58 protein-coding genes and 1 riboswitch (2 of these 59 only partly in view) are annotated in these 56,718 nt (G+C 67.3%); of the genes, 26 read left to right on the top strand and 32 right to left on the bottom strand.

What is annotated here, in order from left to right; translation table 11 throughout:
- The 17 genes from FK256_RS00260 to FK256_RS00350 all read right to left on the bottom strand — a co-directional run.
- On the bottom strand, window positions 1–871 hold the 5' portion of the coding sequence (locus FK256_RS00260; protein WP_141423265.1) for a metal ABC transporter permease. The gene continues 185 nt to the left of window position 1, outside the view; only the first 871 of its 1,056 coding nucleotides appear in the window; it begins with the start codon at window positions 869–871; the stop codon falls past the left edge of the window.
- Window positions 868–1,668 carry a metal ABC transporter ATP-binding protein gene (locus FK256_RS00265; RefSeq protein ID WP_141423266.1) on the bottom strand — a complete coding sequence of 267 codons (801 nt, stop codon included), beginning with the start codon at window positions 1,666–1,668 and terminating at the stop codon, window positions 868–870. The genes FK256_RS00260 and FK256_RS00265 overlap by 4 nt, the downstream gene beginning before the upstream one ends.
- Before the next feature lie 8 nt (window positions 1,669–1,676).
- On the bottom strand, window positions 1,677–2,861 hold the full coding sequence (locus tag FK256_RS00270; protein ID WP_141423324.1) for a metal ABC transporter substrate-binding protein: 1,185 nt from the start codon (window positions 2,859–2,861) through the stop codon (window positions 1,677–1,679).
- 152 nt (window positions 2,862–3,013) lie between these two features.
- Window positions 3,014–3,667, bottom strand: coding sequence for a deoxyribose-phosphate aldolase (deoC, locus tag FK256_RS00275; protein WP_141423267.1), 654 nt, complete (start codon window positions 3,665–3,667; stop codon window positions 3,014–3,016).
- Window positions 3,668–3,716: 49 nt separating this feature from the next.
- Complete coding sequence (locus tag FK256_RS00280; RefSeq protein WP_141423268.1) at window positions 3,717–3,947, bottom strand: hypothetical protein; 231 nt, start codon at window positions 3,945–3,947, stop codon at window positions 3,717–3,719.
- A 289-nt stretch (window positions 3,948–4,236) separates the two neighbouring features.
- Window positions 4,237–4,440 carry a hypothetical protein gene (locus tag FK256_RS00290; protein WP_244936079.1) on the bottom strand — a complete coding sequence of 68 codons (204 nt, stop codon included), beginning with the start codon at window positions 4,438–4,440 and terminating at the stop codon, window positions 4,237–4,239.
- A 1,286-nt stretch (window positions 4,441–5,726) separates the two neighbouring features.
- Window positions 5,727–6,545 (bottom strand): hypothetical protein, encoded by an 819-nt coding sequence (locus FK256_RS14395; protein ID WP_211343496.1) that lies wholly within the window; start codon window positions 6,543–6,545, stop codon window positions 5,727–5,729.
- A 347-nt stretch (window positions 6,546–6,892) separates the two neighbouring features.
- On the bottom strand, window positions 6,893–7,750 hold the full coding sequence (locus FK256_RS00305; protein WP_141423269.1) for a hypothetical protein: 858 nt from the start codon (window positions 7,748–7,750) through the stop codon (window positions 6,893–6,895).
- The gene (locus FK256_RS00310; protein WP_141423270.1) at window positions 7,747–9,093 is read right to left on the bottom strand and encodes a thymidine phosphorylase; all 1,347 of its coding nucleotides are present in this window, start codon (window positions 9,091–9,093) and stop codon (window positions 7,747–7,749) included. Before FK256_RS00310 ends, FK256_RS00305 begins: the two co-directional genes overlap by 4 nt.
- Before the next feature lie 40 nt (window positions 9,094–9,133).
- Window positions 9,134–9,568, bottom strand: a complete 435-nt coding sequence (locus tag FK256_RS00315) for a cytidine deaminase (RefSeq protein WP_141423271.1) — start codon at window positions 9,566–9,568, stop codon at window positions 9,134–9,136.
- Window positions 9,565–10,857, bottom strand: a complete 1,293-nt coding sequence (locus FK256_RS00320) for an ABC transporter permease (RefSeq protein WP_141423272.1) — start codon at window positions 10,855–10,857, stop codon at window positions 9,565–9,567. Before FK256_RS00320 ends, FK256_RS00315 begins: the two co-directional genes overlap by 4 nt.
- Window positions 10,858–10,860: 3 nt before the next feature.
- Window positions 10,861–12,168, bottom strand: a complete 1,308-nt coding sequence (locus tag FK256_RS00325; protein WP_141423273.1) for an ABC transporter permease — start codon at window positions 12,166–12,168, stop codon at window positions 10,861–10,863.
- A complete protein-coding gene (locus FK256_RS00330) occupies window positions 12,165–13,694 on the bottom strand; it encodes an ABC transporter ATP-binding protein (protein ID WP_141423274.1) in 1,530 nt (509 codons plus the stop codon). The genes FK256_RS00325 and FK256_RS00330 overlap by 4 nt, the downstream gene beginning before the upstream one ends.
- Before the next feature lie 66 nt (window positions 13,695–13,760).
- On the bottom strand, window positions 13,761–14,861 hold the full coding sequence (locus FK256_RS00335) for a BMP family lipoprotein (protein WP_021607064.1): 1,101 nt from the start codon (window positions 14,859–14,861) through the stop codon (window positions 13,761–13,763).
- A 206-nt stretch (window positions 14,862–15,067) separates the two neighbouring features.
- The gene (locus tag FK256_RS00340) at window positions 15,068–16,282 is read right to left on the bottom strand and encodes a mannose-1-phosphate guanylyltransferase (RefSeq protein WP_141423275.1); all 1,215 of its coding nucleotides are present in this window, start codon (window positions 16,280–16,282) and stop codon (window positions 15,068–15,070) included.
- A gap of 67 nt (window positions 16,283–16,349) precedes the next feature.
- Window positions 16,350–17,372 (bottom strand): YihY/virulence factor BrkB family protein, encoded by a 1,023-nt coding sequence (locus FK256_RS00345; RefSeq protein WP_141423276.1) that lies wholly within the window; start codon window positions 17,370–17,372, stop codon window positions 16,350–16,352.
- Window positions 17,369–18,037, bottom strand: a complete 669-nt coding sequence (locus FK256_RS00350; RefSeq protein WP_009233459.1) for a 2'-5' RNA ligase family protein — start codon at window positions 18,035–18,037, stop codon at window positions 17,369–17,371. The genes FK256_RS00345 and FK256_RS00350 overlap by 4 nt, the downstream gene beginning before the upstream one ends.
- 320 nt (window positions 18,038–18,357) lie before the next feature.
- Here FK256_RS00350 and FK256_RS00355 point away from each other — a divergent pair, with 320 nt between their 5' ends.
- From FK256_RS00355 to FK256_RS00375, 5 genes are all read left to right on the top strand, one after another.
- Window positions 18,358–19,155, top strand: coding sequence for a DeoR/GlpR family DNA-binding transcription regulator (locus tag FK256_RS00355; RefSeq protein ID WP_034474370.1), 798 nt, complete (start codon window positions 18,358–18,360; stop codon window positions 19,153–19,155).
- A 73-nt stretch (window positions 19,156–19,228) separates the two neighbouring features.
- Complete coding sequence (gene galK, locus FK256_RS00360) at window positions 19,229–20,518, top strand: galactokinase (RefSeq protein WP_141423277.1); 1,290 nt, start codon at window positions 19,229–19,231, stop codon at window positions 20,516–20,518.
- Window positions 20,519–20,710: 192 nt separating this feature from the next.
- Window positions 20,711–21,778, top strand: coding sequence for an efflux RND transporter periplasmic adaptor subunit (locus FK256_RS00365; protein WP_141423278.1), 1,068 nt, complete (start codon window positions 20,711–20,713; stop codon window positions 21,776–21,778).
- The gene (locus FK256_RS00370; RefSeq protein WP_141423279.1) at window positions 21,775–22,563 is read left to right on the top strand and encodes an ABC transporter ATP-binding protein; all 789 of its coding nucleotides are present in this window, start codon (window positions 21,775–21,777) and stop codon (window positions 22,561–22,563) included. The genes FK256_RS00365 and FK256_RS00370 overlap by 4 nt, the downstream gene beginning before the upstream one ends.
- On the top strand, window positions 22,560–24,005 hold the full coding sequence (locus tag FK256_RS00375) for an ABC transporter permease (protein ID WP_141423280.1): 1,446 nt from the start codon (window positions 22,560–22,562) through the stop codon (window positions 24,003–24,005). Before FK256_RS00370 ends, FK256_RS00375 begins: the two co-directional genes overlap by 4 nt.
- A gap of 60 nt (window positions 24,006–24,065) precedes the next feature.
- Here the strand turns inward: FK256_RS00375 and FK256_RS00380 are convergent, their stop codons facing one another.
- Window positions 24,066–24,899: an exodeoxyribonuclease III gene (locus FK256_RS00380; RefSeq protein WP_141423281.1), complete on the bottom strand. Its 834-nt coding sequence runs from the start codon at window positions 24,897–24,899 to the stop codon at window positions 24,066–24,068.
- Between the two features lie 88 nt (window positions 24,900–24,987).
- Between FK256_RS00380 and FK256_RS00385 the strand changes: the two genes are divergently transcribed.
- Window positions 24,988–25,284, top strand: coding sequence for an acylphosphatase (locus FK256_RS00385; RefSeq protein ID WP_141423282.1), 297 nt, complete (start codon window positions 24,988–24,990; stop codon window positions 25,282–25,284).
- A gap of 11 nt (window positions 25,285–25,295) precedes the next feature.
- On the top strand, window positions 25,296–25,520 hold the full coding sequence (locus FK256_RS00390; RefSeq protein ID WP_211343497.1) for a hypothetical protein: 225 nt from the start codon (window positions 25,296–25,298) through the stop codon (window positions 25,518–25,520).
- A gap of 112 nt (window positions 25,521–25,632) precedes the next feature.
- On the opposite strand, the gene FK256_RS00395 is transcribed toward FK256_RS00390, so the two are convergent.
- Window positions 25,633–26,826 (bottom strand): choice-of-anchor L domain-containing protein, encoded by a 1,194-nt coding sequence (locus tag FK256_RS00395; RefSeq protein WP_141423284.1) that lies wholly within the window; start codon window positions 26,824–26,826, stop codon window positions 25,633–25,635.
- Between the two features lie 337 nt (window positions 26,827–27,163).
- On the opposite strand from FK256_RS00395, the gene FK256_RS00400 reads away from it, so the two are divergent.
- Entirely contained in the window at window positions 27,164–29,074 is a 1,911-nt protein-coding gene (locus tag FK256_RS00400) for a glycoside hydrolase family 68 protein (RefSeq protein WP_141423285.1), read from the top strand.
- A gap of 113 nt (window positions 29,075–29,187) precedes the next feature.
- Here FK256_RS00400 and FK256_RS00405 read toward each other — a convergent pair whose 3' ends face one another.
- The 4 genes from FK256_RS00405 to FK256_RS00420 form a co-directional block, all read right to left on the bottom strand.
- Window positions 29,188–30,936, bottom strand: a complete 1,749-nt coding sequence (locus FK256_RS00405; RefSeq protein ID WP_141423286.1) for a glycoside hydrolase family 32 protein — start codon at window positions 30,934–30,936, stop codon at window positions 29,188–29,190.
- Window positions 30,937–30,978: 42 nt separating this feature from the next.
- A complete protein-coding gene (locus FK256_RS00410) occupies window positions 30,979–31,875 on the bottom strand; it encodes a bifunctional methylenetetrahydrofolate dehydrogenase/methenyltetrahydrofolate cyclohydrolase (protein WP_141423287.1) in 897 nt (298 codons plus the stop codon).
- Window positions 31,872–33,182 (bottom strand): serine hydroxymethyltransferase, encoded by a 1,311-nt coding sequence (glyA, locus tag FK256_RS00415; RefSeq protein WP_141423288.1) that lies wholly within the window; start codon window positions 33,180–33,182, stop codon window positions 31,872–31,874. Before glyA ends, FK256_RS00410 begins: the two co-directional genes overlap by 4 nt.
- Before the next feature lie 65 nt (window positions 33,183–33,247).
- A riboswitch (ZMP/ZTP riboswitch) is annotated at window positions 33,248–33,333 on the bottom strand.
- A gap of 84 nt (window positions 33,334–33,417) precedes the next feature.
- Complete coding sequence (locus tag FK256_RS00420; protein ID WP_141423326.1) at window positions 33,418–34,632, bottom strand: CobW family GTP-binding protein; 1,215 nt, start codon at window positions 34,630–34,632, stop codon at window positions 33,418–33,420.
- Window positions 34,633–34,687: 55 nt separating this feature from the next.
- On the opposite strand from FK256_RS00420, the gene rpmB reads away from it, so the two are divergent.
- The 18 genes from rpmB (at window position 34,688) to FK256_RS00510 (ending at window position 46,718) form a co-directional block, all read left to right on the top strand.
- Window positions 34,688–34,927 (top strand): 50S ribosomal protein L28, encoded by a 240-nt coding sequence (gene rpmB, locus FK256_RS00425; RefSeq protein ID WP_039894507.1) that lies wholly within the window; start codon window positions 34,688–34,690, stop codon window positions 34,925–34,927.
- Window positions 34,924–35,097 (top strand): 50S ribosomal protein L33, encoded by a 174-nt coding sequence (gene rpmG / locus FK256_RS00430; RefSeq protein WP_003789591.1) that lies wholly within the window; start codon window positions 34,924–34,926, stop codon window positions 35,095–35,097. Before rpmB ends, rpmG begins: the two co-directional genes overlap by 4 nt.
- Window positions 35,097–35,402, top strand: coding sequence for a 30S ribosomal protein S14 (gene rpsN / locus FK256_RS00435; RefSeq protein ID WP_141423289.1), 306 nt, complete (start codon window positions 35,097–35,099; stop codon window positions 35,400–35,402). The genes rpmG and rpsN overlap by 1 nt, the downstream gene beginning before the upstream one ends.
- 119 nt (window positions 35,403–35,521) lie before the next feature.
- The gene (locus FK256_RS00440) at window positions 35,522–35,773 is read left to right on the top strand and encodes a type B 50S ribosomal protein L31 (protein WP_009233440.1); all 252 of its coding nucleotides are present in this window, start codon (window positions 35,522–35,524) and stop codon (window positions 35,771–35,773) included.
- A 63-nt stretch (window positions 35,774–35,836) separates the two neighbouring features.
- Window positions 35,837–35,959, top strand: a complete 123-nt coding sequence (gene ykgO / locus FK256_RS00445; RefSeq protein WP_003782012.1) for a type B 50S ribosomal protein L36 — start codon at window positions 35,837–35,839, stop codon at window positions 35,957–35,959.
- Between the two features lie 289 nt (window positions 35,960–36,248).
- Window positions 36,249–36,563: an urease subunit gamma gene (locus FK256_RS00450; RefSeq protein WP_009233439.1), complete on the top strand. Its 315-nt coding sequence runs from the start codon at window positions 36,249–36,251 to the stop codon at window positions 36,561–36,563.
- Window positions 36,560–36,871, top strand: coding sequence for an urease subunit beta (locus FK256_RS00455; RefSeq protein ID WP_141423290.1), 312 nt, complete (start codon window positions 36,560–36,562; stop codon window positions 36,869–36,871). The genes FK256_RS00450 and FK256_RS00455 overlap by 4 nt, the downstream gene beginning before the upstream one ends.
- Before the next feature lie 17 nt (window positions 36,872–36,888).
- A complete protein-coding gene (gene ureC / locus FK256_RS00460; RefSeq protein WP_141423291.1) occupies window positions 36,889–38,601 on the top strand; it encodes an urease subunit alpha in 1,713 nt (570 codons plus the stop codon).
- A 20-nt stretch (window positions 38,602–38,621) separates the two neighbouring features.
- On the top strand, window positions 38,622–39,113 hold the full coding sequence (gene ureE / locus FK256_RS00465; RefSeq protein ID WP_141423292.1) for an urease accessory protein UreE: 492 nt from the start codon (window positions 38,622–38,624) through the stop codon (window positions 39,111–39,113).
- Complete coding sequence (locus FK256_RS00470; RefSeq protein WP_141423293.1) at window positions 39,094–39,837, top strand: urease accessory protein UreF; 744 nt, start codon at window positions 39,094–39,096, stop codon at window positions 39,835–39,837. The genes ureE and FK256_RS00470 overlap by 20 nt, the downstream gene beginning before the upstream one ends.
- A gap of 21 nt (window positions 39,838–39,858) precedes the next feature.
- Window positions 39,859–40,539, top strand: coding sequence for an urease accessory protein UreG (gene ureG, locus FK256_RS00475; RefSeq protein ID WP_211343498.1), 681 nt, complete (start codon window positions 39,859–39,861; stop codon window positions 40,537–40,539).
- On the top strand, window positions 40,536–41,351 hold the full coding sequence (locus tag FK256_RS00480) for an urease accessory protein UreD (RefSeq protein WP_141423294.1): 816 nt from the start codon (window positions 40,536–40,538) through the stop codon (window positions 41,349–41,351). Before ureG ends, FK256_RS00480 begins: the two co-directional genes overlap by 4 nt.
- 60 nt (window positions 41,352–41,411) lie before the next feature.
- Window positions 41,412–42,347 carry an urea transporter gene (locus FK256_RS00485; protein ID WP_141423295.1) on the top strand — a complete coding sequence of 312 codons (936 nt, stop codon included), beginning with the start codon at window positions 41,412–41,414 and terminating at the stop codon, window positions 42,345–42,347.
- A gap of 4 nt (window positions 42,348–42,351) precedes the next feature.
- Window positions 42,352–43,224: a formyltetrahydrofolate deformylase gene (gene purU / locus FK256_RS00490; RefSeq protein WP_009233431.1), complete on the top strand. Its 873-nt coding sequence runs from the start codon at window positions 42,352–42,354 to the stop codon at window positions 43,222–43,224.
- Between the two features lie 453 nt (window positions 43,225–43,677).
- Window positions 43,678–44,427, top strand: coding sequence for a DUF6318 family protein (locus FK256_RS00495; protein WP_141423296.1), 750 nt, complete (start codon window positions 43,678–43,680; stop codon window positions 44,425–44,427).
- Window positions 44,424–45,248 (top strand): zinc transporter, encoded by an 825-nt coding sequence (locus FK256_RS14840; protein WP_425321563.1) that lies wholly within the window; start codon window positions 44,424–44,426, stop codon window positions 45,246–45,248. The genes FK256_RS00495 and FK256_RS14840 overlap by 4 nt, the downstream gene beginning before the upstream one ends.
- Before the next feature lie 346 nt (window positions 45,249–45,594).
- A complete protein-coding gene (locus FK256_RS00505; RefSeq protein ID WP_141423297.1) occupies window positions 45,595–46,113 on the top strand; it encodes a hypothetical protein in 519 nt (172 codons plus the stop codon).
- Window positions 46,114–46,193: 80 nt separating this feature from the next.
- The gene (locus FK256_RS00510) at window positions 46,194–46,718 is read left to right on the top strand and encodes a mycothiol transferase (RefSeq protein ID WP_141423298.1); all 525 of its coding nucleotides are present in this window, start codon (window positions 46,194–46,196) and stop codon (window positions 46,716–46,718) included.
- 180 nt (window positions 46,719–46,898) lie between these two features.
- On the opposite strand, the gene FK256_RS00515 is transcribed toward FK256_RS00510, so the two are convergent.
- From FK256_RS00515 to drmC, 9 genes are all read right to left on the bottom strand, one after another.
- Window positions 46,899–48,134, bottom strand: a complete 1,236-nt coding sequence (locus FK256_RS00515; RefSeq protein WP_211343500.1) for an N-acetylglucosamine-6-phosphate deacetylase — start codon at window positions 48,132–48,134, stop codon at window positions 46,899–46,901.
- 147 nt (window positions 48,135–48,281) lie between these two features.
- Window positions 48,282–48,722 (bottom strand): hypothetical protein, encoded by a 441-nt coding sequence (locus FK256_RS00520; protein ID WP_039894357.1) that lies wholly within the window; start codon window positions 48,720–48,722, stop codon window positions 48,282–48,284.
- Complete coding sequence (locus FK256_RS00525) at window positions 48,719–49,615, bottom strand: ABC transporter permease (RefSeq protein WP_141423300.1); 897 nt, start codon at window positions 49,613–49,615, stop codon at window positions 48,719–48,721. The genes FK256_RS00520 and FK256_RS00525 overlap by 4 nt, the downstream gene beginning before the upstream one ends.
- A complete protein-coding gene (locus tag FK256_RS00530; RefSeq protein ID WP_141423301.1) occupies window positions 49,612–50,568 on the bottom strand; it encodes an ABC transporter ATP-binding protein in 957 nt (318 codons plus the stop codon). Before FK256_RS00530 ends, FK256_RS00525 begins: the two co-directional genes overlap by 4 nt.
- 327 nt (window positions 50,569–50,895) lie before the next feature.
- Window positions 50,896–52,353 (bottom strand): hypothetical protein, encoded by a 1,458-nt coding sequence (locus FK256_RS00535; protein WP_141423302.1) that lies wholly within the window; start codon window positions 52,351–52,353, stop codon window positions 50,896–50,898.
- Window positions 52,354–52,380: 27 nt separating this feature from the next.
- On the bottom strand, window positions 52,381–53,844 hold the full coding sequence (locus FK256_RS00540) for a hypothetical protein (protein WP_141423303.1): 1,464 nt from the start codon (window positions 53,842–53,844) through the stop codon (window positions 52,381–52,383).
- A 149-nt stretch (window positions 53,845–53,993) separates the two neighbouring features.
- Entirely contained in the window at window positions 53,994–55,253 is a 1,260-nt protein-coding gene (locus tag FK256_RS00545) for a DNA glycosylase AlkZ-like family protein (RefSeq protein ID WP_141423304.1), read from the bottom strand.
- Window positions 55,254–55,265: 12 nt separating this feature from the next.
- Complete coding sequence (nucS, locus tag FK256_RS00550) at window positions 55,266–55,961, bottom strand: endonuclease NucS (protein ID WP_021610041.1); 696 nt, start codon at window positions 55,959–55,961, stop codon at window positions 55,266–55,268.
- A gap of 84 nt (window positions 55,962–56,045) precedes the next feature.
- A protein-coding gene (gene drmC / locus FK256_RS00555) for a DISARM system phospholipase D-like protein DrmC (protein WP_141423305.1) crosses the window boundary here: on the bottom strand, window positions 56,046–56,718 show its 3' portion. The gene runs 134 nt beyond the window's last position; only the last 673 of its 807 coding nucleotides appear in the window; the start codon falls outside the window, past its right edge — the gene reads right to left on this strand; its stop codon occupies window positions 56,046–56,048.

Consider the following 56,718-nt stretch of genomic DNA (forward strand, 5'->3'; position numbering starts at 1 on the left):
GGAGGAGGATGGCGGTCATCACCAGGGCAACGGAGGCTTGCGGGGAGATGGGTTTGTCGAGGGTTGCGGGCAGGGCCATGAGCAGCATGCCGAGGTAGCCGCCGCCCACGCCGACTCCGATCGCAACGAGGACCATGGTGCGCACCCGGGAGACGAGGATGCGCGCCGTCGCTCCGGGGATGACGAGGTAGCCGATGACGAGGAGGGTTCCCACCGCCGTCGAGGCCGAGACGACAGCGGCCGCGATGGCGGTGTTGAGGGCCAGATCGAGCGCGAGGAGCCGCAGTCCGGAGGCACGGGCGCCGGTACGGTCGAAAGCGTAGGCGATCTGCTCCTTCCAGGTTGTCATGATGAGCACGAGCGCAACGGCGCACACGATGAGCGCCTGGGCCAGGCGTTCATCGGTGACCTCCAACAGCCGGCCGAACATGAGGGCCTCAAGCTGACCCGACATGTCGCCCTTGGCCAGGGACAGGATGAGCCCGATGGAGAAGAAGCTGGTCAGGACGACGGCGGTGCCCGCTTCGGAGGCCTCGCCCCGACGCGAGCGATGGGAGACGAGGGTCAGGACCAGGGCCGCGGCGACGGCGACGACGGAGGCGGCCGGGATGATCGCGTTGATCCCCCAGTAGACGGCGCCGGCGACGATCCCGGGGAAGATGGCGTGGACCATGGCCTCGGCGCTGAACTCGGCGCTGCGCAGGTTGATGATGACGCCGATGACGCCGGCGACGACGCCCAAGAGCACCACCATGACCAGGGGCCGGAAGAGGAAGGGGGCGTCGGCCAGGGGCGCGAGGCCCGGCACGTTGACGGCCGCCAGGCGCAGCTGCTCGATGGCCTGGCTGAAGAGCGTTATGAAGCCGTTCACTGCGATTCACCCGCCTCGGCCGCGGAGCGCAGGCCCAGTAGCCGGGTGGTGCCGTGGCCGCCGTAGGCCTCGTCGATGTAGCGGGCGACGAGGACCTCGTCGCGAGGCCCGAAGGCGATCTGGCGTCCGGCCAGGAGCGCGACCTGCTCGCAGGTCTCCTGGGCCAGGACCAGATCGTGGGTGGAGATGATCAGCGAGATGCCCTGCTCCTTGAGGTCGGTGATGATGGACAGCAGGGCCTCGCGGTTGGGCTGGTCCAGGCCGTTGAAGGGCTCGTCGAGGAGGATGAGGCGAGGCCGGGCGGCCACGCAGCGTGCCACGAGGACGCGCTGCTGCTGACCGCCGGACAGGGTGCCGAAACGGTGTTCGGCGCGGTCGGCCAGGCCGACGCTCTCCAGGGCCTCCAGAGCCCGACGACGGGTCTGGGCTCCGGGGCGCCGCAGGATGCCGAGTTGGGAGTACATGCCCATCTGGACCACCTCCCGCACGGTAACGGGAAAGGTGGGATCGAGGTCGCTGACCTGGGGCACGTATCCGACAGACCCGCGCGGCGCGCGCCCCGGCGCCGCCCCGTTGACCCGCACCCTCCCGGCACTGATGGTCACCATGCCGAGCAGGGCCCGCATAAGCGTCGTCTTGCCCGAACCGTTGGGGCCGACGAGAGCGAGGGCCTGCCCGGCCGGGACCCGGCCGTTGACACCGGTGAGCACCGTCGAAGCGCCGTAGGAGAAGGAGGCGTCCTCCAGGGTGACGACCGGCTCGGCCGCGGCGAGTGCGGAATCGTGGGGGTCTGTCATGTGGTTCCTCACTTGACGTCGGATGCCTTGGGCGTCCACTGGACGAGGTCGGCGGGGATCTCGGCTACCGTGCCGCCCCAGGCCTTGGTGAGGTTGGAGACGTTGTGGAGGATGGAGCCGATGTAGGTTTCGCCGTCGGAGCCGGGGGTGCCCAGGGAGTCGCCGTAGAGCGCTTCGTCACCGATGACAGCCTTGACCCCGGCGACCTCGGCGACCTTCTGGACGGACTTGGGGTTGTTGGAGTTCTCGGCGAAGATGGCCACGGCTCCGGAGGCCTTGACCTTGTCCGCGGTCTCCTGGATCTTGTCGGCGGTGGCGTCCTGCTGGGCGTTGAAGTCGGACAAAGCCGCGCCCTCGAACTTCACGCCGAACTCGGTGCTGAAGTAGCCGAAGGCGTCGTGGCTGGTGAACAGGACCCGTTGTTCCTGAGGCACCGAGTTCAGAGAGTCTGCGGCCCACCCGTCGAGGGTCTTGAGCTTGGCGACGTAGGCGTCCACGTGGCTGAGGAAGACACCGGCCTGGTCGGGGGCGGCCTTCTCCAGGGCGGCACCGATGTTGGTGACCTGGACGATGGCGTTCTTCGGCGAGGTCCACACGTGCGGGTCGAAGCGGAACTCGGGCTGGCTCTCACCCTCCTCAGGCGGGAAGGGCCACTTGGCGACCTCGACCTTGGCGCTGCCCCGGTCGACCTTGTAGGGCTTGGCCTCCTCCTTCTTCTTCTGAGCGGCCAGGTCATCGATGTCGGTGGCCCCGGCGACGCCGGAGGTCACCACCATGGTGCCCTTGAAGCCGGTGGAGTCGACGGCGGAGTCCAGGAAGTGCTCCAGATCGACGCCGGAGATGAAGAAGAGATCCGCCTCGGACAGGGCCTTGGACTGCGCCGTGGTCATGTCGTGCTCGTGCGCCGAGGCGTTGGGGGCCAGCAGGCAGGTGAGCTTGAGGCGGGACTTGGCCTTGGCGGCGTCGGCGCCGAAGTGCTGGGTCTTGCCGTCAGCTCCGGTGCGGTCGAAGGAGAGCTCGCTGGAGGCGTCGCCGGTGGCGAGCTGGGTGATGTAGTCGCAGATCTGGGTAGTGGAGGCGACCGCTTTGACCGTGCCCGACGCGTCGGCGGAGGTGGAACTGCGACCGCAGGCCGCCAGGGTCGGAAAGGACAGGGCGAGACAGGCGAGGGCCGCAGCGCTGCGGCGGCTCATACTGGGGATGGTTCTCATAGTGCCGAGTATAGTTTCGGGTACCCGAAACTTTGCAAGTTGAGACGAGCCTTCCTAACGCGGCCTTGTGTGCACGATGACGGACCCGGCGATGATGCCAGGTCGTCGGTGGTACTCAGCCGGACATGGGCGCCTCAGTCGTCCAGTCCCTCGAGGACGGCGGCGGAGGCGGACAGCCCCAGGCGGTTAGCTCCGGCTTCGACCATGGCGAGGGCGTCGGCGGCGGTGCGGATGCCGCCGGAGGCCTTAACGCCGAGGCGGTCTCCGACGGTGGCGCGCATGAGGGCGACGACATGGGTGGAGGCTCCTCCGGCGGGATGGAAGCCGGTGGAGGTCTTGACGAAGTCGGCTCCGGCGGCCTCGGCGGCGCGGCAGGTGGAGACGATCTCCTCATCGGTGAGGGCCGCGGACTCGATGATGACCTTGAGGACGGCGCCCCGGCAGGCCTCGCGCACACCGCGGATGTCGGCTTCGACGGCGTCGACGTCGCCCTCCTTGACGAGGCGGAGGTTGACGACCATGTCGATCTCCTCGGCACCCTTGGCGATGGCATCGGCGGCCTCAGCGGCCTTGACGGCAGTGGCGTGGGCACCGGAGGGGAAGCCGCAGACGGTGGCCAGGTGCAGTCCGTCGGGCAGGTTCAGCGGGAGGAGGCTCGGGGAGACGCACACGCTGTAGGCGCCCAGGGCGGCGGCCTCGGCGATGAGCGCGTCGACCTGGGCAGCAGTGGCCTCAGGTTTGAGGAGGGTGTGGTCGATGAGGCGGGCGATCCGGGCGCGTGTGGTCATGGGGGTCCTTCCTGGCGGAGCGGGTCACGTCATCATGGCCCGATCAGTCTCATCCGGGCAAAGTCGACTCGGCCCGGCGGAGGACGCGAAGCCCCCACCCCTGCAGGGCGAGCGGGATGAGTAGAACTGCCGGGATCCATAATCCGCGCAGACCGTACAGGCCGATGGCGAAGGGGACCGACAGGATCGTCACCGCCCCGAGTACTCCGACGGCGAAGATCATGATCGCCAGGGCTCGCTGAGTACCCCGGAGATCCGCATCATGGCCAGCAGTCGACATCAGGCGTCCCCCTCACCGGAACGTAGATCGGCGTATCTGGTTCTCAACCTCCCGGCCGCGAGCGTCACCGCGCCCACCGAACCCAGAATGGGAAGGGAGAAGGCGCACAACAGCACCACAGCGCTACGAACTCCTCTTGCGCTGACAAAGATGTACAACGCTGAGACCATGCCTGCAACGTGCAGCAGGATGAACGCCGCTTCCGGTGCCGACAAAGAGAACACGCGCCCGCCTTTCAGGATGACAGAACCTTTTCCCACCCCTTGAGTCAGGATAATACTCTTGGTGGTCAGTTTTCGGGCACGATGATGGCGAGGATGCGGGGCCAGCCGCCGAGCTCACGGGGGCCGGGGCGGTGCGGATCTCGCGGAGCGGTCAGGTCGAGGGGACGCACCGATCCGCTGGAGGGCTCGTAGATGTGCACGCTTCCCTCGCCGGGGTCCTCCTGCCCGACGGTCCGCCAAGGCAGGGCCAGGACGTAGTGGCGGGGCACGGCCGGGGTTCGCGCCAGGGACGCGCGCAGCCTCGCCCTCGCAGTGGAATCCCACTGCTCCCCAGCACCCGAATCTTAGGGAAAGCCAGTCGATCAACCAAGAGACTGACAATAACCTGGAAATCGACCCGGCCCCTCCTCGCCCCTACTTGGAGTAACCCGGCCGCCAAAGGCCAACCTCGTGCTCGGCCTCGAAATAAGGGATGGTAACGTCCGTGACCGCAACGCCAGGTCCTAGTTGTACTTCCTTGGGGGGTGACGTGATCGAACAATGCCAGACAGACCGTCTCAGGGCAGGCTCTCTCGACACAGCGTCACAGGAACCGGAACAAGGCTCACAAGTCGATCGGATCCAGCACCAGAACGCTCAGGACGCGGATAACCTGTTCCTTGGAGGTCGATTCAATTGACAGACGGCGACGATATACTCGAAGCACTTCATCACCCCCTGACCAACTCCCCCAGGCCCGGGCGGGCGTAGGCCTCGCACAGCGACCTGGAGCGCCCAGCCCCGTTCGGAAACGCTCTTCTGGCGCCCAACCTCCAGCGGGACGGCCATCTCAGTGGCGCCGTAAGTCGAACCCAGATGCTCCATCATCCAGCAAGCACCGTTCTCGTGGACCACAATCCACGCCTCCGTAGCCCCTGGAGACAGTCTTGACCTGACCCGGAAATAGGATCACACCAGCGCGTCATACTCCCGCTCAGTGTCATGCCAACGGAATACCAACCAATAATTATATCGGTCCAACCGCGACTCACCAGGGCTCCATGAGCCACAGGAAACAAACACCTAACAATAAACATGAATATTACGACGACACATGAACTTTAGGGATCATAGATTTCCAGTAAAACACATTTGTGAAACATCGCATATTACCTCCCAGATTCTCCTCACCCCAAAAATAATCAGAACTTGCTTTCAGCAGCAAGCCCCTTCCGATATGCGACATCAAGTTATTCGACCCCTCAGGAAAGCGGGAAAGTGTTGGCGTGAAAACAAGTGGCACTTGTTTTCACGCCAACACCAGTTCAGGAGCGGTATTCAACTAGAGGAACCGGCGATCATTCCGGCCGGGATTGAATCAGATCATGCAAAAGACGGGCCGCCAAGCATTGCAATGACATTGGGATAACGAGAACCAAAGGAATCCACAGCCCCCGCAAACCATATAGGTTAATCCCAAAAGGAACCGAGAGTACAGCAATTCCCCCAGATACTCCAACGCACAATATCTGAACCGCTTGAGACCGTTTTGCACGATACCGCAAGTCGCCCACCATCACATATACCCGAAACAGGTGACGACTGCGATTACTTCTGTCGAGCCAAGTGTGGCAATTCCGCCAATACAGGCAGCACAGATCCCTGCACCAACACCAGTCGCAGCGCCCGCACACGACCCTCCACACCCACCGGCAATTACCATCGCAGGAACTGAACCGATCCCGAGTGCAACAGCAATACATCCAGCAACTTGACCGACCCCGGTCGGAGCTTCATCGGCTCCTCCTTGAGGAGATCCAGCAGATGCGGCGGAACCATTTTTCACATCGGTTTTAACCTGATCGATCTGCTGTTGAATTCTAGTATTGTCAACATACTTGACCCCAGTATCAGCATCCTTCGTAAGAGCACCATCAGAGTAAGATGTCATCTGAAAGTTACCTGAAGCATTTCGAGTCAGTATGCTTTCAGAATAAGTAACAACACCCCCGGTGCCTATCATTACAATTGTTGTATTACTCATCAGGCTTGCACCAACTCCTTTTATGGGAAAGGTGACTGAATGGAGTTCTGAATCCTTCGTTTTCACCCGCAGAACTGTAGGGTGAGACAAATCAATGTCATCGATCGACACATGGGTGTGGACATCTTCGGAACGAACCGCGTTTTCCGCCGACTTCGTCATTTGTCGTGCAACATTTTGGTCAGCTTCAGCAGAGAGCTTCGACTTATCCCCCGAAACTTGTGCCGAACAACCAGGAGGATCTGCAGTTTGCCCTTGTACAGAAAGTGGGGTTGCCGCTACAGCACCAGCACTAAATAACGAGAGAGCGGCGGTTGTAGTCAGCGTAACGAGAACTCTTCTGAGAGTCATGATCTAGCCTTTGCTGTCGACATTTCACTGCCCCACCTTTTTCTACGATCACCGCGGCGGAGGGGTGTTCGACACGACTGGGCATCACGAAACACCAACATAAGCACGCCCCTCAACAGAACTTACCGCTCCTAAGCCGCCTAAGACACAATGCTTGCCAGCACAACATCACGCCACCTATGTCATGTTGAACAGAACAATGGTAAACACACAAGTATAATAGAGTTCACCAAAAACTCTGAGAATACTCAAAAAAAATTAGCAGGCCGCAATTGAACTTAAAATGTGAAATACATTTTAGCATGTCCCCGAAGTAAAACAACTTGACTTTTATCAACAGATAATATTCAGAGATTTGCTGATTCGAATGTAAGGACTTTTCGTTGGCTCTCGGGCGCGATGACGGCCAGGATGCGGGGCCAGCCGCCGAGCTCGCGGGGGCCGGGGCGGTGCGGATCACGCGGGGCAGTCAGGTCGAGGGCTCGCACGGATCCGTTGGAGGGCTCGTAGATGTGCACGCTTCCCTCACCGGGGTCGTCCTGCTCGATGACCTGCCAGGGCAGGGCCAGGACGTAGTGGCGGGGCACGGCCGGGGTCCGGGCCAGGGCGGAGCGCAGCCGTGATCCCGCAGATCCGACAGATCCCGCACCGGGCTCAGCCACCGTGTCACTGTCGAGGACGAGCGGGCCGCCGGTGACCAGGATGACCGGGAGTCCACCTGCCAGCACCTCGCGGATCGAGGCGACCTCACTGCCCCAGGCAGGGCCATGGTCGCTCACCCACCTCACCGTGTAACGACGACGCCCTCCGCCCGGAGTGCAGGTACGCACGATCTCGGTCATCTGCCGGGCCACGGACCAGGGCGTGGAGCCGAGCGCCTTCGGCCAGGGCAGGACCCCCAGGCCGCGGGCATTCATGGCCCGTTGGATCCGTACCTGCTGGCGGGACAGAACGGAGACCAGCTGTTTGCCCTCCCGGCCGGACTGCGAGTCGGTCATCTCGTGGGTGAGGTCGTCCGTCACGGCTACGCGCTCGCCGGGCGCCAGAAGCAGGCGGGTCGCTAGGAGGCAGGTGGGTCCGCAGGTGGTGGCGTCGGTCTGGGTCAGGGTGATGGCCTGGCCCGCCTGGGTGAGGCGGCCCACCCGCAGCCGGGAGTTGACGGCCCGGGCGACGATGGCCGGCTCTACCTGCCAGGGCGTGGTCATCCGATGCGCTCCAGGACGACGCCGCGCTCCCGGCGGGCGACGGCGTCGGCCGCCTGCGGGGAACCGGCCTGGGAGATGACGATGCCGCCGGCGAGCGCCTCCCGGGCGCGGGTGAAGCGCTCGGGCATGGCGGTGTGCAGGGTGAGCAGCTCCTGTCCGGCGCGCACCTCGTCGCCCGGCTTGGCGTGCATGGTGACGCCGGCGACGGCCTGGACCGGATCCTCCTTGCGGGCACGCCCGGCCCCGAGGCGCCAGGCGGCCACCCCGACGGCGAGGGCGTCCAGGGTGGTCAGGACGCCGTCGGCCGGGGCGGTGACGGTCTCGGTCTCGGGTGCCTGGGGCAGGGGCGCGTTCGGGTCCCCTCCCTGGCGGCTGACCATGTCGCGCCAGACGTTCATGGCGCGCCCATCGGCCAGCGCGGCGCGGGCCTGGTCCTCCTCCACGGGTCTACCGGCGGCGGCGCACATCTCCAGGGCCAGGGCCACGGTGAGATCGACGACGTCGGCCGGTCCCCCGCCGGCGAGCACCTCGAGGGACTCGGCGACCTCGAGGGCGTTGCCGGCGGTGAGTCCGAGCGGGGTGGACATGTCGGTCAGCAGCGCGCGGGTGGTCACGCCGGCGTCGGTGCCCAGGGCCACCATGGTGGAGGCGAGCTCGCGGGCCTGGTCGAGCTCCTTCATGAAGGCGCCCGAGCCGACCTTGACGTCCAGGACGAGGGCACCGGTTCCCTCGGCGATCTTCTTGGACATGATCGAGGAGGCGATGAGCGGGACGCAGGAGACGGTGGCGGTGGTGTCGCGCAGGGCGTAGAGGCGCTTGTCGGCGGGGGCCAGGCCCGCCCCGGCGGCGCAGATGACGGCGCCGGGGCCGCTGGACCCGAGCATCGCCAGGATCTCCTCGCCCGTGAGATCGGCCCGCCAGCCGGGGATGGACTCCAGCTTGTCCAGGGTCCCGCCGGTGTGCCCGAGTCCGCGTCCGGACAGCTGGGGGACGCTCACGCCGAAGACGGCCACGAGCGGCGCCAGCGGCAGGGTGATCTTGTCCCCCACTCCCCCAGTGGAGTGCTTGTCAGCCGTGGGGCGGGGCAGGCCGGAGAAGTCCATGCGCTCCCCGGAGGCGATCATGGCGTCGGTCCAGCGGGCGATCTCGGCCCGGCTCATGCCGCGCAGGTAGATGGCCATGGCCAGGGCGCTCATCTGCTCCTCGGCGACGGCGCCGCGGGTGTAGGCCTCCACGACCCAGTCGATCTGGGCGTCGGTCAGGGTGGCGCCGTCGCGCTTGGCGGCGATGACGTCGACGGCGTCGAAGGGCTCGACGGCCGGCGGTGCGGCGGGGACGGTCACGGGGTTTCTCCTCCATCTGTGGCTGCTGGTCAGCCGGCCCTCAGCTCTGCTGGCCGACGACGCGCTCGACGTCATCAGCGGTGAAGCGGTCGGGCAGGACCTCGTCGATGCTCATCATCCCCGAGGGCATGGCCAGCACCATACCGTCGGCGGCGTGCTCGCTCAGGAGCTGGCGGCAGCGCCCGCACGGTGCTAGGGCCCGGCCGTGGGCGTCCACGCAGGCGAAGGCGACCAGGCGCCCTCCCCCGGTGCGGGTGAGCTCGGAGACGAGGCCGCACTCAGCGCACAGGGTGACGCCGTAGCCGGCGTTCTCCACGTTGCATCCCGAGACGAGTCGACCGTCGTCGACCAAGGCGGCGGCGCCGACCTTGAAGCGGGAGTAGGGGGCGTAGGCGTGGGTCATGGCCTCCACGGCGAGCTCGTGCAGGTCCCGCCAGTGGGCGTCGGTCAGATCGGTGGGCGCGATGCTGCTCACGGGTAGGGCACCCCCTCGGCGGCGGGGGCGCGCACCTTGCCCACGAATCCGGCCACCGCCAGGATCGTGACGATGTAGGGGATCATGGAGATGATGTCGGGTGAGACAGAGCTGCCGATGATCGGCAGGGTCTGGGCCACCGAGGTGGCGAAACCGAAGAGCAGGGCCGCCCCCAGGGAGCCCAGGGGTCGCCAGGCACCCAGGATCATGGCGGCCAGGGCGATGTAGCCGTTGCCGGCGGTCATGTCGTTATCGAAGGACAGGCCCGAGCCGACGGTGAAGAACGCCCCGCCCAGTCCGGCCAGCGCCCCGGCCAGGGCGAGGTTGGCCACGCGGGTGCGCATGACATTGATGCCGACGGTGTCGGCGGCCTTGGGGTGTTCGCCGCAGGCCCGCAGCCTCAGTCCCCAGCGGGAGCGGAAGAGCATGGCGGACAGGACCGCCACGGCGACGTACATGAGGTAGACGAGGATCGTCTGGCGGAAGAGGACCGGCCCGATGATCGGGATCCGGGACAGGATCGGCACCGCCAGGGTGGGCAGGCGCAGGGCACGGTTGAGGCTGGGGCTGGATGACAGGAAGGTGGAGAACAGGAAGCCGGTCAGCCCCGAGACCAGGACGTTGAGGACGACGCCGACGACGATCTGGTTGACCCGGTAGCGCAGTCCGAACAGGGCCAGCAGGAGCGCCACGAGGGCTCCGGCCACGGGCGCGGCGAAGAGCCCCGCCCACGGGCTGGAGCAGGCCGAGGCGACGACGGCGCCCAGGAAGGCCCCGCCCAGGAGCTGGCCCTCGATGGCGATGTTGATGGTGCCCGAGCGCTCCCCGATGATCCCGGCCAGCGCCCCGTAGACGAGCGGGACGCTCAGCCCCAGCGCAGAGGACAGGATGGTCACCAGGGGGATGACGCCGTTGCGTCCGGCACCGGCCCAGGCCAGGAATGCAACAACGAATCCGACGCCCATGAGGACGCTCACCCAGGCAGCGCCCTCGCGGCGATGCATGGCCCGTACGAGGGCGACGGCGGTGACTGCGGCGACGATCCCCGCGGCGATGAGGATAATCAGCCGTGCGTTGAGCGTGGAGTCCTCGAACTGGAAGAAGTCGGAGGGGACGGTGAACCGGAAGGTGGTCGAACCGCGTGCGCTCAGCGCCATGAGTCCCTGCAGGAGGAACACGACGACGCCGGTGATCGGGATCTTGAGGTTCATGGGCTCCACGGCCGTGGAGGCGGAGGCGGCTGAAGCGGTTGAGGTGATTGACGCGGTTGAGGTGGATGACGCCGTCATGGCTCAGGCCTCCTTCGCTGTGGGAGTGGCCGTAGCCGCGGCCGACAATGAGGCGGGGGACGGATCAGCGCCGCCCGTGAGCGCCCGGCGCTCCGGCAGCCGGAAGATGGCCCGGACCAGAGGCGGAGCGGCGATGAACAGCACGATCGTGGACTGCAGGACCAGGACGATCTTGATGTGGGTGCCGGGCGCGGCCTGCATGGCGGTTCCGCCAGCGCGCAGGGCACCGAAGAGCAGGCCTGCCAGGACGGTTCCCACGGGCCGGGAGCGGCCCAGCAGCGCCACGGTGATGGCGTCGAAGCCGATGGTTCCCACAACGGACTCGTCCATGCTCTTCTGGGTTCCCAGGACCGGAGCACTGGCGGCGATCCCGCACAGGGCGCCGGAGATCATCATGACCAGGCTCGTCACCCGGGGCACGCTCATGCCGGCAGTGCGGGCGGCGTCGGGGTTCAAGCCGGTGGCCCGTAGCTGGAAACCGAGGCGGGAGCGCTCCATGAGCCACCACACGGCCGCCGCGGCCAGCAGGGCCAGGAGGAAGCCGGCGTGGAGGCGGAAGGAGCTGCCGGCGAGCGAGGGGTACTGAGCGGAGTCGGCCACGGTCAGCGACTTGCGGTTACCGGTCTCCCCCTCCCCGTTGAAGGCCTTGAGACTGAGTACCTGGGACAGCAAGTGGGCGGCGATCGAGTTGAGCATGATCGTCACGATGACCTCATTGGCGCCGGTACGGGCCTTGAGGACTCCGGCGATACCGCCCCAGAGCAGTCCTCCCAGGGCCGCCCCGACGACGGCCAGGAGCAGGTGGACCACCGGCGGCAGGTTCCAGGCGATGCCCACGTAGCAGGCCGTGATCGCCCCGAGGATCATCTGCCCCTGGCCGCCGATGTTGAACAGTCCGGCACGAAAGGCCACCGCCACGCCGAGCCCGGCGATGATGAGCGGGGTGGCGTTGGTGAGGGTATCGGTGATGGGGCGGATCATGCGCACGCCCGTGTTGGCCCGCCAGTCCAGGACCGAGCCGCGCAGCAGCGAGCTGTAGGCCTCGCTCAGGGTAGATCCGGCGGCGTGGAGGAAGTCGCCGGGGCGGTTGAGGAGGTAGCCGGCCGTGTAACGCACCTGGGAGTCGGCCGCGAGGATGAGAATCGAGGACAGGACGAGGGCGGCCAGGATCGCGAGCAGCCCGACGACAGCCGGCGAGGAGGCGACCTGCCGCAGCAGGGCGGACTGGCTGCTCGGGCTGGGCGCGGACCGCTCCTCGGACGGATCTGTCGGCGTCGGTGCAGTGCCGGAGCCAGTGGAGGGTGTGCTCATCGTTGCTGCTCCTGAGGGTCGAGGGCCTGCTCGGCGGGGGTGCCGGCCATCATGAGGCCCAGGGCGTCGCGGGCGGTGTCGGCGGGGACGATGCCGACGATCCGCCCGCGGTACATGACGGCGATCCGGTCGGCCAGGGCGTATATCTCGTCGAGCTCTGAGGAGATGATGAGGACGGCGGTGCCGGTGTCGCGCTCGGCGACAATGCGCTGGTGGACGAACTCGATGGAGCCGACGTCCAGGCCGCGGGTGGGTTGGGAGGCGACGAGGACCTTGAGGGGCCGGGACAGCTCGCGGGCGAGGATGGCCTTCTGCTGGTTGCCGCCCGAGAGGGTCGAGATGGCATCGTCGACGTCGGTGACGCGCACGTCGAACTCCTCGCGCATCCGGTGGGCGGCCTGGCGCACGCGGAGCGGCGACAGCGACGGCCCCCGACCCAGGGCGGGGTCGTCGTAGCGGTCCAGAACCATGTTCTCGGCAACGGAGAGCTCGGCGACCATGCCGTCGGTGGAGCGGTCCTCGGGAACGAAACCGAGTCCGGCCCGCAGCCGGCGGCGCACCCCGTGGCGGGTGACGTCGTGGCCGTCAAAGGCGATGGTGCCGGTGGTCGGCGAGCGCAGTCCGAGGATGACCTCGCTCAGCTCGGTCTGCCCGTTGCCCTGGACGCCCGCGATGGCGAGGATTTCGCCGGAGTGCACGTTCAGGTCGATGTCGTCGAGCAGGACGGCGCCGTCCTCGACGAGGCCGACGCCGCTCAAAGCGAGCGTTTCCCGTCCGGCTTCGGCCGGGGACTTGTCGATGGTGAGGGAGACGTCGCGGCCGACCATGAGGCCGGCGAGCTCGGCGGCCGGAGCGGTGGGCTCGGCGGTGCCCACGACACGGCCGCGGCGGATGACGGTGATGGTGTCGGCGACCTCTCGGATCTCTCGCAGCTTGTGGGTGATGAAGACGATCGAGGTTCCGGAGGCCTTGAGCTCGCGCATGATGGCGATGAGCTCATCGGTCTCCTGCGGGGTGAGCACGGCGGTGGGCTCGTCGAGGATGAGGACCTTGGCGTCGCGGGCGAGGGCCTTGATGATCTCCACGCGCTGCTGGACGCCCACGGGCAGGTCCTCGATGAGGGCGTTCGGGTCGACGTCGAAGCCGAAGCGACGGGAGATCTCGGTGACCTTGGCCGCGGCGGCACCGGCGTCGATGATTCCCAGCGGCCCGACCGGCTCGTATCCCAGGGCGACGGATTCGGCCACCGTGAAGACGGGAACGAGCATGAAGTGCTGGTGGACCATGCCAATGCCGGCGGCCACGGCGTCGCCCGGTCCGGAGAAGGTCACGGGCTCGTCGTCGATGAGGATCGCTCCGGCGTCGGGCCGGTAGAGGCCGTAGAGGACGTTCATGAGCGTGGACTTGCCGGCGCCGTTCTCTCCCAGGAGGGCGTGGATCTGGCCGGGCTCGATGATCAGGTCGATATGGTCGTTGGCCACGAGCGGCCCAAAGGCCTTCGTGATCCCGCGCAGCTCAAGCTTCACAACAGGCTCGCTTCCAGAGGACGAGGAGGGCGGTGGAGGCTCGGGGCGCTGGCCCCGGGCGGGCGTTCAGGAGGGGTCATAGGGGGTCGTGACATCGAGGCTTCCGGCGATGATCTGGGCGCGCAGCTCCTCGATGCGCGCCTTGACCGGCGCAGGCACCTGGGAGTCGAAGTCGTGGAAGGGGGCGACGGCCACCCCCTTGTTCTTTAGGGTTCCGATGTAGGGCTCGGCGGAGTATCTGCCTTCGGAGGCGTTCTTGACGGTGTCGTAGACCGAGTTGCCGATCTCCTTTACCACGGAGGTCATGATGATGTTGCCGTCGCCGGTGGAGGTGTAGCCGTCGGAGTCGACCCAGATGACGGCGTTGGCCCCGCCCGCGTCGTTCTTCTGCTTGATGGCGGACAGCGTGCCCTGGCCGACGGGCCCAGCTACGGGCATGACGATGTCGGCGCCCTGGGAGACGAATTGCTCGGTGATGGCCCTACCCTTGGCGGCGTCGGAGAAGTTGCCGACGAAGGATCCGCCCTTGCCGGTGGCGGTGTCCCAGCCCTTGACCTGGACGGCGGCACCGGTGTCCTCGTTGTACTTGGCCACACCCTTGGCGAAGCCGTCCATGAAGATCTGGACGGTGGGCAGGGGCTTGCCGCCGTAGGTGCCCACCACCCCGGTCCGGGAGGTACCGGCGGCGGCGTAGCCGGCCAGGTAGGCGGCCTCGGCCGTCTTGAACAAGAGGGGCTTGGCGTTGGGCAGGGTGGCGGGCTGTCCGTCAGCGCCGATGAAGGAGGCGTCGATGAGGGCGAACTGGATGTCGGGGTTGGTCTTGGCCGACTCGGTCAGGTCGGCGGCGATGTTGAAGCCGACGCCGATGACGAGCTTGCAGTTCTGCTGGATGAGCGCGTAGATGTTGGTGGCGTAGTCGGCCGAGCTCTCCGACTGCACCGCGATGGTCTTGACTCCGAGCTCCTTGCCGGCCCGGTCCAGGCCCTTCTTGCCGGACTCGTTGAAGGAGTGGTCGTCGAAGCCGCCCTCGTCGGAGAGCATGCAGGCAGTGAAGTCCTTGGCGCCCTCGAGGTTGCGCGTGGGCCGCTGCGCCGGTGGCGTCCCGCAGGCGGCCAGGGCCAGAGCCAGGGCCGCACCGAGCGTCATCGCGGAGCAGGCCTTCTTCATGGAAACCTCCCTGGTTCTCGCGTGCGACGGTGGACACAACCGCATGTCCAGGATAGGTGAAAACCCCGCATTCTCACACCGTGCGATCCACCGGGATCGGCTCGCAATCACCTAGGTTTCAGCGCAAGGGCCCGGCGCCGGAGGAGTCTCTTCTCCCGGCGCCGGGCCCCTCAGTGGCCTCAGGGCGCCAAGACCTGCTGGAACCGCTAGAGCAGGTCTTGGCGTCCAGCGGCTCGCAGGGCGTCCACGACTCCCTTGACGTCCTGGGCGCGCTCGGGCGTGGTGACCAGGAGAGCGTCGGGGGTATCCACGACCACGGCGCCCGGCACACCCAGCAGCACCACTGTGCGTGTGGACGTGGAGGCAATGAGAGCGCCATCGGAGCCGATCGCCTGGACCTCGGCCCCGGGGGCCTCAGCTGCTGAGTCGTCGACGCCGTCGAGCACGCAGGCACCGGCCGCAGGCCCCTGGTCTCGTGGGGCGACGAGTTCGGTCAGGGCGTCGAAGCCGCCGACGTCGTTCCACCCCATGGAGACCGGCACAGTGGCCACTCCTCCGGCGGCGGCCACCGGCTCGGCGATGGCGTGGTCGATGGCGATCTTCTCCAGGTCCGGCCAGCGCTCGGCCAGGATCTCCTCGCGCCCGGGGGTATCCCAGGCCGCGGCGATGGCCTCGATGCCGGCCGCCAACTGCGGCCTGAGGTCGGCCAGGTGGTCCAGGAGCACGCCCGCACGGACCACGAACATGCCGGCGTTCCAGCGGTAGTCGCCGGTGGCCAGGTAGGCGGCGGCGGTGTCGGCGTCGGGCTTCTCGGTGAAGCCCAGGACCTGGCGTCCGTCGGGAGCGCCGGGCACATCAGTGGGGTCGCCGGTGTGGATGTAGCCGAAGGCGGTCGAGGGCCCGGTGGCCTCGATCCCGATGGTGACCACCCAGCCCTGCTCGGCCAGCATGGCGGCCTGGCGCACGGCATCGGCGAAGGCGGCCCGGTCGGCCACCGTATGGTCGGCGGCGAAGGAGCCGACGACGGCGTCGAGCCCATGGCGGTGGGCGATGACGGCGGCAGCCAGACCGATGGCCGCCATGGAGTCGCGCGGAGAGGGTTCGGCCAGGAGATTCTCGCGCGGGATGCTCGGGAGCTGGTCGGCCACGGCGGCGATATGTGCGACGCCGGTGACGACCGTCGTCGTCGCGGCCAGCGGTGCCAGGCGCTCGACGGTGTCCTCAAGGAGGCTGTGGCCGGCCCCGGTGAGGTCGAGGAGGAACTTGGGGCGGTGACGGCGGCTGAGCGGCCACAGCCGGGTACCCGCGCCTCCGGCGGGGATGATGGCGTGGATGGCCGGGGCCGGGCCGGCGGTGGGACCGGAGGCCTCGGACCGCGCGGCGTGATCGGGCTTGCCAGGGTTACCAGAAGTGTCAGTCACCGCAACAGGCTAGCGCTCCTGCCGGCGCCTGCTCGTCAGATCGGGCCCGAGCCCGCCCTCCTCGGGTTCAGGAGACCGGCACCGGGGGGACGTAATCGGGATGCGCCGTCGGGTCGGCCTCGAGGCTGCCGGTAATGGACTGGCGGGGCCAGGCCAGGGTCTCAGGCACGGAGAGGGTGACGTAGTTGGGGCGCTCGCGGGCGTGGACCTCGTCGGGATGGCCGACGTCCCGGGGCAGGGGCGGGTTGGCCATCCAGGCGGCCATGAGCAGCACGATGCGGCTGGTCAGGTGCAGCCACAGGACTAGCACGGCGATAGCGGCGAAGGAGGCCAGGAGAGGGTTGCGCGACACCGAACCGACCGCGCCAGTCCCCACCTGGCGCAGCACGCCGAGCGCGAAGGCGCCCAGCATGCAGCCCAGTGCCAGATCGCGTCGGGGAGGGCGGACACCGCAGATGGTGATGAGGAGCGCCAGGATGCCGGTGTCGATGAGGAAGGAGATGAGGAGCGTCGCCAGCCACGCCCCGGTGCCGGTCAGCGACTCCGGCAGGCCCAGGGCTCGACCGACGTTGCCCGACAGCGTCGTTGTGACCACCGAGGCGACGGCGGTCACGAGCACCCCGGCCACCATGACGAGGAACCCGGTGATGTTCGCCAGTTGCCCGACCACCGGCCTCATCACGGGGTTGACCAGTCCGAACATGGCGCGCAGCGCGATCTTGAGAGTACCCATGAGGCTGATGACCGAGTAGATGAGCGCCCCTGCCGCCACCACCGATCCCAGATTGAAGGCCGAGCTGACAGACAGCTGGCTCACGGACACCAGCCCTTGGCCGTTGCCGGTGTCGATGACGCCGGGCAGCAGGGAGTTGATCGAGTCGACGACGGCCGCTCGGAAGGTGGGGCGGTTACCGAGCATCGCCATGAGCAGATTCATACCGATGACGAGCACCGCGAAGATCGAGAACATACCGGTGTAGGCGATCCCGCCAGCCATGAGCGCACCGCGCGCCGTGCCGTAGCGGGTCAGGGCACGACCGATCCGGGTGCGCCGCGCGGCCGCCAACAGGGCCCTGGCACGCCCGATCACACCGAAACCACGGGAGTCGTCTCGGGCGCCGAGGCAGCGGGCACGCCAGTGACCTCGCCGACTTCAGCCGTCTCAGCGACAGACACGAGAGAGCCCCCGAAGGCAAAGGCGGCGGCCACTTCCCAGGCCCCCTCGACGTCGGTCCGGCCGGGTTGGAGGGACCGCTCAAGGTGGCGGTAGAGGTGAAGCTTGGTGACGGTGAAGTCCATGACCAGCTCCGCCCCCTCCCTGGCAGCCAAGTCGAGGTCCTCATCGGCGACCTCGTGGGCCAGGGTCACGTGCGGGTGGAAGGGAAAGCTCAGCGAACGCGCCAGGGGGCCGCGGCGGTCACGGACCCGCATCTGGAGGCGGTCGCATTCCTGGGCGCCGCTGCGCAGGCCGAGGTAGACCACGGGGCTGACGGGGCGGAAGGTGCCGACCTGGTCAAGGCGCACATCGAAGGGCTGCGTCCCGGCGGCCACGTTGCGCAGGTGCCGCATGACCTCATCGAGCGAGTCAACGTCCACGGCCGTCGGTGGCAGCAGGGTGATGTGGGGCGGGACGACGTCGGCCATCGGGTCTCCCGCGGCCTCCCGCACCGCCCGCACCTGGGCGGCGTAGTGGGAGGGCAGAGCAATGGCCACACCGATGACGCACTGGTGCGCGTCTGGTGCGGGGATCTGCATGGCTCCTGAGCTCCTGCGGGACGGTTGACTGATAGGCGATCCTCATCGGGACGAGCGGACGCCCGAGGGTTACCTGGACACACTACCGCGCCGCACCGCCCACGTCCCAGCCGGGGGCGCCGCGCGAGCGGGGATAAGTCTGCCATGACCGACCGAATGGACGAAACGTGAACTACCACCACCCCTTCTGCGCGACTCTGCGCGACTCTGTGCGGGAACGTGCGGACATGGGTGTTTTCGACGACGAGGTCTGGCAGACTGGCCCCATGCAGCCCGGCCCCACAGCTTCCTCCGCCGTCGGTTCCTCCCGACCGGCCCCGATGCTCGCCCGCCAGCGCCAGGAGCACATTCTGGAGCGGGTGGCGGCCACTGGGGGCGTTCGCGTGGCCGATATCGTCGAGGAGCTGGGAATCTCGGAGATGACCGTGCGCCGCGACATCACCGAGCTCGTCACCCAGGGGCTGGTCGAGCGCGTCCACGGCGGTGCGGTGGCGGCCGGCCCCACCACCCTCGAGCCGCGCTTCACCGCCAAGTCCACCCTCCATCCGGACGCCAAGCGCCGCATCGGTCAGGCCGCGGCCGCCATGGTGCGCCCCGGGGACTCCTTGGCGCTGTCGGCCGGAACCACCACCCTGGCGCTCGCCCACGCCCTGACCGAGCTGGAGCACTTCCCCACCCTGACGGTCATCACGAACTCGCTGCCCGCCGCGCAGGTGCTCTTCGACGCCGCCGACGCCGCCCGTGCTGAGAACCGTGACGCCCCCACGGTGGTGATCACCGGGGGTGAGCGCACGCCGTCGAACGCTCTGGTGGGGCTGGTGGCCGTCGACGCGCTGCGCACGATGCGCGTCGAGTGGGTCTTCCTGGGCGCCCATGGCTTCACCCCCGAAGCCGGGCTCATGACCCCCAACCTGTTGGAGGCCTCCGCCAACCAGGCGCTTGTCGCCGCCGGGCGCACGGTGGTGGCCACACTGGACTCCTCCAAGTGGGGGGTCCTGGGGCTGCGGTCCTTCTGCGCCACCCGGGACATCGGTGTCCTGGTGACCGATGCTGAGCCCGACGCCGACACCGTGGCGGCCCTCCGGGAGGTCGGCACTCGGCTGACGATCGCCGCCTAACCCGCCCCCGCCCCTCGACAGTCCTCCATCCGCCAACCCGACATATCAGAACAACCAGCAACAGGAGACCACGATGACCAACGATGTTCCCGTCTTCGCCCCCGCCATGAGCCCTCAGGAGGGCGCCCGGGCGGCAACCGCCCTGTTCCGCGAGGTCTTCGAGGCCGAGCCCGACGGCGTGTGGTACGCCCCCGGACGCGTCAACATCATCGGCGAGCACACCGATTACAACGGCGGCCTGGCCCTGCCCATCGCCCTGCCCCACCGGGCGCACCTGGCGCTGCGGCGCCGCGACGACCGGATCGTGCGCCTGGTCTCCCCCCAGACCCGGGAGAAGGTCGATGTCATGGACCTCGACACGATCGGCCCCAAGGGGACCCCCGGCGAGGTGGCGCATTGGGCGGCCTACATCGCCGGCGTCGCCTGGGCACTGGAGCGCGACGGGTTCGAAAACCTGCCCGGTTTCGACGCCGCTCTGGTCTCCTGCGTACCCCTGGGTGGCGGGTTGTCCTCCTCCGCGGCCCTGGAGTGCTCGGCGGCCGTCGCCATCGACGAGGTCGCCGGCCTGGGACTGGCGGGCACGCCCGAGGAGCCTAATGACGCTGGACGGGCCCGACTGGTGACCAACTGCGTGCGCACGGAGAACGAGATGGCCGGGGCCCCCACCGGGGGCATGGACCAGTCGGCCTCTCTGCGCTGTCGCGAGGGCCACGCCCTGGAGCTGGACTGCCGCGACGGGTCGGTGGCTCACGTCCCCTTCGACCTGGCCGCCGAGGGCCTGGCGCTGCTGGTGATCGATACCAAGGCCAAGCACTCCCTGGACGATGGCCAGTACGGCGCCAGGCGGGCCGCCTGTGAGCGAGCCGCCCAGATCCTGGGCGTCGAGCTCCTGGCGGATATCTCAGCCGAGGAGCTGCCTGACGCCCTGGAGCGCCTGGCCGCCAGCGCCACCGGTCAGGGAACCGCGGACGCTGAGGAGCTGGTCAAGCGCACCCGGCACGTCGTCACCGAGATCGACCGCACCCGCAAGCTGGTGGAGCTCCTCCAGGACGGGCGTCCCCTGCGCGGTGAGAAGCTCGCTGCGGCGGGCGAGCTCATGGACGCCTCCCACGAGTCGCTGCGAGTGGACTACGAGTGCACCTGCCCCGAGCTGGATATGGCCGTGGAGGCGGCCCGCGCCGCCGGAGCCCATGGGGCGCGCATGACCGGCGGCGGCTTCGGAGGCTCGGCGATCGCCCTGGTGGATGGTGACGCCGTTCATGACGTGGCCGCTGCCGTGGCAGGGGCCTACGAGCGCGAGGGTTTCAATCCGCCGGCGTTCCTGGACGCGGTTCCCGCCGCCCCTGCCGGCCGGCTCGTCTGATCCGAGCGGTACCGCCGGCTCGCTTGCGCACCTGACGGTACTCGGCTGACGGTACTCAGCCCTCTCCAACCTCGGTTGGAGAGGGTTTTCAGCGATCATCCTGAGGGATGAGGTTGGGTGAAGCGCCCTTGACGTAGCCTCTGAACGTATTAACCCGGAACCCGGGCCCCGGGTTCCGATTCCATTGCCGTTATGGAGGACGCCGTGAAGCGCTTCGTCTGGCCCGCGATCAAAACCCTCATCGCGGTGATCGCCGCCGTCGCCCTGGTGAAGATCGCCTTTTTCCCCTCGCAGAACAACAGCGCAACCGCTGATATCTCCCCCGGCTACGCCGCCAACGTCAAGACCGTCGCCGTCACCACCGGCAACATCTCCAACACGGTCGAGGTCAAGGGCCGCATCGTCCAGGACGCCACGGTCGAAGTCCAGGCCGACCTGGCCGGCGTGGTGGACTCCGTCGCCGTGGAGAAGGACGCTCAGGTCAATGCCGGGGAGCCGCTGCTCTACATCAAGCACTCCGAGCCCCAGAGCCCGGTGACCAAAACCGATGAGGAGGGCAACGTCACCCAGACGCCGGTCGCCGACAAGGTCACCTGGTCCACGATCTACGCGCCCGTCAGCGGCACCGTCACCCCCAAGGTCATCAGGCAGCAGGAGACCGGCGTCGGCGTGGTTGTCGCTACGATCGCGCCCTCGACCTACTCGGCCACCGGTACCGTCAGCGCCGCCCAGCAGTACCGACTCACCAACGCCCCCACCGCCGCGACCCTGACGCTGGAGGGCGGCCCGGCCCCCTTCCAGTGCAACAACTTGAAGGTCGGAACCAAATCCGCCACCTCCACGACCACCGGCGAGAACGGCTCGAAGACGACCACCTCCGGGGACGGCACCAGCGTGGAGATGCGCTGCTCGGTGCCCGGTGACCAGAAGGTCTTCGCTGGTATGGCGGCCACTATGAGCGTCGATGCCGGTAGTGCCTCCGATGCCCTCCTGGTGCCGGTCACCGCCGTGGAGGGCAAGGTCGGCTCGGGCTTTGTCTGGCTGGTCCCCGAGTCGGGCGACGCCTCTAAAGCGGTTAAGACCGCGGTGACCCTGGGAATCACGGACGGCACGAATATCCAGGTGACCGCCGGGCTCAAGGCGGACCAGAAGATTCTTCAGTTCGTGCCCAACAAGGACACGCAGCGCACCGGTACACCGGACACGTGCGAACAGGACAAGTCCGCCTGCTACGACTCCAACGGCAAGGAAATCCTGTGAGTGGGCTGCTGGAGCTGCAGGGCATCACCCGCACCTTCGCCGTTCCCGACTCCGCGCCGCTGGAGATCCTCACCGGCGTCAACCTGAGCGTCTCGCCCGGCGAGCACGTGGCCATCGTGGGGCGATCGGGAACCGGGAAGTCCACGCTGCTCAACATCCTGGGGCTCATCGACAAGCCGACGTCGGGCTCCTACACGCTGTCCGGCACCGACGCCTCTCGGCTCAGCGAGAGCCGCCGAGCCCATCTGCGGGGGAGGACCTTCGGTTTCGTCTTCCAGTCCTTCAACCTCATCCCGGGACTGAGCACCACCGAGAACGTGGCTGCCCCGCTCCTGTACGACGCGGGCAAGGCTTTCTGGACCCGCAGCGCGCGGGCCGCAGAGCTGCTGGAGGCCGTGGGCCTGGGGGACAAGGTGGGATCACCCATCGTGCGCCTCTCGGGCGGTGAGCAGCAGCGGGTGGCCATCGCCCGGGCCCTGTCCCGCCGTCCCAGCGTCATCCTGGCCGATGAGCCCACCGGCGCCCTCGATGTCGACACCGGCAACTCGGTGATGACGCTCTTGGAGCGCCAGTGCGCCGAGAACGGCGCTGCCCTCATCATCATCACCCACGACCTGGCCGTGGCCGGCCGCGCCCACACCCAGTACCGGCTCGATCACGGCGTCCTCACCCCGATCTCCGTCACGCGCCGGCAGGTCGGCAGCCTGGAGGAGTTCGGCGAGGTCGCCGTCCCTCCGGTATCCCCCTACCCGACCGCCCCCACTAGCCTTGAAGGAGCCTCATGAACGGCATTCTCACCGGATTCTTCGGCGCCATCGTCGAGGCCTGGGCCCAGCTGCGTATCGGCAAGCTGAGGGTCCTACTGTCCCTCGTCGGCGTTGCGGCGGCGGTGGCCGCCATGACCTTCGTCATCGCCCTGGGGCAGGTAACCGTCAGCGCCATCAACCAGGTGGGTGAGAAGTACTCCGGCCGGCAGGGCACGGTGACGATCAACGTCACCCCCACCGGCAAGGGCCTGAGTCAAGCCGTCCAGGCCGACGACGCCCCCGAGGCGAGCGCGAATGCGAGCGCCGGCAGCGGTGCGGGCGGAGCCGGCGGTAGCAGTGGGGGCTCCTCGGGTTCGGGCTCCTCGGGTTCAGGCTCCTCCGGGAGCTCGGCGGGCGGCTCGGGCGGATCGGGCGCAGGCACCACGTCCAGCGCCGCCACCTCCGCAAGGATCTCAGGGGCCATGAACAGCTTCGTCGAGCGCTACGACGTCACCTCCTGGGCGACGACCTACACCTCCAATGTTCGCTTCTCCTTCCCCGACGGCGCCCGGAACGTCTCCACCCAGACAGTGAGCCTGAGCTACGGGCTCCTGCACCACAAGACCGTGGCCCAGGGGCGCTGGTTCAGCGCCCAGGACGAGGACGACCTCTCCCCGAGCCTGGTCGTCACCCACGGGTTCCTCGAGCAGATGGGCATCAAGGAGTTCACCGGACCGATCACCATCACTTCCTTCTCCCCCGTGCAGACCTCTTTCACGATCGTCGGCGTGCTGGAGCCGGAGAACCTCGAACTCATCGGCTGCTCCGGCAATGCCGAACAGGACGCGAATCTGCCCTGCAAACAGCCCGTCAGCGCCTTCGCCCTCAACACCTCTTACGAGAACTGGCTACCCAAGGACGCCGATCGCCCCTCCCCCACGTTGGAGATCTGGGCCGGCAAGGGCGGCGCCAAGGAGATGGCAAGCCTGGCCAAGAAGGACCTGGACGCCCGCTTCGGCCAGGGGTCGACCCAGACCTCGGACAACCTCCAGGGCGGCAACGTGAACTCCAGCGCGGACACCTTCACCAAAGTGGTCACGGCCGCCGGCGTATTCGTCATGCTCCTGGGCGCCCTGAGCCTGGTGAACATCTCCCTGGTCACCGTACGCCAGCGCATCCACGAGATCGGGGTGCGACGATCCTTCGGAGCGACGAGCCGGCGCATCTTCTTCTCCATCATGCTGGAGTCTGTGGTAGCCACAGTGGTTGCAGGCATCGTCGGCATCGGGATCGCGATCGTGGGAATGCGCGTCATTCCGCTGGGCGCCGTCCTGGGCATCCCAGTGACCACGACCCCGCCCTTCCCCATGCTGGCGGCCGTCATCGGCCTCATCGCAGCCACCGTCGTCGGCGCGCTGGCCGGCATCGTCCCGGCGATCGTGGCCACCCGCATCCGGCCGATCGACGCGATCCGCTACTGACGATCCGTCGGGGGTCGGGAGCCTGGCTCCCGACCCCCGACCATTTGCGCTGAGCTATACTCAGAAATATTCGATGACGAGAGGGGCGTGGTCGGACCAGCGCGAGGCGTAGTCGGGCGCCCGGTCCACGGCCACGCTGCGGGCTCGCTCAGCCAGCGCCGGGGTGAGGACCTGGTAGTCGATCCTCCAACCGGTGTTGTTGTCGAAAGCCTTGCCGCGCTGGGACCACCACGTGTAGGGCCCCTGCTCCTCGTCCCCCACGAGGTGACGCGAGGCGTCCACCCAGCCGGAGGAGAACCAGCCCTCCAGGTGGGCTATCTCCTCGTCCATGACGCCGGCGATCTTGTTGTGGTTGGGCTTCCAGTTCTTGATGTCGCGCTCGGAGCGCACCACGTTGAGGTCCCCGGCCATGAGGACCTGGGGACCGCCGTCGCGGGCGGAGGCCAGCAGGTCGGCCATGCGGGCGTCGACGAGCTTAAGGTGGGCGTACTTCTGGTCCATCTTCTCGGTGCCGAGCTGGCCGGAGTGGAGGTAGGCGGAAATGACGGTGAGCCGATCGACGCCCTCGAGCCCGGTGAGCGTCAGGTCGGCCTCGAGCCAGCGGCCGGAGTCGACGTCGGGCTCCTCGGTTCCGGGGGCGGCCACGCCGTAACGCAGCTCCCCGAGGGCGGCCGGTCCGCCGTCGCGCACGGCGACGCCCACACCGGCGCGCCCCTTGATGCGGCACGGCCAGATAGCGGCCTCGTAGCCGGGCAGGAGGTCGGCCGCGATCTGCTCATCGGCGCGGACCTCCTGAAGCAGGAGGATGTCGGGTGCGGAGGCGGTGAGCCAGTCCCCCATGCCTTTGCGGGCGGCGGCACGGATGCCGTTGACATTGACGGTGGCGATGCGCATGGCGGCAAGACTACGCGGTCGGGCCCGAACCGGTCCCGCAGCCGACCTGCCGGTTCCCGCTCGGCGCTGAGCCTGAGACCATAGAGCCATGAGCGACGCCTCCGCGAGCGTGAGAACCGTCCACGTCCTGGTCCACGGTACTGTCCAGGGGGTGGGCTTCCGCTACCACTGCGCCTACACCGCCCAGGAACTGGGTGTGGTGGGCCAGGTCCGCAACCTGCCCGACGGCGACGTCGAGGTCATGGCCCAGGGCGAGGCCGACGCCGTGGCCCGTCTGATCTCGTGGCTGAAACGCGGCCCGCGGTGGGCCTCGGTGCGCACCGTCAGCGTCACCGACCTGCGCGCCGGATGCCTGGAGAGCCGCAGGTTCGAGATCACAGGATGACAGGAGCAGCCGTGAACGCCGATAACGATTCCAAGTCGCGCAGCGGGCGACGAGTCGCCTTCTGGATGATGTCCGTCATCCTCTCCGCCATCCTCCCCGTCCTGGCTCAGATACCCCTCCTATCCCGCTTCGCCACCGTCCTGTGGCTGGCCTCGATGCCGTTGTGCGTCCTGGGCTGTGCCATGACGGCCAAGGAAATCGCGGCGCACCGAGCCTCCGGGCAGGACCGGGACTGAGTTACTGACAGCCACCGGCGATCATCGACGGCCACCAACACTGGCGGGGCGGGTGAAGAGAGCTTCACCCGCCCCGCCAGGCCCTTGGAGGAACTTGACGTTGTCCGAGCCGTCAGTCGGCCTCGGAACCGGCCAGTCGACGACGGCGCAACATGAGCGCAACACCTCCGCCGGCCAGGAGCAGCAGGGCGACGACCCCCAGGAGGAGCGCCTGGGTACCGGTCAGGGGAAGACCGGCAACGGTGTTCCTGGCTCCCGTGGTGGGCGAGGCGGCGCCGTAGTCGGTGACGCCCGGCTTGCCCTGGCCGGGAGGAGTGGTCGAGCCGTTGCTGTTCGGCCCGTTCGTTCCGTTGTTGGCGCCGGGGATGTCGCAGGTGCCGGTCTTCGCGTTGCAGGGGTCGGTGATCTGCTTGTCGGTGAAGCCCAGGCCCTGGGTGCGCAGGAGGACGGTGGAGTCGAGCTGGCCGTCCTCGGCATCGGCGATGGCCACGCGCACGTGCACCGTCTGCCCCGGGGTGACGGCGGCCTGGCAGGGGAGGGCCGAGGTGTAGCCATTGAACTCCACCGGGATCTGGCCCGGCTTGTGGCCCGAGAAGTTGGCAGTGTAGTAATCCACGTTCGAGGACTCGTTGATGGTGGCCACGCTCACGGGCGTCTGGGTGCGGGGCACGTAGGCGCACTCGGTGCCGTTGATCTGGATGCTCAGCGGGTCCTGGTAGCCGCGGGACTGCCAGGAGGCGGGGGTGCCCTCGGTGGCACCGGCGTGCTCCTCGGAGCCGAGGCTGTAGTAGAGGACGGCATTGGAGCTGGTGGCGGTGACGTCGAACTCCAGGACGGCCTCGTCGTAGACGATAGTGGAGCCGGCCAGTTGCGCCAGACCCGCCGGGTCCTCGATCGCGCCGAAGTCACCGGTGGTGTCGAGGGCGTCGTTGGGGCCCAGAACCGCGGAGCGGGTGAAGTCGGTGTCAGAGTCGGCGGTGGGGTCGGGATCGATGAGGGACCCGGTGGACAAGGCGACACCCTCGGTGATGGCGTTGCCGTCACCCGGCAGTCCCTTGACGGTGCCGATCTGGACGTCCTTGCCGGAGACGGACGCGTTGGTCACGGTCGCGTTCGGACCGGCGACCATCTGGGCGAGGGACTGAGGGCTCACCGTGGAGGCGTCGCGCAGAGAGGTGGTGGACTGCCCCGCCGTGTTGGACATCGGAGCGGCCACCGCCGAGCCGGCCGCGCCTAGGGCGAGCGCAGCCAGGAAAGCGGTTGTTGGTGCGGTTAACCGTCGCAGACGGATGGGAAAAATACTCACAGGATCTCCGTTAGATACGGGGCCGCCCGACCTCGGGCGACCACCTGAACCGACAGGCATGGGAGACCGGGCAGCTCACGGAGAACGTTCTCAAGACTAACCGGCCAGTAAACATCAAGTCATGTGAGGTATGTCATCAAAACTACCGAAAGTCTCAACGATCCCTGGAAGAACAGGACATACGTCTTTGGTAGGAGGTGCAAACAATTTGCTACACGGTCCAAGGGCCCGCTCCCAACGTCCAGGTTCCCCTAAGGTATGCATCGGGAGATCGAACAACATCAGCTCACGGCGCACTAACATCCTCATTCCCTCATGAGTAAGGACAGTACGGACAATGACCGTGACACATACTTCGTTCCGCGCCCGTCGCAGACGACTGGCCGCGGCACTGGCACTCGGGCTCCTGGCGGCCGGAACCGGAACCACGGCGATCGCCGATGAGGCCCCCTCCCCCGAACCCAGCGCCTCCGCTACCGCCGAGGCCTCCCCCGAGGCGGTCGCCAACCAGAAGGCGGGGCAAGCCCCGGCCGATCAGGGTCAGGCGGATCAGGCCGGTCAGGCCGACCAGCAGGCCGGTCAGGCCGGTCAGGCCGACCAGCAGGCCGCTGGTGGAGCTGCCGCCCAGGACGCGAATGGCTTCAAAGCCGACAACCCCGGCTGGGCCAACGCCACCAAGCACACCGGTGCGGCCCACGGGGTCGAGGAGAACTACACGGCCAAGTGGACCCGCGCCGACGCCATGCAGATCCAACGGGTCTCCGACCCCAACGCGCCGTCGGGCACGAACTCGATGCCCGAGCAGTACACGATGCCGGAGATCTCCAACGGTTTCCCGGCCACGAGCGACGACGTGTGGGTGTGGGACACCTGGACCCTCACTGACGAGGCCGCCCACCAGATCTCCTACAACGGTTGGGAGATCGCCTTCTCCCTGGTCGCCGACCGGCATGCTGGCTATACCTTCGACGACCGCCACACCCACGCGCGTCTGGGCTTCTTCTACCGCAAGGCCGGCACGCAGACCTCCTCGGCCGACGGCGCGAACAGTTCCAACGGCGGCTGGGTCTACGGCGGGCATGTCTTCCCCGACGGCGCCTCCGGCTCTATCTTCGAAGATCAGAGCTTCTCCGCCCAGACCGAGTGGTCCGGTTCGGCCCGTCTCATGGAGGGCAACAAGATCCGCATGTTCTACACCTCGGTGGCGTTCTACAACAGCACCACCGGCGGCAGCGGGAACAACGACGGCGGCCAGGGCAACAACGGTTCCTCCAAGCCCTACGACCCGCGGATCGTGCAGTCCGAAGGACGCATCTACGCCGATGAGAACGGCGTGTGGCTCACCGGTTTCCGCACCCAGCACCAGCTGCTCGTCCCGGACGGCAAGTACTACCAGACCCGCGAGCAGAACCCGGGCGTGAACTTCCGCGACCCCTTCACCTTCCGCGACCAGAACAACCCCTCCGACCCCACCGAGTACATGGTCTTCGAGGGCAACTCGGCCTTCGTGCGCGAGCAGCAGTACGTCGACGCCGCGGCCAAGGCCGGCCAGAACACTACCCTGGCCACGTGCACCGAGGAGGATCTCGGCTATGAGAAGGGAGATCCCAAAGCGGAGACGGTCGAGTCGGTCAACCAGCGCGGCGGCCGCTACCAGCTGGCCAACGTGGGACTGGCCCGCGCCAAGAACAAGGCGATGACCCAATGGGAGTACCTGCCGCCGCTGCTGAGCGGCAACTGCGTCAACGACCAGACCGAGCGGCCCCAGATCTACTTCCAGGACGGCAAGTACTACCTGTTCACGATCTCGCACCGGGAGACCTACGCCGATGGCCTCCAGGGCCCCGAGGGCGTCTACGGGTTCGTGGGCGACGGGCTGCGAAGCGACTACAAGCCGCTCAATCAGAACACCGGTATCGCGCTGGGCAACCCGATCAACCTCAACTTCAACCCGGGTAAGCCCTACACGCCGGACTTCAACCAAAGCCCGTACACCTTCCAGTCCTACTCGCACTACGTGATGCCCGGTGGTCTGGTGGAGTCCTTCATCGACTCCATCGGCGGCAATAAGGATGGCAACCCGGTGCGTGGAGGCTCGCTGGCACCGACGGTGAAGATCAATATCTCCGGGGACACCACCGCGGTGGACCGCACCTACGGCACCAACGGGTTGGGAGGCTTCGCGGACATTCCCGCGGACCGGGCCCGCACCAACGGCGGCGACTCCCGGCCGCAGCACCTGAAGTAGGCGAGGCGGGCAGGGCACCGCTGCCCAGCATCGCCCAAAGATGATGGCGGGGCCGTCGGAGCAGATGTTCCGGCGGCCCCGTCTTATCGTCGTCCGACCTTGCCGCGGTGCTCCTACAGGACTGCCGACAGCGGGGTGAGGCTGCCCGAGGTGATAGTGGCCGTACCCGTGGCGCCCAGGACGATCTCCTGACAGCCGGGGTCGGTGAAGACCAGGAGGCTGCCGACTGTGGCGCCGTCGTCGACGAAGACCTCGAGACTGGAGCGGTCGAGGTAGAGGTGCAGGCGCACCGTGGAGCCGGTGGGGTGGTAGGCCACCTCGCGGCGCAGGGCGAAGTCGGTCCTGGTGCCCTCGTCCTTGCCGTCGACCTGCGTCAGCCCCCCGTCGGTGCGGTCTAGGTAGAGGGTTCCGGCCGAGATGTTGACGCCGACGCGCACCTCCTGAACCTTGCCGTCGATCTCTCCTCGGGCCAGGCCCAGCCAGGCCTCGGATGCCTTGGAGATGTCCAGGGTCAGGTCGATCTCGACCATGCGGCCCTTGCCCAGTTCCGTCATCGCGCCACCGGCGGTGTCGGTGGCCATGAGGCCGCTGAGGTCGGTGGCCTTGCCGCGCAGCGCGTCGAGCTCGGGGACGGGCTTCTGGACGAGGGTGCGCTTACCGTTCAGGGTCGTCAGGGACAGCTCACGCGGGATGCTCATCTCGCCGCGCCAGTCGCCGGTGGGAAGCGAGTAGGGGTAGTTCCAGTTGCCCAGCCAGGCCATCCACACGCGGCGGCCCTCGATGTGCTCGAAGCTCTGGGCGGCGTAGAAGTCCTGGCCGGCGTCGGTGAACCGGGTCTCGCGGTCCTCGGGGAAGAAGACGGAGCCGTCGAAGTCCCCGATGAAGTACTGGGCGGTGGAACCGGCCGTCTCCTCGTTGGCGCCCACCGAGAGGGTCATGACCCAGCGGGTGCGGCCATCGCTGGTGTCGGTCAGGGGGAAGAGGTCGGGGCACTCCCACACGGCGGCGTGCGAGCCGATGTCCTGGCCGAAGTCGCTGGCGTGGGTCCAGGTCTTGAGGTCCGTGGAGCGGTACAGGGAGACGTGATCTCCGGCCGAGACGATCATGACCCATGCCTTGGAGTCCTCGTGCCAGAAGACCTTGGGGTCGCGGAAGTCCTTGCGCCCGTCGTTGGGGATGACGGGGTTGCCGGAGAAGCGCTGCCAGGTGCGGCCCCGATCGGTGGAGTAAGCCAGGGACTGGGCCTCGCCGCCCTCGGTAGAGGTGTAGACGGCCACCATGCCGCCGCCCTTGACCAGGCTGGAGGTGTCGGCGCCGTCGACGACGCAGCTGCCGGACATGGCCAGGCCCTGCGAGTCGTGCTCCAGGGCCGTGCCCAGGCGCTTCCAGTGCACCATGTCCATGCTGACGGCGTGGCCCCACGTGCCGTCCTGCTGGTGGAAGAGGTGGTACTCGCCCTCGTGGAGGACTAGCCCGTTGGGGTCGGCGAGGTTCCCCTTGGCGGGGCTGTAGTGGTAGGCGGGGCGGTAGGCGGCCGAGGCCGGCGAGTCCTCAAAGTCTATGAAGGTGGGGATCGGGTCTTTGCAGCAGCGCGACTTTGAGAAGAGCGCCAGGAAGGTTACTCCTGCGATGAGGGCACCGTAGCCAGCCGCGCCAATGAGCAGGGTCCGACGCCGCAGGCCGGCCTTCTGAGGCTGCGGGTCCTGAGAGCCGGTCACGTCCGGCGCGTCCTGAGGTTCCGGCGGAACCGCATCCGGCTGAGTCGACTCGGATTCCCGGGAATTCGCGGAATCAGCCGACTCAGCCGGGTCGATGGGGTGGTGGGACTGGGAGGGATGGGCGCCGTGGGACTCGTCCGTCATGACCTCAAGGTTAATCGGCCGGTCAGGCGAGCGACGACGCTTCTAGAGCGAGCGCTCCGCGGTCTCGACCACGTTGGCCAGCAGCAGGGCGCGGGTCATGGGCCCCACGCCACCGGGGTTGGGCGAGAGCCAGGAGGCCACCTCGTCGACGCCGTCGGCGACGTCGCCGGCGATGCGGCCCTTGCCGGTGGCCGGGTCGACGACGCGCGAGACGCCCACGTCCAGGACGACGGCTCCGGGGGCCACCATTTCCGGGGTGATGATGCCGGGGCTGCCGGCCGCGGAGATGACGACGTCGGCCCGGCGCACGTGGTCGGCCAGGTCCGTAGTGCCGGTGTGGCAGATGTCGACGGTGGCGTTAACGTCCTTGCGCCCCAGGAGCAGGCCGATAGAGCGTCCCACCGTGACGCCGCGGCCGACGACGCACACGTTGCGGCCGGCCAGGTCGATGCCGTGGCGCTCCATGAGCTCGATGCAGCCGCGCGGCGTGCAGGGCAGGGGCGAGTCGATGGGGCCCGAGGCCCGCAGCACCAGGCGCCCCAGGTTGGTGGGGTGCAGGCCGTCGGCGTCCTTGGCCGGGTCAACGCGCTCCAGGATGGCGTTGGTGTCCACGTCCGCCGGCAGCGGGAGCTGGACGATGTAGCCGGTGCAGGCGTCATCCGCATTGAGGCGGTCGACGGCGGCCTCCACCTCGGCCTGGGTGGCGGTGGCCGGCAGGTCCTCGCGGATGGAGAGGATGCCGACCTCGGCGCAGTCGGTGTGCTTGCCGGCGACGTACTTGACGCTGCCGGGGTCCTCCCCCACCAGGACCGTGCCCAGGCCGGGGGTGACGCCGCGCTCGCGCAGCGCCGCGACTCGCTCGGCGAGCTCGGCCTTGAGGGCTGCGGCCGTGGCCTTGCCATCCAGGACCCGGGCGGGCCCGTCCCAGGGGGCCCTCACTGGGCCAGCCCCGGGTAGAGGGGGAAGGCGTCGGTCAGGGCGCGCACACGGCCGCGCAGGGCGGCCAGGGTCTCGTCGTCGGCGGTGCCGGCGGCTCCGTGGATGAGGGTGGTGGCAATGATGTCGGCGACCTCGGTGAACTCGGCGTCACCGAAGCCGCGGGTGGCCAGGGCGGGGGTGCCGATGCGCAGACCGGAGGTCACGCGCGGGGGGCGCGGGTCGAAGGGGACAGCGTTGCGGTTGACCGTGATGCCAGCGGTGTGAAGGAGGTCCTCGGCCTGCTGGCCGTCCAGGGAGGAGTCGCGCAGGTCGACCAGCACCAGGTGGACGTCGGTGCCGCCGGTAACGAGGCTGACGCCGGCGGCGCGCACGTCGTCGGCCCCCAGGCGCTCGGCGATGATGGCGGCGCCGCGCACGGTGCGCTCCTGGCGCTCGCGGAACTCCTCAGTGCCGGCGATCTTCATGGCCACGGCCTTGGCGGCGATGACGTGCATGAGGGGGCCGCCCTGCTGGCCGGGGAAGACGGCCGAGTTGAGCTTCTTGCCCCACTGCTCGGCGCGGCTGGACAGGAGCATGCCGGAGCGGGGGCCGCCCAGGGTCTTGTGAACGGTGGTGGACACGACGTCGGCGTGCGGGACGGGGTTGGGGTGCAGGCCGGCGGCCACCAGCCCGGCGAAGTGGGCCATGTCCACCCACAGAGCGGCGCCGACCTCGTCGGCGATGGCGCGGAAGGCGGCGAAGTCGAGGTGGCGGGGGTAGGCCGACCATCCGGCGATGATGACCGTGGGGCGCTCGCGCAGGGCGGCTTCGCGCACCTGGTCCATCTCGATGCGCATGGTGGTCTCGTCGACGCCGTAGGCGGTGGCGTTGTAGTTCTTGCCGGAGAAGTTGATCTTCATGCCGTGGGTGAGGTGGCCGCCGTGGGCCAGGGACAGGCCCAGGAGGGTGTCGCCGGGGGTGGCCAGGGCGTGGAGGACGGCGGCGTTGGCCTGGGCCCCGGAGTGGGGCTGGACGTTGGCCCACTCGGCGTCAAAGACGGCCTTGGCGCGCTCGATGGCCAGGGACTCGGCGACGTCGACGACCTCGCAGCCGCCGTAATAGCGGCGCCCGGGGTAGCCCTCGGCGTACTTGTTGGTCAGGACCGAGCCCTGACACTCCAGGACGGCCCGGGGAACGAAGTTCTCCGAGGCGATCATCTCCAGGGTCTCGCGCTGGCGGGCGAGCTCGCCGGTGAGGACCTCGGCGATGTCCGGGTCGAGCTCGGCCAGGGGCTGGTTCAGGGACGGGGTGACGGCTTGCGCGGTCATGTCTCTCCTCGGGTGTGGGGCGCACGCTGTGCCGTGGCAGGCGGCCGTGCGCGCGCTGGTAGGCGATCCGCGGCCCAGGCGGGCGACCCCGGAGTCGTGTTCGTGCCGCTCCCCGGTGGTGATCCACCCGGCGCCAGTCGCGACGGACATAGCCTAACGCGTCGGGTCCGCTGGGCACCTCGTGCGGCTGCGTACGTCTGCGTGTGTCCATGCGCGCCTGAGCACTCGGACGGTCTCACTCCTCCTGGCCGAACCAATCGCCCAGGCCGTCGTCGGCGCCGATCCAGGCCAGGGCCTGGGCCATTTCCTCGGGGCGCAGGAGGATCCGGCCGAAGGCGCGGCGCACCTGCTCGCGCATGCGCTCATCGCCGATGCCGGTGACCACGAGGTGGCAGCGGGGCTCACCGGAGGCGCGAGCGGCGGTGCCGTCGGCAGGGGCGACCGGCACATCGGCCCAGGTTCCAGCATCGCCGACGCTGAGGGCACCTCCGGCGACCTCCCAGGTGCAGACCCGGCCGGGACGGCTGGGCAGCCAGAAGCAGCCGCGAGCGCATAGGCCCTGGCCGGCGAGGTCGACGACGAGGGCGCGCAGGCGCCCGGGGTGGAAGGGCAGGGCAGCGCTGAGGTCGAGGGTCCACACGCCGTGGTCGTCGGGGCCGCCCCAGGCGCTGGTGGTAGCGGGATGGATGCGACTCAGGGAGGCCGAGGCGTCGTGGGAGAGGCCGGTGAGGGTCTCCAGGAGGGGCGCGTCGAGCCCGGGGAGTAGCAGCGCGTCGTGGGGGCGCAGGTGCTCGATGAGGTCGGCCCCGGCGGGATCCTCGTCGCGTCCCAGGGCCAGGACGACGTCGGCGTAGCCGAGGTTGGCCAGGTGCACGGCGCCCGTGCAGCGGCAGTCGCCGGGGAAGGCGGCCAGCAGGCGGTGCTCGAGGAGCTCGTCCAAGGCGGTGGTGGCGTCCAGGACATGGGCGGCCCCGGCCAGTCTCACACCGGTGCCGGCGAGGTCCTCGGCTAGGCGGGGCAGGAGGTGGGCGAGTTCGACGGCCGCTGGCAGGAGGATGACGGTGGTGCCGCCCGGGTCCTGGGCGGCACGGTCCTCGGCGACGGCGACCAGGACCTCGCGCAGTGAGCAGGTGGGGCAGGTGAAGGGCATGGGGACGTCGAGGCGCACCGGGTCGTCGTCGAAGCCGTCGGCCGAGCTGTGGCTGACGAGGCAGACCAGATCGCCGCTGTCGTCACCGACGTCGCAGCCCTCCTCGTCCTCGTCGCCGCCATCTTCCTCGTCGAAGTGGAAGCCGGCGCGGATGACGACGGCGTCCTGGCCGGCCAGGGAGAGGTCGACCAGGTCCAGCAGGGCAGGGTCGACGGCGCCGATGAGGGACAGGGCGTGCCGGCCATCGGCATCAGTCCGGGTACCGGGGAGAGCGAAGAGGTCATCCGAGGGATCGGTCACGAGGTCCTCCAGCAGAGTTGACGACACTGAGAATCATTCTTATATCATGCTCGTCATGACAACCTACTGCCAAGTCACGGGAGCCCGGCCGGTCTTCGGCCGCTCCGTCTCCCACTCGCACCGGCGCACACCGCGGCGCTGGGACCCCAATCTGCAGCGCAAGCGCTACTGGGTGCCGTCGCTGGGGCGCACCGTGCGTCTGACGGTATCCGCCAAGGGCATCCGCACGATCGACAAGCTGGGCATCGACGTCGTCGTGGCCCAAATGCTGGCCCGAGGGGAGAAGCTGTCATGAGCGGCGCCAAAGGGAAGGACCTGCGGCCGATCATCAAGATGGTCTCCACCGCGGGCACAGGGCACACCTACGTCACCCGCAAGAACCGCCGCAACACCCCCGACCGGCTGGTACTGCGCAAGTTCGACCCGGTGGTGCGCCGGCACGTGGAGTACAAGGAGTCGCGCTGATGGCCAAGAAGTCCAAGATCGCCGCCGAGCTGCGGCGCCGGGAGGTGGTGGCCCGCTACGCCGAGCGCCGGGCCGAACTCAAGCGGGCCTCAGTGAACCCCCACCTGAGCCAGGCCGAGCGCGACGAGGCGATGGCGGCACTGCACGCGCTGCCCCGGGACGCCTCCCCCACCCGCCTGCGCCGCCGCGACGCGGTCGATGGGCGCCCGCGCGGGCACCTGCGCGTCACCGGAACCTCCCGGGTGCGCTTCCGCCAGATGGCGCTGCGCGGCGAGCTGCCGGGCATCGTCAAGTCCTCCTGGTAGCCGGGCGGGCTCAGCCACGGAGCCCGCGATCGCCAGGCGGCGAGGCCCGCCGCGGCCACCCATTCTCACAGCACCCACCAATACCGACCACCCCAATCACCCATATCCGAGGAGCTCTCATGCGCCCGGGGATCCACCCCAGCTACCAGCCCATCGTCTTTCGCGATAAGTCGGCCGGCTTCGCCTTCCTGACCCGTTCGACTCTGACGTCGTCGGAGACCATCGAGTGGGAGGACGGCAACACCTACCCGGTCTACGACGTCGATGTCTCTAGCGCCTCGCACCCGTTCTGGACCGGCCAGGGCCGCATCCTGGACACGGCCGGTCGGGTGGAGAAGTTCGAGCGCCGCTACGGCAAGCGGACGCGCTAGTCGCGCAGGCAGGCCCCACGCCCGGACATCGCAGTACAGGAAGAGAGAGTTAAGGAGTCACTCATGAAGGTTCGCGCCTCGATCCGGTCCCTGGCCAAGCAGCCGGGCTCCAAGGTGGTCCGACGCCGCGGTCACACCTACGTCATCAACAAGAAGAATCCCCGCCTCAAGGCCCGTCAGGGCTGATCGGTCGAGGCCAGTACCCCCACCGGGCCGGGATGCGCAGCAGCGCGCATCCCGGCCCTTCCTTTCCTCAGTATCGACGCCGGTCGACAAAGAATGCCCAGTACTTCAACCGTAAGCACCACATTCCCGCAATGAAGCGGAAAACCGAGGAGGAGAACACTCCCCCACGCTGTCACCGATCGACCGGAAATATTCATGTAACACGCAAGGCATTGCCTATAAGCGTTCGTCACACGCGGACAAGCTCGCGCTTATGCGCCCGCTCCGAACCGTCTCTGGGAGAAGCCCGATGCACCTCACTCCTCGTGAGCAGGAGAAGCTACTCATCGTCGTCGCCGCAGACCTGGCACGAAGACGCAAGGACAGAGGGATCCGGCTCAACCACCCCGAGGCAGTCGCCTACATCACCGCTGAGATCCTCGAAGGAGCCCGAGAGGGGCGCACCGTCTCCGACCTCATGGCCTATGGCACCACCCTGCTGACCCGCGAGGACGTCATGGAGGGGGTCCCCGAGATGATCCGCGCGGTCCAGGTGGAGGCGACCTTCCCCGACGGGACCAAGCTCGTCTCCGTCCACGACCCGATTCGCAGGAGGCTGTCATGATCCCGGGCATGTACCGGCTCGCGAGCGGCACCATCACCATCAACGAGGACCGCCCCACCGTCGACCTCGACGTCCTCAACACCGGGGACCGCCCCATTCAGGTCGGCTCGCACTTCCATTTCGCCGAGGTCAACTCCGCGCTGTCCTTCGACCGGCAGGCCGCTCGCGGTTTCCGCCTCGATATTCCCGCCGGAACCGCCGTTCGCTTCGAGCCGGGCGACTCCAGGCCAGTCCACCTGGTGGCACTGGCCGGAGCGCGGAGGGTCTTCGGGCTGGCAGGCAAGACGAACGGACCCATCCAGGGCTGAGAGCACAGGAGCACACCATGAGCAAGGAACTCAGCCGTCGGGAGCATGCTGCCCTGTACGGCCCCACCACCGGGGACGCCGTCCGTCTGGCCGACACCGACCTCTTCGCCCAGATCGAGTGGGACCTGACCCATCGTGGCGACGAGGCCGTCTTCGGAGGCGGCAAGGTCATCCGCGACGGCATGGGCCACAATGGCCAGCGCACGCGAGACGAGGGCATTCCCGACACCGTCATCACCAATGCGATCATCATCGACTACACCGGCGTCTACAAGGCCGACGTCGCCATCCGCGACGGCGTCATCAGCGCCATCGGCGCCGCAGGCAACCCGGACATCATGGACGACATCGATATCGTCATCGGCACATCCACGGAGGTGATCGCCGGGGAGCACCGCATCCTGACGGCCGGAGGCATCGACTCTCACATTCACTTCATCTCCCCCACCCAGGTCGCCACCGCCCTGGCCTCAGGTGTGACCACCATGATCGGAGGGGGGACGGGCCCCGCCGATGGCACCAACGCCACCACGATCACGCCCGGGGCCTGGAACCTGGCCCGCATGCTCCAGGCCGTCGAGGACTTCCCGATGAATATCGGTCTGCTGGCCAAGGGCCACGCCTCCGCCCGGGAGCCGCTGGCCGAGCAGCTGCGCGCCGGAGCGGTCGGCTTCAAGATCCACGAGGATTGGGGCGCCACACACGCGGTCATCGACGAGGCGCTCAAGGTCGCCGACGAGTTCGACGTGCAGGTCGCCATCCACACCGACACGCTCAACGAGTGCGGTTTCGTGGAGGACACCCGCCGCGCCATCGGCGGACGGGTCATTCACACCTTCCACACCGAGGGCGCGGGCGGCGGCCATGCACCGGACATCATCACCCTGGCACAGGACCCCAACATCCTGCCGTCCTCGACCAATCCGACACTGCCCTTCACACGCAACACCGCCGAGGAGCACCTCGACATGCTCATGGTGTGCCACCACCTCAACCCCGCCATCCCGGAGGACGTCGCCTTCGCGGACTCGCGCATCCGCCCGGAGACGATCGCTGCCGAGGACGTTCTGCACGACCTGGGCGTGTTCTCCATGACGTCGTCGGACTCCCAGGCCATGGGGCGCGTCGGTGAGGTCGTCATCCGCACCTGGCAGGTGGCCGACCAGATGAAGAAGGCGCGCGGCAAGCTCGCCGGGGACCCGGAGGGCGGCGACAACCTGCGCATCAAGCGCTACGTGTCGAAGTACACGATCAACCCAGCCCGCACCAACGGGATCGCCGAGGTCGTGGGCAGCGTGGAGGTGGGCAAGTGGGCGGACCTGGTGCTGTGGGATCCCGCCTTCTTCGGGGTCAAACCGAACCTGGTCCTCAAGGGAGGCCAGATCGCCTCGGCGGTCATGGGGGACGCCAACGCCTCGATCCCCACCCCCGAGCCCACACTCATGCGCCCCATGTTCGGCGGCTACGGGGCGGCACCGGCGTCGAACTCGATCACCTTCATGTCCCAGGCCGCCATCGAGGCAGGAGTGCCCCAGAGCCTGGGGCTGCGCAAGAAGATCCGTCCGGCCCGCGGGGTCAGGCGGCTGACGAAGGCGGACATGGCCTTCAACGACGCCACTCCGGCGCTCACCGTCGATCCCGAGACCTACGAGGTCAGGGTCGACGGCGAGAAGGTCACCTGCGAGCCCGCCGAGGTCCTCGCCTTGGCCCAGCGCTACTTCCTGTTCTGACCCCTCATCCTGGAGCCTTCATGATTATCGAGTCCATCGCAGGCAATATCCACGATTTCTCCCCCGAGGATCTCGAGGGCGTGCACGTCGAGAGTGTGATCCTCCCTCTGGCCGCCCTTACTAAACGCATCCAGCGAGTGCGCTCGGACCACGGCACCGAGCTCGGCATCCGGCTCGCACCGGGAGCGCCGGACCTGCGCGAGGGAGACATTCTGCTTCGCAACGAACGCGGAATCGTCGTCGTGCGCCTGGAGCCCACCGATGTCCTCGTCATCGCGCCCGCCACGGTGCGCGAGATGGGGGTCGTCGCCCACAACCTGGGCAACCGGCACCTGCCTGCCCAGTTCTTCGGACCGGATGACCCCTTCCCGGGGCTTGAGGGACATGACGGCGTCATGGTCATCCAGTACGACCACACCGCCGAGCATTACCTGGAGCACCTGGGGGTGCGCCATGCGCGGATGGAGCGGTCCATGCCCGTCCCCTTCCGCCATGCCGAGCACACTCACTGACCCCTGCGCCTCGGAGTGGGGCGAGCCCGCGCGCTGGCAGCTCCCGCTGGCCCAGCTGTGCGACTCCGCACTGCCCACGGGCGCCTTCTCCCACTCCTTCGGGCTGGAAACCTATATCTGCGACGGCATCGTCGACGGCGAAGCATCCTTCGCGACCTGGTTGCGCGCGCTCGTGTCCACCCAGCTGACCTTCTCCGAGGGACTGGGGCTGCGGCTGGCCTTCGAGGCGGTGGCGGCGGACGACTGGGAGGCGATCGCCCGCCTCGACGACCTCCTCGTGGCTCAGGCGGTGCCGATCCAGGTGCGCCGTGCCGGGGTGACGATGGGGCGGCGTCTGCTCACCATCGCTCGCCTGGCCCTGGAAGGCACCGACGGCGACAGGCTGCTGAGCCGCTACACGGCACTCGTGGACACGGAAGGCTGCTGCGCCCACCCCGCCATCGTGCTGGCGATCGCCGGCTACGCGCTCACGGCACCACCGGCGGCGGTCACGGCGGCGTACCTCCAGTCCAGTGTGATCTCACTGACGCAGAACGCCGTACGAGCCATCCCCCTGGGGCAGGACGCCGGTCAGCGCGCCATCGCCTCGGTACGCGACGACGTCCGCGCCGCGGTCAGGCGGATCGGGACTCTTGACGAGATGGATCTGGGGGCCGCCGCGCCCGGGATCGAGATCAGCCAGATGCGGCACGAGCGCCAGCGCGCCCGCATGTTCATGTCCTGAAGAACTACTAAGGAGAAACTCATGACAGCAACAGCCAGCCGGACTCTCGCTGATAGTCCCGGAAAGCAGGCCGCCCGTTCCCAGCATCCCGGTCCGATTCGTATCGGGGTGGGCGGCCCGGTGGGGGCGGGTAAGACCCAGCTCATCGAGCGGGTCACCCGGGCCCTGAGCCGGGAGATCTCCATGGCCGCCGTCACCAATGACATCTACACGATCGAGGACGCCAAAATCCTCGCCGCTCAGGGGATCCTGCCGGTGGACCGCATCGTCGGGCTGGAGACCGGGGGCTGCCCGCACACCGCCATCCGCGAGGACACCTCCATGAACGAGGCGGCGATCGCCGAGCTGGTCGAGCGCCACCCCGACCTGGAGGTGGTGTTCGTGGAGTCGGGAGGCGACAACCTCTCGGCCACCTTCTCCCCCGAGCTCGTCGACTTCTCCATCTATATCATCGACGTGGCCCAGGGCGAGAAGATTCCTCGCAAGGCCGGTCAGGGGATGATCAAGTCCGACCTGTTCGTCATCAACAAGACGGACCTGGCTCCTCACGTCGGCGCCGATCTGGCGGTCATGGAGGCCGATTCCAAGGTGTTCCGGGGTGACAGGCCCTTCTGCTTCACCAATCTCAAAACCGATGAGGGCCTGGATCACGTCATCGAGTGGCTCCGCCACGACGTGCTCATGACGGATCTGGAGTCGTGAGCACCACCGGCGAACTGCATCTGCGGATCGCTCGGGACGGGGACCGGAGTATCGCCGTGGACCAGTACCACAGGGGAGCACTGAAGGTATTCCGCCCTCTGTACCTCGATGAGACCGGACAGGTGACCTACTACGCGGTCAATCCAGGGGGCGGGTACCTGGACGGCGACTTCTACCTCACCGAGATCGAGGTCGAGGAGGGGGCTTCAGCGCTGCTGACCACCCAAGCGGCCACGAAGATCTACCGCACCCCCACCTGCCCGGTCCACCAGCACACCCGGGTGAGCCTGGCTCCGGGAGCCGTACTCGAGCTCGTTCCCGACCAGGTCATCGCCTACAGGGAGTCCTCCTACCTGCAGACCGCCCTCGTCGAGATGGATCCGACGGCAACCTTCATGTCCTTGGAGGTCCTCACCCCCGGTTGGGCCCCGGACGGTTCGGCCTTCGGGTATGACTCCGTACGGGTGCGCACCGATATCCGTATCGGCGGCCGGTGCGCCGTCGTCGACAGCCTGCGCCTGGTCCCCGGCGAAACCGGCATGGCGGGCCTGGGAACTCTGGAGGGGTACAGCCACCTGGCCTCCTTCATGGTCGTCGACGCCCGCGTCGATGCCGCGCTCGTCGCCGAGGTCGGCGAGCTGCTCGAGGCCGATGACGTGCGCGCCGGAGTGACGCAGGTGCCGGGTCCCGGACTCGTTGCCCGGGTGCTGGGTGACGACACGACCCGGCTGACCGGTCTCATGCTCGACATCAACGAGCTCGTGCGCGGCCGGTGGTTCGGCGCGCCGAGGCTCGACCTGCGCAAGTACTAGTGACGGCCCGCTCGCCTCGGCAGCGGGCATCTCCCGAATCTCCATCGATCGGAGCCCCCCATGCCTGAATCATCTGCTCATCAACCCCACCACCCGATTCCCAGGCCGGACACCGCGGCCGTCCCATCGATCGTCTCGGTCGGCGTGAGCGCGCTCGGGCGCGGGGTCGGGCAGATCTTCCTCCAGCCCCATGCGCTCACCGGAGTGCTCATCGTGGCCGGCATCGCCGTCTACTCACCACTCATGGCCCTCCAAGTGGTCCTCGGGACGACGGTGTCGACGGTGGCGGCACGGCTGCTGGACCTGCAAATCACCGATGGACTCCAGGGCTACAACGGGGCGCTGGTGGGAGCGGCGGCCTGGGCCGCTATGGGCGTTTTCTGGCCGGCGACGCTGCTCACCGTGGTCGGGGCGGCGGCGTGTCCCGCGGTCCACCGCGCTCTGGAGCGCGTTCTCGCCCCGGTCGGGCTCCCGGCGCTCACGGCTCCCTTCTGCATCGTCTCCGGCCTACTGACCGCTCTGCTCAGGGCGATCGACGCGCCGATGGTGCCCGATCCGGCACCGGTCAGCGGGTCGACGGCGTGGCTGGTCCCGGAGGCGGTGCTGACGGGAGAGTCCCAGGTGGTGCTCGTCGACTCCTGGGTCGGCGGTGCGCTGATCCTGGCCGGGCTGTTCATCGCCAGTTGGAGAGTAGGAACGGCAGCGCTGCTGGGTAGCGTCGTCGGAACGGCGGCAACGCTGGCACTCGTTCCCGCCGGTCAGGCGGCGCACGGTCTGGGCGGGTACTCTCCGTGCCTGACGGCGATCGCGATCGGCGTCGTCCTCCTGCCTCCCGGGAGGCGGGCCTGGGTGCTGGCGGTCGCGGGATCAGTGCTGACCGTCGTCGTGGACCGAGTTTTCACGGAGATCCCGGTGCCGACCTACACCTGGCCCTTCATCGTGACCACCTGGCTAGTGCTCGCCGTCGTCAAGTGGCGCGAGCGCCGATTAGGCTGAGTCCATGGCTCACTCCACGGCGCAACCCGATTCTGCTGCCCACCTGGTCCTGTCCCTGTCCTGCCCTGACCGTCCGGGCATCGTCCACGCGGTCACCGGTACGCTGGCGCGCCGCGGCGGGAACATCACCGAGTCCAAGCAATTCGGGGACTCCTCCACCGGTCTGTTCTTCATGCGGGTCCAGGTGCTGACCACCGTGCCGCGCGAGGAGCTGGAGAAGGACCTGGCCGAGCTGGCCGGGGATTACGAGATGGAGTGGAGCCTCGATGAGGTGGGGCGCGCCATGCGCACCCTCATTATGGTCTCCAAGGAGGGGCACTGCCTGACCGACCTGCTCTTCCGGGAGCGCAGCCAGGGGCTGCCGGTCGACGTCGTCGGCGTGGTGGGCAACCACGAGACGCTGCGGGACGTCGCCGAGTTCTACGGGGTGCCCTTCCACCACATTCCGGTCACCAAGGAGACCAAGGAGGCCGCCGAGGCAGAACTGCTGGGGCTGGTGGACTCCCTCGACGTCGAGCTGGTGGTGCTGGCCCGCTACATGCAGATCCTCTCCCCTGCCCTGTGCGAGCGGCTGCGCGGGGGCGTCATCAACATCCACCACTCGTTCCTGCCGTCCTTCAAGGGGGCGCGCCCCTACGCCCAGGCGCACGAGCGCGGGGTCAAGCTCATCGGGGCGACGGCGCACTACGTGACGGCGGACCTGGATGAGGGTCCGATCATCGAGCAGGACGTGACGCGGGCCGGCCACGAGGACTCGGTGGCCACGCTGCAGGCCAAGGGCCAGGATGTCGAGCGCCGGGTACTGGCTCAGGCAGTGCGCTGGCACACCGAGCACCGGGTGCTGCTCAACGGGCACCGCACCGTCGTCTTCTCCTGAACGCACTGCCGGCCCCGCTGCCCGTATGCCGGGACGGCGACCCCACCACCTGTTCTTAAGTCGCCGCGCGTTCTTCACCGAACCGGCATAGTGCCCCCGGGCGCCACAGCCGCTGCACCTGAGCCCTTGACGGCTGGTTGTCCACACCCGGAACCACGTCCCATGACAAGACCGCCTACTGACGGGCCACCATTGCTTCGGGCTAGGTGATGGGGCCCGTGGGGCGCCTGTTTCAGTTGCGTGATGGCTGCTGGATTCCTGCGAGGTCAGGGGCGCCGATCCACCCGTGGTGGGCGCTTCGGCGATAGTGCCCCGGGGGTTTTCCACAGGGCCGTGTCAAAGTCTGGCGGTCGGGGCGTGTGTGCAGGTAATGTCAATACACCGCTCGGACGGGCACTGCTGCCCATCCCGGTGGTGTGAGGAGTTGTTTCGGTGGCGAGGAGGCTATCGGTGATGAGCACGTCCCTACGATCCCCAAATCCTGCGCACTCGAGGCGATCCGCAGTCGAGTGCGGCCGGTCCGGTTCTCGTCTGGGGCGCCGTCGGGCGGCCGCCGGTTTGGCGGTGGTGTGCGTTCTTGCCTTGGGGGCGGCGGGCTGTGCGCTGAAGGACGCGCGGGCGGAGGCCAGTGCCAGCGCCAGTACCAGTGCGTCTGCGGCCGTCGCCCGGGCCGAGAAGGGCCTCGCCGAGGCCAACGCATCGGCGACCGCCTCCCGAGAAGCCGCCCTGACCCCCGAACTCAAGGCCCAGCGCGACACCGCCCTGGCCGAACCCGCACCCGCCAAGAACCCACAGGTCAGCGAGGAGACCTCCGAGGGCGCAGTCGCAAGCGTCTACTACTTCCTCGACCTCTACCGCTACGCCTTCATGACCGGCGACACCACCGAACTCGCAGCCATGAGCGAAGACCAGTGCCAATTCTGTCAATCTGCAATTGATCGGGCAACCAAGCTTCACGCGACAGGAGGATGGATAGATAAGTGGGACCAAAGCATTGTAGATGCCACATACTACGAAAAACTAGACGGATATAATTACAATCGAATCAAAATCGTCATCAACTACGGACAAATGACCTCTCATCCCGGAGATGGCACACCCTCGAAAACTTCTGACACGGATGACGGAAGAGTTCTTAATTTCGGAGTTAGGTATATCAACGGACGTTGGTCGGTCGGAGCGGTCGAGGTGGTTGAAAAATGATCATGAAACCTATCGCCGCCATCGCGATCGTTGCACCATTAATTCTACCCGCACCATACCCAAAAGGTGGAAGCGAAAATTCTGCGGCCGTCGAATCTAACGTATCCGCCGGAAACACCGACAAGGGAGTAAATGCTTATGGTGAAGTGACGGAGCAGATTCCTCAGGAGGGGGCATCAGAGCCCGGTGCACCACCATCTCAGGAACACCCAGACGTGACGGCATCAGAACCGTCGATGTGGGACGAGAAACCCCACCAAAAATGCACCGACAACGGCGACGAACACCCTGAGATTCACTGCGTGAACAACGGGCTACTCCAGCCCTCCGGACCCGAGGAACCCACCGGCGGCCCCCGCACGATCACGATCACCACCCGCCAGGCCGCCACACTCATCGCACAGGGCTCGGGCATCACCCGCCAACCACCCGGCCCAAAAGTCATCATCTCCAAAGCCTTCATCGTCTACACCGACCCCAACCCCCGCTACCAGACCACCACCATCCTCGACACAGCAATCGAGGTCGAATTCACCCCCATCTCCTACACCTGGAACTGGGGAGACGGAACCACCACAACCACCACCGACCCCGGAGCCCCCTACCCAAACCACACCGTCACCCACCACTACAAACACACCGACAAGAACATCACCACCACCCTAACCACCACCTGGACAACCAGATACCGCCCCACCGGCCACACCAACTGGCACACAATCGAAGGCACCATCACCACCACCGAAACCTCCACCCCCTACGACCTCGTACGCATCATCACCTACCTCACCGACGACGCCGAAGAAGCCCAAGGACACTAACCCCCAACACCCCTACCGACATCCTCTTCACCAACGACGGCGGGTTCCAGGGGTGGATGCGCCACTCGTGGGAGGGGCGTTTCGTGTCCGGGACTCGGTTTGATCTGGGCGTTCGTCGGGGCGCGGCAGCGCGCGCGACCACGGCCGGCCCGCATCCGGATCACCCACTCGCACTACCACTCGTCCGTCTGGCCCGCTCCTCGTCCCTTGGGAACAACACCCCATCGCCGTTCCCGCACTCCGCCTCTAACCTCAAGGCATGAGCCTCCCCCAAAGCAGTATGCAGGTATACGGAGGGCCGCCTCCATATACGCACCAGATCCCAGCCCCTTTGCCGTACAGCGTCATGTCCTACTCGTCCCTGCTGAATTCCATACAGGGAGCCAACGACTGCACCGCTTCCACGCGGAATACACTCTTCTTCTGGCTCAGGATCCCGCTGGTCATCGCGATACCGCTCATCGTGATCGGATTGCGCATCACATTTGACGCATTCGGCATGCGCTCCCTCTTCTTCCTTCTCCCATACGTCATCGGCTTTCACGCCGCCACTTTCGCCGCCACATCGAACAGGCCATCACGCTTCGGCAATAGAACCATCACACCGGCAACAGCGATAGCCTTCTTAAGCCACCTGATATTCCTCATACTCCTATCCTTGTCACTGCCCGATCAACACTTCATTCCCTCGCGTATTCCTTCACCCTTTGAGAACCTGGGACTCTCTTCCGGCTCCTCCGACGTCCTGGCGACGGCGAGCATCATCGGAGTCGGTATCTCGGCTGTAGCCTGCCTCGCCTTCGCCATCATGGAGAAGCCTTCAGCCAAGTACATGAGCATCGCCCCCAACTCCCCGCACCGTTGAATCCCCCACCGCCATTCAGGGCCGGTTCCCCGTCGACGCCGGGCTCCCGCGGGCGTCAGACAGAGGCGTAGCCTGACGGCATGACGACTCCCGAGATGCTCATCGACATCCTGTCACGGTCGCGCGAGCGCTTCGACCGCGCCTTCGACGGCGTCACCGTGGAGCAGGCCAACACGCAGCCCACCCCGGACCTGGCTCCGCGCATCGACTCCCTGACCTGGTTGGCCTGGCACACGGCCCGCGAGCTCGACACCCAGGTCGCGCCGTTGGCGGGCATCGAACCCGTCTGGATCACCGACGGCCACCGGGAGCGCTTCGCCCTGGCCCTTCCTGACGACACCGAGGACTGGCACCACACGCCCGATCAGGCCGCACAGGTCGTCGTCAGCGACCTCGGTCTCCTCTTCGCCTATCTTGATGACGCCTACGCGCTGGCCACCACCTACCTGCGCGGCCTGACGCCGCAGGTACTCGACGATGTCGTCGACAGCTCCTGGGACCCGCCCGTCACCCGGGGCGTGCGTCTGGCCTCGATCATCGACGACGCCGCCCAGCACTCCGGCCAGGCCGTCTACACCCGCCGCCTCCTGGGCCTGCCGGGCTAGCCGCACGCATCACTTCGGCCGGCCGACCGGCGCGCACGGCCCAGCCGCCTCCGCACCACACGTTCGCCCCGACCTGATGGTTCAGGTCGGGGCGAACGGCTCCCACATGACAAGAGACTGCTGGGGCCCGTGCGGGCCGGTGGCGTGGGAGGATCGGGCGGCGGTTCTGGGCCGCGCGCCTCAGGCAGCGGGTTCCACCGTCTCGCCGCGGCGCAGCACGGTGACGGGCCTCAGGTCCGCGTCGGTGACGACGACGTCGGCCCACAGGCCCGCCCGCAGTGCCCCTACGTAAGGGTCGCCGAGGATCTGCGCACCCTGGACGCTGGCGGCGTAGACGGCATCGACCAGGTCGACTCCTCCGTGCCAGGTGGTGCGCACGACGTCGATGAGGTGGGCGGTCCCCCCTGCGATCGCGCCGCCCTCGGTGAGGTGGGCGACGCCGTCGGCCACGGTGACCGGCTGGGAGCCGAGCACGTAGTCGCCGTCCGCCATGCCGGCCGCGGCCATGGCGTCGGTGATCAGGACGACGTTATCGCGCCCCAGGGTCTCGAACATGTCCAGAACGATGGCGGGGTTCAAGTGCACGCCGTCGCCGATCATCTCCAAGACGCATTCGCCGCGCTGGGCGGCGGCCAGGAACTCGGGCACGGGCCCGGGTTTGCGGTGGTGCATGGGTCGCATGCCGTTGAACAGGTGGGTGGCGGTGGAGCGCGGGGAGCGGACGGTCTTGCCGGCCTCGATGCGCTCGGCGATGCGGGCGGCGGCGTCGGCCAGGGCGGCGCGCACGGGGGCGGCCTCGGAGTCGGTGTGCCCGAAGGAGGGCAGGGCCCCGCCCTCGATGAGGGCCGCGTTGACTCCGTCGTCGCCGGTGATGCCGGGTTTCTCCGGGGCGATCGTCATGGTGACGACGTGCCCGCCGCCGAGCTCGATGAGCTCGCGGGTCAGGGCGGCGTCGGGGTCGATGATGTAGGTGGGGTCCTGGGCGCCGCAGCGCTCAACCGAGACGAAGGGTCCCTCGAAGTGGATGCCGGCGAGTTCGCCGTCCTCGCACAGCCCGGCCAGGACCCGGGTGCGCGCCTTGAGGACCTCGGGGGCGGCCGTCACGCAGGAGGCCACCAGCGAGGTGGTGCCGAAGCGGCGGTGCTCGCGCACGGAGATCATCGCCTGCTCGGCGGTCTCGGCGTTGGGGAAGGACTCGCCGCCGCCGCCGTGGCAGTGGACGTCGACCAGGCCCGGCAGGAGGTAGCCGCCCTCGGGTGCGGTCTGCGCCTGCTCGACGACGTCTCCGAAGCCAGCCCGGGCGGCCCGGTCGGCAGGCCCGACCCAGGCGATGTGGGTTCCCGACAGGACGACGGCCCCGTCGTCGATGATGTGGTCGGGGGTGACAACACGACCCCGCAGTGCGCGGACCTGCATGGCTTCGTTGCTCATGAGTCGGATTCTGTCACTTCCCCAGACATCAGACAACCTCATTCTCGGCGTCTTCTCCCCCACATCTCCGGATCCGCAGTGGTCCGGCGGCAGTGCTGCCGGACCACTGCGCACGGGGCGCGAGAGCGCCGGTCACCGGCCGTCAGCGCTGCGCTGTTTCCTGCTGAAGCCTCCCGCACGCAGTGCCAGCGCGAGGGCCATCAGTCCCATCAGAGAGCTCGCCATCAGCCAGAGCCCCCAGGCCAGGTAGCTGTCGGCCAGCAGCCGTCCTCCGGAGATGGCCGACAGCGTGAGGAGCCAGATTGCCGATACCGCCCCTATCCAGTGACGGGCACCCACCGCGACCAGGGTGAAGACGATCCAGCTCAACGATATCCATACTTCTTTGCCGCCTCCGCTGGCGGGAACCAGTGTTCCGTGCCCCTCGGGGAGCAGGAGCGAGATGGTGACCGTCGGCAGTTTGAGGAGCAGGATCGTCAGGACGAGCCCCAGCGCGAGACGAGCAGGCCCCGGAGTGCACCAGAAGCCGGCGTGCTGGGCTCCGGCGGCAAGCTCGGTCGTTCTCGTTGTCATGAGCGCCGCCTCCACATCCGCGCCCCCGCCAGGACGCAGCAGGCGAGCAGCGGCAGCGCCATGAGAAGCCTGAGCCACTCCACCCGTTCGACCCCGGTGCCCGTGTAGAGACCCACCGCGACGTCGAGCCACTGCTTGAGCGGGTTCCACTCCAGGATTCTCTTGAGGGCCTCGGGGAGCTGCTCCAAGGGCATCGCCGCGCCCGAACCGAAGAACATAAGGAAGAAGACGGCGGCCGACAGGGCCTGGGTCGTACGCGAGGAGACCCTCAGCGCGCCGATGAAGAAGCCCAGTGCCGAGAGCCAGGCGATCGAACCCGCCATGACCGTCAGGAAGCGCGGGTTCCACAGTTCGGGCCTCACGCCGTCGCGCACGGCGACCACCAGGACGATGATCATCGAGGCGGCCATCACCAGCGCGAGCGTGGACAGCAGCAGGGCGATCACGAAGTGCCGGCCCCGCAGTGGGAGTGTGGAGTAGCGCCGGTCGATTCCGCGCGAGCGCAGCTCGGCCAGGTATATCGGCATTCCCATGAGCAGCAGGTTGGCCATGACCGACAGGATGAGCGAGGGGAACATGACGTCGATGAATCTCACGCCGGGGGCGACCTCGTTGGAGGCGTAGGGAATGCCGATGAAGACGTACATGATCACCGGGAAGGCGAGGGAGAAGAATACGGCGACGGGCTCGCGCAGCAGCAGGACGAGCTCCTGACGGGCCCACACCGTCACCACCCGCCATCCGGGAGCCAGGGCTTGGGGCTGGCCGGGCTGGGACCGCCCAGCTCCGGAGGCGCCGGCCAACAGGGTGCCGGAGACGGGCGGCGCCGCGAGGGCGTCGGGCTGCGGGTGCGCATGGCGCGCCCGCCGGGTCTGCTGTGATTGCACGGTCATCGGGCTACCTCCTGATTCGCTTGGGAAACCGCTTCGGCGAAAACGTCCTCCAGCCGGATCGGCCCTTTGAGGATGTCCTGATAGTGCAGGTCGCCGCGGTCGCGAGCGGCCTCGATCTGCTCGGCCATGGCGGCCACGGTCTGTCTGTCGGAGATGAGGACGCGCGTGTCCCCGGCCTCGACCAGCTCGACGCCGTGGGTGAGGGCCCAGGCGTCCACGGAGGACTCCACCCCGATCAGCCGTAGCCGCCACCGGCCGCCGGCCAGATCGAGGATGTCGTCGACCGTCCCCTGGAGGACCAGGCGCCCGCGATCGAGGACCAGCAGCCGATCCGCGTAGGCCTCGGCCTCGCTCAGGTCGTGGGTGGAGGCCAGGACCGCCACGCCCTCGCTGCGGCGTCGCCGCAGGAACTCCCACAGCTCGGCGCGCGCCACGGGGTCGATGCCGCTGGTCGGCTCGTCGAGGACGAGGGCACGGGGGCGGCCGATACAGGCCAGGACGACGTCCAGGCGCCTGGCCCACCCGCCCGACAGGGAACCGATCGCCTGGGTCATATAGGGGCCGAGGCCGAGCTGGGCGACAATCTCATCGACCGGCCCCGGATCGGCGTACAGGCCGGCTACCGCGCGGATCGCCTCGCGCACCTTGAGTCGCTGGGGCAGACCCGTCTCCTGGAGCTGGACGCCGACGAGGGCGCGCTGTGGGGTGGAGGGGCGCACGGCCTCGCTGTTCACCAGGACCTCGCCCGAGGTCGGCAGGCGCAGGGCGGAGACCATCTCCATGGTGGTGGTCTTGCCCGAGCCGTTGGGGCCGACCAGTACCACGATCTCCCCGGGGTGCACCACGAAGGAGACGTCGCTCAGGGCACACCCCGAGGCCTTCGGGTAGCGCTTGGCAACGTGGCGCCACTCCATGACAGGGACTTTGCGCGCCGGCGCAGTAGCGGCTTCCATGGCAGCTCCTCACATGCCTTCGTCACTGAAAACCAGTTTGTGATTCAAACCTTGAGACCAGGATACCCTCTATTGTTTGCAACGCAAACCCCTTTGGATGACAGAACCGATCGCGACGCCCTGCGCCTGGCGGCCCGTACGGAGCCTCGCCTACTGGGCCCGGCTGTGCTCCACGCGGATGACCGCCAGGTTGACATCGCGCTCCACGCGGGCCGACGGCGCCGTCATGGCCGGTCTAGGCGGCGACGGCGCCGGCCAGACGGCTGCACATCGGCGAGGCCATGACGCCCCTCAGCGTCCATCCTGGGCAACCGAGGTCTCTTCTCATCATGAGTTCACAGCGGTAGGCGTAGGTTCAGACGTACCCGAGGGATATCCGAACCACGCATCTGCCGGATAGAAAACATCATGCAAAACAATCCCCCATGATGAGACTGCAATTGAGTCTCCCCATGCCGAAATCGGGATTTCGTTGACATCCTGCCCCGCGGATAGGGATACGAGTTGAAGTGCTCCGTCTCTGTTGCTCGCATGTTTTGACGGCGCCAGATACGCAATATCGCCGAAGACGCACGCTGTGCTGGGAATTGCGCGCTCACCCGAGTTCCAAGACAGTATTGGCGTGGCCGATCCTGGCTGCCTCACGGAAAAGATGGAATCTCCATACTCTCCATAGAGAATAACCTCGTGTTGATTGGTGTAGATCGGAATCTGAGTAGCCAGCCCGTGAAACTGCTGCGGATGATCGGCAAGGAGAATATTCTCTCCTGTCGCAATATTTTGCGCCCGGAAGGCGTCTCTCTTGTAGGCCTCCAGCTCTCTGCTCGAGTTGTCTGATTCTTTATAGTACACCCAGCCGTCTTTAACAGACTTGATGACTTTCTGCCCCCGATCTTCCGAGACTCCGGTTACTAGATACACAATGACCGCCTTGTCCTTTACAAGCAACGCCTCACCCAGCGATTCTTCTACCTGAAATCCATCCGCAAAAACAGTGCTCGCGTCAAACTGAATGGAGAGGTCGGCTGCACTGATACGAAACCCGAAACTATCAGCCTTTTGAGATACTCCCCGAGTGTCTCCGACAATCAACAAAGTGCCGTGTTCGACATCGAGCGTCAAAGTAACACGATAAAGAAATTTGTCGTCAACAACATAGTTTTTGGCGACACATATCGACGCGACAATCGCATGGTCAGATAGAGACACTTTGATCACATGGATTGACGCAGAACCTTTCGGCGGCTCACTTGTTAGGTTTTTAGTAGAGTGAATTCCAGCAGTGATGTATGCGTAAGAGTCGTCAAGAACTGCCGGGCCAACGGCGATGGTGGGCCCCGGATCATATGGCCCGGCCGCCGTTGCTGGGCTACTACTGGACGATGGCGATGGTCCGGGTGACATCTTCACTGGCATTATGCTCCAGTTTTCCTTGCCATCTGGTATAATCGCCCAGGTCGACGGTCCGCTCAGATCGACGACGACGGGGCATAGTCCATTGGAAACTCTCCCGTCCAGCTCTGGAATCTCGGCGGTGCCGCACAGATGTTGTTTATGTAGAGCGGTCACCGTTGTTTGAATGTCACCTTCGGGCCATAACGGAAATTCGGAAAAGGAGGAAGGCGCCGCGCCGTCAGCCGGAGGCAATACTCTTGATTCCGGTCCCAGAGTCGGCGCGGGCGCGATTGATGGCGTTGGCCCCATTTTCAGGTTTCTTGAGCAGGCGCCAAGACACCCCGCTATTCCGATGATTGCTGTGGAGATAAGGAAGGTTCGGCGATGCATGGCGATGCCTTTTTGTGAGATGACGGTCTAGGCGGTAGGCGTGGGAGAACCGGTTGGTGGCGATGCTGTCGAGGTGGAGAATGAGACGTCGTCAAACCAATTGGTTGCGGCATAGAATCTGCCATCTGCCACTAAACCCCATGGAGTGACAGCATTGTTCGTTCCGAAATTTATCGCGGTCTTTTGAACATCAGCTATCGTCTCCCCTGAACTGATGGAAGTGATGTCGAACTCACTGCTCGACGCGCTACTTGAAGTTTTTACTTTGTAGAACGAGTACAAAACGTCGCCAAAGACGCAGGCTCTATCAGGAACCTCATGATTCCCTCCGTCCCACGTCAGTGCAGCGGCAGCCGCTCCAGGCGTGCGGATCGACATGGAGTGGGAACTATTCTGATCATTCCATGAAATATATGCCTGCTGATCCGAAGAAATACTTGACCAGCCTTGTAACTCATTCTTCCAGTCACCCTTTAATGCGATCGTCTCACCCGAAACGATATTCCGCGCCGACCCGCTCGAAGATTCCCTATCCTGATTGTCTTTATAGTAGTACCAGTCATCCCTCACTACAATTGGATACCGCTCTCCTGTGCGTTCATGCTTGTTATCACTCAGAAACATGATGGCATAGTCGCCCGTGCCACTCCCTACTCGTTTCACATAGTAAGCAATCGCCTGACCGCACAATCGGATATTGTTTATATCGTGGCCGTCAAGAATCGAGTGGGCATCAAACTGTACTGACAGGTCTGTCACACTGAGACGGAGCGCAATGTAGTCGTTCCCCGAGTCCTGGGAACTGTCCACGCCGACATCATAACCCATAAGGACAAGAGAAGATCGACCGTTTGCGAAGGAGAGGTGCAGCCCTTCAATATCCTCCACTAGATGTCTGTCCGCAACTGTCGTAGCAGCCTGAATCGACCCGTCCGACAGACGAATTTTGACCAGGACGACAGGGCAAGCCGTTCCCTCGGGGAAGTCGGAGCCGCGTATACTGTCCTGGGTGCTGGGAGAGGATAGCGTCAAAGCGCCAAAGGCGAGATAGGCGTACTCACCATCGAGAAGAGTTGACCCCATGAAAATTGTAGTCAGCGCCCCTTTCGGATCCTGATCCAAGTCATCTTCATCAACTAGATCCACTTTCCGTGTGACCCACACACCTTTCTGGTCTAAGAGAACTGCGTAAGTGGTGAGAGTACTGATATCGACAACGACAGGACACCATCCCTTGGTGAAAACGTTGAGCGCGTCTTTAATCCTGGCCCCACCGCATAGGTAACGATCACGCACCGCCGTAATCGTCGTGTAGGTGTCGGCCGCTGGCCAGGTAGACGCGTCCGCGAATGCACTCGGAACAGCGTCAGATTTTGGGGGCGCCGTGGGAACAGGGGTGGCTGATGAGCCAGAACGGCTCTGCCGGCAGGCGACCACTGCTGGTAGCAGTGCGGTTGCACCTGTGACAGCAAGAAACGTACGACGGCGCATGAGTGATCCTCCACTGCGCGGGAACGGGAACCGGCTGCCGTCAATGGTTTCCACTCGGTAGGAATACGGCAATGGGTACCGCTCTCCTCATGGGGAGCCTTCAAGGGGTGGCGAAGTCGGCGGGCAGGAGAGGCCAGTGCTCACAGCGGCTACTGGGCCAGGCGGTACTCCATACGGGTGACGGCCCGGTTGACATCACGCTCCACGCGGGCCGACGGTGCCGCCCCGCCCTTCCACAGCAGGCCCTCGCCGACCGGGCGCACGGCGACAATCTGCCCACGGTCGACCAGGATCGGGCGGAACATGCCGTTGCTCGCCGGGCAGATGAGGCGCTCGCCGTCGTCGTCGGTGAGGCAGGAGCGGTCCTTGTAGCCCACGTGCAGTTCGTCGAAGGAGCCCAGGAAGTGCGTGGCCTGCGCGGCGGTGCGGTGAGCGGACAGGAGGTCGGGCAGGTCGGCGCGCATGTAGAGCAGGCCGGCCTTCGGGGCCGACTCGCCGGGGCCGAGCACTCGCAGGCCGCCGTTCGCCCCGCCCTCGACGACCGCCCGCGCGAGCGGGAGGCGGGTTCCGGCCGGGTCGCCGGCGTCATCGGCCGACGCCGCGGTCTGCTCCTTCCCCAGCTCGACGGCGTCCTCCAGGGCGCGGGTGGCCTGCGTCTTGGGCAGCGTGGTCCAGCGGGCCAGGTCCTCGGCGCTGACCGGGCCGTGGCCGACCGCGTAGCGGTAGGCAATGTGGGCGCAGGCGGCGCGGTGGCCCGCCCCGCTGTGGGCGACGTCGGCTCCTGCGGGCCCGGAGTCGGCGTCGGGCAGGGGACGCGCATCCATGACGAGGTGCTCGTTGCCGACCCGTGGCCCTTGGACGAGGATTCCCTCGCGCTGGAGTCGCACCAGGAGGTGGCGGCGCCGGTAAACAGAGACGTCCTCTCCGCGGAAGGCCTCCATGAGGCCGGCCTCCTGCCAGGCCGCCAGCAGCACCGAGCGCGTCAGCGGCCCCTGGTCGTCGATGAGGCCGAGGGCCACCTCGGCGGCGCGCTCGCACAGGGCCGTATCGACACCGTAGTCGGCCTCGCTGCGCCGGACCCAGGCGTCGGTGCGGTGCATGAGGGCGGCCCGCAGCCAGTGGTGGTCCGCGGCGGTGGTGATGTGGACAGTGCCGCGCATGGGCCAGGAGCGCACTAGGTCGCCTCGCGCGAAGGCGGCCTCGACGTCGGCCGGGGTGGCCGCGGGGGCGCGCACGAGCAGAGCGTGCGGAACGGCGGAGACCTGCTGGCCCTGGATGGCGAGTCTGCCCGCCACCGCCTGGACGACGTCGGACGCGGCGGTGGCGGGGATGAGGCCCTGGGAGATGATGCGGGCCAGGCTCACCTCGCGTGGCAGCGGCGCGGAGGAGTCTCGGGCAGCAGCAGGCACGCTTGTCCCCTCTCAGAACAGTCGGGAGGCCGGGTCGTCCATGCCGCGCATGGCGTCGTAGTCGAGGGTGACACAGCGGATACCGCGATCCTCGGCCAGGACGCGGGCCTGGGGTTTGATCGTCTGGGCGGCGAAGACGCCTTGGACGGGGGTGAGCAGCGGGTCGCGGTCCAGGAGCTCGAGGTAGCGGGTGAGTTGCTCGACGCCGTCGATCCCGCCGACGCGCTTGATCTCCACGGCCACCGAGCGGCCCTCGGCGTCCTTGGCCATGATGTCGACCGGGCCGATGGCGGTGGGGAACTCGCGGCGCACCAGGCGGTAGCCGGTGCCCAGGACCTCGATCTGCTCAGCCAGGAGCTCCTGGAGGTGGGCCTCGACGCCGTCCTTGGTCAGGCCCGGATCCACGCCGAGCTCGTGGCTGACGTCGGAGAAGGTCTCGAAGACGCGGATGACGAGGCGGTCGTCGGTCTTGGAGGCGCGCACCTCCCAGACCTCGCGCACGCCGTCGGCGGCGGCCTCCTCATCCGGATCGGTGACGGCCAGGCGGGCCGGGGCGCTCATCCAGTTCAGGGGCTTGTAGGAGCCGCCGTCGGAATGGACGAGGACCGAGCCATCGGCCTTGAGCATGAGCACACGGGTGGCCCGGGGCAGGTGGGCGTCCAGGCGGCCGGAGTAGTCGACGGAGCAGGAGGCAATAACGAGGCGCACCCGTCCACCCTAGCGGGGCGGACCGAGGCTCGGCTCGACGCCGGGGCCGGCATGCCTGAGCATCGTGTCACCCGGGCGGGGCGCTCAGGGCACCCGCTCGTAGACGGTCTCCTCCAAGTCGCGCATCTGCTTCTCCACGCTGTGGGCCAGGGCAGGGTCATCGAGGCGTAGACCGAGCTCGACGTTGCGCTCCTCGGCACTGTAGGAGAAGTTGGCGCTGCCCACCAGCAGGAAGCGGTGGTCGATGCTGAGGAACTTGGCATGACTCGTCACGGCGCGCCCGTCGTCCTCGGGGGCGCGCGTGCGCATGACGACGGCGCCGCGCAGCCGCCGGGCGATCTCAGCGGTGTCCAGATGGGAGCCGCCACCCCGGTAACGGCCCTGCTCCCGCTGACGTTCTCGCCACTCCTCAGACCGGTGAAAGGGCCCGTCGGCGGCCTGGGTGTCCAGGTAGAGGCGAACCGACACACCGGGACGCTGTGCGCACAGGTTCACCAGGGCTACCCACAGGGCAGAGCTGGGCTGGAGGTTGTAGGTAGCGCAGACCACGGAGGTGTTGGAGCCGCCGACCAGGGCGAACACGTCCGCCGTGAGGGCCCCGCCGACGACGGCCCCGGCCGGGGCGGTCCACACGGGAGTCACGTCCTTGAGCCTGGAGGCGGCGCCGGCGACGGCTCGCAGGACGGCCACGGAGTGCTCTCGCGCCTGCGGCCCGAGTCCTGCAGCCCCCAGCAGCTCGCGGGCCCGCGATCTCCTG

Source organism: Actinomyces johnsonii, from assembly GCF_006546835.1.
GTDB lineage: Bacteria > Actinomycetota > Actinomycetes > Actinomycetales > Actinomycetaceae > Actinomyces > Actinomyces johnsonii.

Bases quoted from the DNA above. Each gene is read 5' to 3' on its own strand.
- FK256_RS00505 (WP_141423297.1), top strand. From the start codon at position 45,595: ATGTCCTACTCGTCCCTGCTGAATTCCATACAGGGAGCCAACGACTGC.
- FK256_RS00375 (WP_141423280.1), top strand. From the start codon at position 22,560: ATGAACGGCATTCTCACCGGATTCTTCGGCGCCATCGTCGAGGCCTGG.
- FK256_RS00335 (WP_021607064.1), bottom strand. From the start codon at position 14,861: ATGAAGAAGGCCTGCTCCGCGATGACGCTCGGTGCGGCCCTGGCTCTG.
- FK256_RS00540 (WP_141423303.1), bottom strand. From the start codon at position 53,844: ATGCGCCGTCGTACGTTTCTTGCTGTCACAGGTGCAACCGCACTGCTA.
- FK256_RS00265 (WP_141423266.1), bottom strand. From the start codon at position 1,668: ATGACAGACCCCCACGATTCCGCACTCGCCGCGGCCGAGCCGGTCGTC.
- glyA (WP_141423288.1), bottom strand. From the start codon at position 33,182: ATGACCGCGCAAGCCGTCACCCCGTCCCTGAACCAGCCCCTGGCCGAG.
- FK256_RS00530 (WP_141423301.1), bottom strand. From the start codon at position 50,568: ATGGAAGCCGCTACTGCGCCGGCGCGCAAAGTCCCTGTCATGGAGTGG.
- rpmG (WP_003789591.1), top strand. From the start codon at position 34,924: ATGAGCGGCGCCAAAGGGAAGGACCTGCGGCCGATCATCAAGATGGTC.
- FK256_RS00280 (WP_141423268.1), bottom strand. From the start codon at position 3,947: ATGTCGACTGCTGGCCATGATGCGGATCTCCGGGGTACTCAGCGAGCC.
- FK256_RS00270 (WP_141423324.1), bottom strand. From the start codon at position 2,861: ATGAGCCGCCGCAGCGCTGCGGCCCTCGCCTGTCTCGCCCTGTCCTTT.
- ureE (WP_141423292.1), top strand. From the start codon at position 38,622: ATGATTATCGAGTCCATCGCAGGCAATATCCACGATTTCTCCCCCGAG.
- FK256_RS00495 (WP_141423296.1), top strand. From the start codon at position 43,678: ATGAGCACGTCCCTACGATCCCCAAATCCTGCGCACTCGAGGCGATCC.
- FK256_RS00440 (WP_009233440.1), top strand. From the start codon at position 35,522: ATGCGCCCGGGGATCCACCCCAGCTACCAGCCCATCGTCTTTCGCGAT.
- FK256_RS00515 (WP_211343500.1), bottom strand. From the start codon at position 48,134: ATGCAGGTCCGCGCACTGCGGGGTCGTGTTGTCACCCCCGACCACATC.
- FK256_RS00520 (WP_039894357.1), bottom strand. From the start codon at position 48,722: ATGACAACGAGAACGACCGAGCTTGCCGCCGGAGCCCAGCACGCCGGC.
- FK256_RS00350 (WP_009233459.1), bottom strand. From the start codon at position 18,037: ATGCAGATCCCCGCACCAGACGCGCACCAGTGCGTCATCGGTGTGGCC.
- ureG (WP_211343498.1), top strand. From the start codon at position 39,859: ATGACAGCAACAGCCAGCCGGACTCTCGCTGATAGTCCCGGAAAGCAG.
- FK256_RS00400 (WP_141423285.1), top strand. From the start codon at position 27,164: ATGACCGTGACACATACTTCGTTCCGCGCCCGTCGCAGACGACTGGCC.
- FK256_RS00510 (WP_141423298.1), top strand. From the start codon at position 46,194: ATGACGACTCCCGAGATGCTCATCGACATCCTGTCACGGTCGCGCGAG.
- FK256_RS00485 (WP_141423295.1), top strand. From the start codon at position 41,412: ATGCCTGAATCATCTGCTCATCAACCCCACCACCCGATTCCCAGGCCG.
- FK256_RS00365 (WP_141423278.1), top strand. From the start codon at position 20,711: ATGGAGGACGCCGTGAAGCGCTTCGTCTGGCCCGCGATCAAAACCCTC.
- FK256_RS00305 (WP_141423269.1), bottom strand. From the start codon at position 7,750: ATGACCACGCCCTGGCAGGTAGAGCCGGCCATCGTCGCCCGGGCCGTC.
- galK (WP_141423277.1), top strand. From the start codon at position 19,229: ATGACCAACGATGTTCCCGTCTTCGCCCCCGCCATGAGCCCTCAGGAG.
- FK256_RS00405 (WP_141423286.1), bottom strand. From the start codon at position 30,936: ATGACGGACGAGTCCCACGGCGCCCATCCCTCCCAGTCCCACCACCCC.
- ureC (WP_141423291.1), top strand. From the start codon at position 36,889: ATGAGCAAGGAACTCAGCCGTCGGGAGCATGCTGCCCTGTACGGCCCC.
- FK256_RS00325 (WP_141423273.1), bottom strand. From the start codon at position 12,168: ATGAGCACACCCTCCACTGGCTCCGGCACTGCACCGACGCCGACAGAT.
- FK256_RS00450 (WP_009233439.1), top strand. From the start codon at position 36,249: ATGCACCTCACTCCTCGTGAGCAGGAGAAGCTACTCATCGTCGTCGCC.
- ykgO (WP_003782012.1), top strand. From the start codon at position 35,837: ATGAAGGTTCGCGCCTCGATCCGGTCCCTGGCCAAGCAGCCGGGCTCC.
- FK256_RS00455 (WP_141423290.1), top strand. From the start codon at position 36,560: ATGATCCCGGGCATGTACCGGCTCGCGAGCGGCACCATCACCATCAAC.
- FK256_RS00320 (WP_141423272.1), bottom strand. From the start codon at position 10,857: ATGACGGCGTCATCCACCTCAACCGCGTCAATCACCTCAACCGCTTCA.
- FK256_RS00470 (WP_141423293.1), top strand. From the start codon at position 39,094: ATGCCGAGCACACTCACTGACCCCTGCGCCTCGGAGTGGGGCGAGCCC.
- FK256_RS00525 (WP_141423300.1), bottom strand. From the start codon at position 49,615: ATGACCGTGCAATCACAGCAGACCCGGCGGGCGCGCCATGCGCACCCG.
- deoC (WP_141423267.1), bottom strand. From the start codon at position 3,667: ATGACCACACGCGCCCGGATCGCCCGCCTCATCGACCACACCCTCCTC.
- FK256_RS14395 (WP_211343496.1), bottom strand. From the start codon at position 6,545: ATGACTCTCAGAAGAGTTCTCGTTACGCTGACTACAACCGCCGCTCTC.
- rpmB (WP_039894507.1), top strand. From the start codon at position 34,688: ATGACAACCTACTGCCAAGTCACGGGAGCCCGGCCGGTCTTCGGCCGC.
- rpsN (WP_141423289.1), top strand. From the start codon at position 35,097: ATGGCCAAGAAGTCCAAGATCGCCGCCGAGCTGCGGCGCCGGGAGGTG.
- FK256_RS00355 (WP_034474370.1), top strand. From the start codon at position 18,358: ATGCTCGCCCGCCAGCGCCAGGAGCACATTCTGGAGCGGGTGGCGGCC.
- FK256_RS00535 (WP_141423302.1), bottom strand. From the start codon at position 52,353: ATGCATCGCCGAACCTTCCTTATCTCCACAGCAATCATCGGAATAGCG.
- purU (WP_009233431.1), top strand. From the start codon at position 42,352: ATGGCTCACTCCACGGCGCAACCCGATTCTGCTGCCCACCTGGTCCTG.
- FK256_RS14840 (WP_425321563.1), top strand. From the start codon at position 44,424: ATGATCATGAAACCTATCGCCGCCATCGCGATCGTTGCACCATTAATT.
- FK256_RS00380 (WP_141423281.1), bottom strand. From the start codon at position 24,899: ATGCGCATCGCCACCGTCAATGTCAACGGCATCCGTGCCGCCGCCCGC.
- FK256_RS00385 (WP_141423282.1), top strand. From the start codon at position 24,988: ATGAGCGACGCCTCCGCGAGCGTGAGAACCGTCCACGTCCTGGTCCAC.